This is a genomic window from Parachitinimonas caeni, from assembly GCF_030129945.1.
GTDB lineage: Bacteria > Pseudomonadota > Gammaproteobacteria > Burkholderiales > Chitinimonadaceae > Parachitinimonas > Parachitinimonas caeni.
In genome coordinates, this window is the sequence record NZ_JARRAF010000007.1 from 1 (window position 1) to 57,671 (window position 57,671).

Annotated in this window: 45 protein-coding genes, 4 tRNA genes and 1 pseudogene (1 of these 50 running past the window's edge); 27 read left to right on the plus strand and 23 right to left on the minus strand. The window is 57.8% G+C overall.

The features are described from left to right. Positions 1–186 (plus strand): annotated as a pseudogene (locus PZA18_RS07665) (IS481 family transposase); the annotation flags it as partial. 264 nt (positions 187–450) lie between these two features. Here the strand turns inward: PZA18_RS07665 and PZA18_RS07670 are convergent. After that, positions 451–1,314 (minus strand): DMT family transporter, encoded by an 864-nt coding sequence (locus tag PZA18_RS07670; protein WP_284100237.1) that lies wholly within the window; start codon positions 1,312–1,314, stop codon positions 451–453. Between the two features lie 242 nt (positions 1,315–1,556). On the opposite strand from PZA18_RS07670, the gene PZA18_RS07675 reads away from it, so the two are divergent. Continuing rightward, positions 1,557–2,342 (plus strand): MOSC domain-containing protein, encoded by a 786-nt coding sequence (locus PZA18_RS07675; RefSeq protein ID WP_284100238.1) that lies wholly within the window; start codon positions 1,557–1,559, stop codon positions 2,340–2,342. 82 nt (positions 2,343–2,424) lie between these two features. Beyond that, complete coding sequence (locus tag PZA18_RS07680) at positions 2,425–3,627, plus strand: GAF domain-containing sensor histidine kinase (protein ID WP_284100239.1); 1,203 nt, start codon at positions 2,425–2,427, stop codon at positions 3,625–3,627. 1,495 nt (positions 3,628–5,122) lie between these two features. Here PZA18_RS07680 and PZA18_RS07685 read toward each other — a convergent pair. From PZA18_RS07685 to pdxR, 3 genes are all read right to left on the minus strand, one after another. Next, positions 5,123–6,109: an AraC family transcriptional regulator gene (locus tag PZA18_RS07685; protein WP_284100240.1), complete on the minus strand. Its 987-nt coding sequence runs from the start codon at positions 6,107–6,109 to the stop codon at positions 5,123–5,125. A gap of 605 nt (positions 6,110–6,714) precedes the next feature. Next, positions 6,715–7,008 (minus strand): hypothetical protein, encoded by a 294-nt coding sequence (locus tag PZA18_RS07690; RefSeq protein WP_284100241.1) that lies wholly within the window; start codon positions 7,006–7,008, stop codon positions 6,715–6,717. 177 nt (positions 7,009–7,185) lie between these two features. Further along, on the minus strand, positions 7,186–8,670 hold the full coding sequence (gene pdxR, locus PZA18_RS07695) for a MocR-like pyridoxine biosynthesis transcription factor PdxR (protein WP_284100242.1): 1,485 nt from the start codon (positions 8,668–8,670) through the stop codon (positions 7,186–7,188). Positions 8,671–8,921: 251 nt separating this feature from the next. Between pdxR and PZA18_RS07700 the strand changes: the two genes are divergently transcribed. The 5 genes from PZA18_RS07700 to PZA18_RS07720 all read left to right on the plus strand — a co-directional run bounded on the left by PZA18_RS07700 (position 8,922) and on the right by PZA18_RS07720 (position 13,977). Next, positions 8,922–9,659 carry a flagellar brake protein gene (locus PZA18_RS07700; RefSeq protein ID WP_284100243.1) on the plus strand — a complete coding sequence of 246 codons (738 nt, stop codon included), beginning with the start codon at positions 8,922–8,924 and terminating at the stop codon, positions 9,657–9,659. Between the two features lie 96 nt (positions 9,660–9,755). Beyond that, positions 9,756–10,415 (plus strand): pyridoxamine 5'-phosphate oxidase family protein, encoded by a 660-nt coding sequence (locus PZA18_RS07705; RefSeq protein ID WP_284100244.1) that lies wholly within the window; start codon positions 9,756–9,758, stop codon positions 10,413–10,415. 74 nt (positions 10,416–10,489) lie between these two features. Then, entirely contained in the window at positions 10,490–12,100 is a 1,611-nt protein-coding gene (locus PZA18_RS07710; RefSeq protein ID WP_284100245.1) for a diguanylate cyclase domain-containing protein, read from the plus strand. Between the two features lie 193 nt (positions 12,101–12,293). Beyond that, positions 12,294–13,190: a LysR family transcriptional regulator gene (locus tag PZA18_RS07715; protein ID WP_284100246.1), complete on the plus strand. Its 897-nt coding sequence runs from the start codon at positions 12,294–12,296 to the stop codon at positions 13,188–13,190. Continuing rightward, the gene (locus PZA18_RS07720; protein WP_284100247.1) at positions 13,183–13,977 is read left to right on the plus strand and encodes a hypothetical protein; all 795 of its coding nucleotides are present in this window, start codon (positions 13,183–13,185) and stop codon (positions 13,975–13,977) included. Before PZA18_RS07715 ends, PZA18_RS07720 begins: the two co-directional genes overlap by 8 nt. A gap of 164 nt (positions 13,978–14,141) precedes the next feature. Here PZA18_RS07720 and PZA18_RS07725 read toward each other — a convergent pair whose 3' ends face one another. The 13 genes from PZA18_RS07725 to edd all read right to left on the minus strand — a co-directional run bounded on the left by PZA18_RS07725 (position 14,142) and on the right by edd (position 31,942). Then, the gene (locus tag PZA18_RS07725) at positions 14,142–16,667 is read right to left on the minus strand and encodes a glycogen/starch/alpha-glucan phosphorylase (RefSeq protein ID WP_284100248.1); all 2,526 of its coding nucleotides are present in this window, start codon (positions 16,665–16,667) and stop codon (positions 14,142–14,144) included. A gap of 100 nt (positions 16,668–16,767) precedes the next feature. Beyond that, a complete protein-coding gene (gene malQ / locus PZA18_RS07730) occupies positions 16,768–18,450 on the minus strand; it encodes a 4-alpha-glucanotransferase (protein ID WP_284100249.1) in 1,683 nt (560 codons plus the stop codon). Continuing rightward, positions 18,393–19,406, minus strand: coding sequence for a type I glyceraldehyde-3-phosphate dehydrogenase (gene gap, locus PZA18_RS07735; protein ID WP_284100250.1), 1,014 nt, complete (start codon positions 19,404–19,406; stop codon positions 18,393–18,395). Before gap ends, malQ begins: the two co-directional genes overlap by 58 nt. Before the next feature lie 43 nt (positions 19,407–19,449). Further along, positions 19,450–20,316, minus strand: coding sequence for an aldo/keto reductase (locus PZA18_RS07740; protein ID WP_284100251.1), 867 nt, complete (start codon positions 20,314–20,316; stop codon positions 19,450–19,452). Between the two features lie 11 nt (positions 20,317–20,327). Further along, positions 20,328–22,019, minus strand: coding sequence for an alpha-amylase family glycosyl hydrolase (locus tag PZA18_RS07745; RefSeq protein ID WP_284100252.1), 1,692 nt, complete (start codon positions 22,017–22,019; stop codon positions 20,328–20,330). A 90-nt stretch (positions 22,020–22,109) separates the two neighbouring features. Further along, positions 22,110–22,538, minus strand: coding sequence for a pullulanase-associated domain-containing protein (locus tag PZA18_RS07750; protein ID WP_284100253.1), 429 nt, complete (start codon positions 22,536–22,538; stop codon positions 22,110–22,112). A gap of 78 nt (positions 22,539–22,616) precedes the next feature. Beyond that, on the minus strand, positions 22,617–23,507 hold the full coding sequence (gene malG, locus PZA18_RS07755) for a maltose ABC transporter permease MalG (protein ID WP_284100254.1): 891 nt from the start codon (positions 23,505–23,507) through the stop codon (positions 22,617–22,619). Between the two features lie 11 nt (positions 23,508–23,518). Then, the gene (gene malF, locus PZA18_RS07760; RefSeq protein WP_284100255.1) at positions 23,519–25,048 is read right to left on the minus strand and encodes a maltose ABC transporter permease MalF; all 1,530 of its coding nucleotides are present in this window, start codon (positions 25,046–25,048) and stop codon (positions 23,519–23,521) included. Positions 25,049–25,169: 121 nt separating this feature from the next. Then, positions 25,170–26,366, minus strand: coding sequence for a maltose/maltodextrin ABC transporter substrate-binding protein MalE (gene malE, locus PZA18_RS07765; protein WP_284100256.1), 1,197 nt, complete (start codon positions 26,364–26,366; stop codon positions 25,170–25,172). Between the two features lie 85 nt (positions 26,367–26,451). Then, positions 26,452–27,567 carry an ABC transporter ATP-binding protein gene (locus PZA18_RS07770; protein WP_284100257.1) on the minus strand — a complete coding sequence of 372 codons (1,116 nt, stop codon included), beginning with the start codon at positions 27,565–27,567 and terminating at the stop codon, positions 26,452–26,454. 393 nt (positions 27,568–27,960) lie between these two features. Continuing rightward, positions 27,961–29,259, minus strand: coding sequence for a maltoporin (locus tag PZA18_RS07775; RefSeq protein ID WP_284100258.1), 1,299 nt, complete (start codon positions 29,257–29,259; stop codon positions 27,961–27,963). Positions 29,260–29,416: 157 nt separating this feature from the next. Next, positions 29,417–30,049: a bifunctional 4-hydroxy-2-oxoglutarate aldolase/2-dehydro-3-deoxy-phosphogluconate aldolase gene (eda, locus tag PZA18_RS07780; protein ID WP_308447346.1), complete on the minus strand. Its 633-nt coding sequence runs from the start codon at positions 30,047–30,049 to the stop codon at positions 29,417–29,419. Between the two features lie 72 nt (positions 30,050–30,121). After that, positions 30,122–31,942: a phosphogluconate dehydratase gene (gene edd, locus PZA18_RS07785; RefSeq protein ID WP_284100260.1), complete on the minus strand. Its 1,821-nt coding sequence runs from the start codon at positions 31,940–31,942 to the stop codon at positions 30,122–30,124. Positions 31,943–32,494: 552 nt separating this feature from the next. Here edd and zwf point away from each other — a divergent pair. The 15 genes from zwf (at position 32,495) to PZA18_RS07860 (ending at position 51,218) form a co-directional block, all read left to right on the plus strand. Continuing rightward, complete coding sequence (gene zwf, locus PZA18_RS07790; protein ID WP_308447347.1) at positions 32,495–33,955, plus strand: glucose-6-phosphate dehydrogenase; 1,461 nt, start codon at positions 32,495–32,497, stop codon at positions 33,953–33,955. Between the two features lie 3 nt (positions 33,956–33,958). Further along, the gene (gene pgl, locus PZA18_RS07795; RefSeq protein WP_284100261.1) at positions 33,959–34,660 is read left to right on the plus strand and encodes a 6-phosphogluconolactonase; all 702 of its coding nucleotides are present in this window, start codon (positions 33,959–33,961) and stop codon (positions 34,658–34,660) included. Next, the gene (locus tag PZA18_RS07800) at positions 34,641–35,645 is read left to right on the plus strand and encodes a glucokinase (protein ID WP_284100262.1); all 1,005 of its coding nucleotides are present in this window, start codon (positions 34,641–34,643) and stop codon (positions 35,643–35,645) included. The genes pgl and PZA18_RS07800 overlap by 20 nt, the downstream gene beginning before the upstream one ends. A gap of 1 nt (position 35,646) precedes the next feature. Continuing rightward, positions 35,647–36,495, plus strand: coding sequence for a transcriptional regulator HexR (gene hexR, locus PZA18_RS07805; RefSeq protein ID WP_284100263.1), 849 nt, complete (start codon positions 35,647–35,649; stop codon positions 36,493–36,495). 23 nt (positions 36,496–36,518) lie between these two features. Further along, positions 36,519–38,168, plus strand: coding sequence for a glucose-6-phosphate isomerase (gene pgi, locus PZA18_RS07810; protein WP_284100264.1), 1,650 nt, complete (start codon positions 36,519–36,521; stop codon positions 38,166–38,168). A 369-nt stretch (positions 38,169–38,537) separates the two neighbouring features. Further along, on the plus strand, positions 38,538–39,359 hold the full coding sequence (locus PZA18_RS07815) for an SHOCT domain-containing protein (RefSeq protein ID WP_284100265.1): 822 nt from the start codon (positions 38,538–38,540) through the stop codon (positions 39,357–39,359). Between the two features lie 153 nt (positions 39,360–39,512). Next, positions 39,513–42,167, plus strand: coding sequence for a pyruvate dehydrogenase (acetyl-transferring), homodimeric type (gene aceE / locus PZA18_RS07820; RefSeq protein ID WP_284100266.1), 2,655 nt, complete (start codon positions 39,513–39,515; stop codon positions 42,165–42,167). Positions 42,168–42,281: 114 nt separating this feature from the next. Next, entirely contained in the window at positions 42,282–43,916 is a 1,635-nt protein-coding gene (aceF, locus tag PZA18_RS07825; RefSeq protein WP_284100267.1) for a dihydrolipoyllysine-residue acetyltransferase, read from the plus strand. Positions 43,917–44,015: 99 nt separating this feature from the next. Next, a complete protein-coding gene (locus tag PZA18_RS07830; protein ID WP_284100268.1) occupies positions 44,016–44,657 on the plus strand; it encodes a glutathione S-transferase family protein in 642 nt (213 codons plus the stop codon). 66 nt (positions 44,658–44,723) lie between these two features. Further along, positions 44,724–46,505 carry a dihydrolipoyl dehydrogenase gene (gene lpdA, locus PZA18_RS07835; RefSeq protein ID WP_284100269.1) on the plus strand — a complete coding sequence of 594 codons (1,782 nt, stop codon included), beginning with the start codon at positions 44,724–44,726 and terminating at the stop codon, positions 46,503–46,505. 56 nt (positions 46,506–46,561) lie between these two features. Next, a complete protein-coding gene (locus tag PZA18_RS07840) occupies positions 46,562–46,702 on the plus strand; it encodes a hypothetical protein (protein WP_284100270.1) in 141 nt (46 codons plus the stop codon). 125 nt (positions 46,703–46,827) lie between these two features. Continuing rightward, positions 46,828–47,931, plus strand: coding sequence for an AAA family ATPase (locus PZA18_RS07845; protein ID WP_284100271.1), 1,104 nt, complete (start codon positions 46,828–46,830; stop codon positions 47,929–47,931). Between the two features lies 1 nt (position 47,932). Further along, positions 47,933–48,646, plus strand: a complete 714-nt coding sequence (locus PZA18_RS07850; protein WP_284100272.1) for a DUF4435 domain-containing protein — start codon at positions 47,933–47,935, stop codon at positions 48,644–48,646. A 349-nt stretch (positions 48,647–48,995) separates the two neighbouring features. Beyond that, positions 48,996–50,489, plus strand: coding sequence for an MBL fold metallo-hydrolase (locus tag PZA18_RS07855; RefSeq protein WP_284100273.1), 1,494 nt, complete (start codon positions 48,996–48,998; stop codon positions 50,487–50,489). Between the two features lie 120 nt (positions 50,490–50,609). Next, positions 50,610–51,218 (plus strand): hypothetical protein, encoded by a 609-nt coding sequence (locus PZA18_RS07860; protein WP_284100274.1) that lies wholly within the window; start codon positions 50,610–50,612, stop codon positions 51,216–51,218. Between the two features lie 124 nt (positions 51,219–51,342). Here PZA18_RS07860 and pyk read toward each other — a convergent pair whose 3' ends face one another. Beyond that, the gene (gene pyk, locus PZA18_RS07865; RefSeq protein ID WP_284100275.1) at positions 51,343–52,767 is read right to left on the minus strand and encodes a pyruvate kinase; all 1,425 of its coding nucleotides are present in this window, start codon (positions 52,765–52,767) and stop codon (positions 51,343–51,345) included. Positions 52,768–53,038: 271 nt separating this feature from the next. Here pyk and PZA18_RS07870 point away from each other — a divergent pair. From PZA18_RS07870 to PZA18_RS07885, 4 genes are all read left to right on the plus strand, one after another. Beyond that, positions 53,039–53,114, plus strand: a tRNA-Gly gene (locus tag PZA18_RS07870). 26 nt (positions 53,115–53,140) lie between these two features. Then, positions 53,141–53,216: transfer RNA gene (locus tag PZA18_RS07875), tRNA-Gly, on the plus strand. Positions 53,217–53,306: 90 nt separating this feature from the next. Continuing rightward, positions 53,307–53,380, plus strand: a tRNA-Cys gene (locus PZA18_RS07880). A 14-nt stretch (positions 53,381–53,394) separates the two neighbouring features. After that, a tRNA-Leu gene (locus tag PZA18_RS07885) sits at positions 53,395–53,484 on the plus strand. A 484-nt stretch (positions 53,485–53,968) separates the two neighbouring features. On the opposite strand, the gene nadC is transcribed toward PZA18_RS07885, so the two are convergent. The 5 genes from nadC to PZA18_RS07915 all read right to left on the minus strand — a co-directional run. Further along, entirely contained in the window at positions 53,969–54,811 is an 843-nt protein-coding gene (gene nadC / locus PZA18_RS07895; protein ID WP_284100276.1) for a carboxylating nicotinate-nucleotide diphosphorylase, read from the minus strand. Between the two features lie 209 nt (positions 54,812–55,020). Next, a complete protein-coding gene (locus PZA18_RS07900; protein ID WP_284100277.1) occupies positions 55,021–55,254 on the minus strand; it encodes a hypothetical protein in 234 nt (77 codons plus the stop codon). A gap of 50 nt (positions 55,255–55,304) precedes the next feature. Continuing rightward, positions 55,305–55,517: a hypothetical protein gene (locus PZA18_RS07905; RefSeq protein WP_284100278.1), complete on the minus strand. Its 213-nt coding sequence runs from the start codon at positions 55,515–55,517 to the stop codon at positions 55,305–55,307. Positions 55,518–56,164: 647 nt separating this feature from the next. Continuing rightward, positions 56,165–56,950, minus strand: a complete 786-nt coding sequence (gene fabI / locus PZA18_RS07910; RefSeq protein ID WP_284100279.1) for an enoyl-ACP reductase FabI — start codon at positions 56,948–56,950, stop codon at positions 56,165–56,167. Positions 56,951–57,072: 122 nt separating this feature from the next. Continuing rightward, on the minus strand, positions 57,073–57,671 hold the end of the coding sequence (locus tag PZA18_RS07915) for a methyl-accepting chemotaxis protein (RefSeq protein ID WP_284100280.1). It continues 1,024 nt past the right edge of the window; the window shows 599 of its 1,623 coding nt (coding positions 1,025–1,623); the start codon falls outside the window, past its right edge; the stop codon is at positions 57,073–57,075.

A 57,671-nucleotide genomic window follows, 5' to 3' on the forward strand; every position in this document is an offset into this window, starting at 1 on the left:
ACCCGCTTTGCCAGTGCGGCAGAACTCGAAACGACCCTGCGCGACTACCTCATTGCCTACAATCATCACATCCCACAAAAAGCCCTCAACTTCTTGTCTCCGATTGAGGCTATGAAACAGTGGCAGGTTAAACAGCCGGATCTGTTTACGAGGAAAGTTTATAAACAGGCGGAACCTGACACCTAGGCTCTGTTGACATTTTATTTCCGGATCGCGTTTCGTCGGATTTGGGCCTGATGCAAGGAGAAAAGCGCGCCGCTTAGTGGACTAAGCAAGCGGTTTTCGACACGGCAGTAGGCCCAAACCCGGCGAAACCCTCGGGGCCGGGTCGATTTTTGGGGCATGGCGTCGTTAGGGGTCGTTTATTTAGCTCGCTAAACCTCACTCACCCTGCCTAGCCCTGCCCCAAAACTCGACTCGGCGCGACCGGAAACAAAACGTCAACAGAGCCTAGCTCTCGGCCTGCCGCTTGGCTAGCCATACCCCCAGCAAGATCACCGCTGCACCGATGAACTGCTGAGGGGAAAGTGCCTGCCCGAACAGTATCCAGGCCGCCGCAGCGGAAACCACTGGCTGAATCAGCAAGCCCAGCGAAGACAGACGGGCCGGGAGATGTGCCAGGGCATAGGCGATCAAGGTTTGCCCCAACACCTGCGGGACTAGCGCCAACCCAATCAGCACCCACCATCCCTGCAGGCTGGTTGGGAACAGGACTTCCTGGCGAATCAGAGCAAAACCCAGCAGAACCAAGGCTGAGACAGCGCCACTCCACAGCATCAGCCGGCTGGCATCCAGAGATTGCCGGGCGCGCTGTATGGTCATCAAATAGCCGCAATAAAACACGGCGGCAACGATGCCGAGCAGGTCTCCGGGGACACGCGCCGGGTGAAAGGCCAGATGCTCACCTGCCAGCAGGGCTGCGCCGCTGACGGTGATCAACAGGCTGACCAGAAACGCCCGGCTGATCGGTTCGCGCCATAGCAACCAGGATGCCAAAGTAACGAAAATCGGTACGCAGTTGGCAAGAAGGGTGGCGTTGGCAATGGTTGTTAAACTGAGCGAGAGGTGCCAGATACCCAGATCCAGTGCGAAGAAGACCCCTGCTGCGGCAATCAGGCGCCAGTGTGGCTGCCAAGGTGGGGCTTCCTTGGGCAGGCGCAGGCTGATCAGCAGGAAAAAGGGCAGGGCCAGCGCGAGTCGCCAGAAGGCGGAGGCCACCGGGCCGACTTCCGAGATGTGTACCAGAATTCCGGCAAAACCAATCGAGATGCCACCCCCAAGCAAAGCGGGGAAGGCGAAGCGAGCATGCGACATTAGATTTCCTCTTGCCATGACCCGGCCCGCTCAAGCGGCCCGGCCAAAACCAGTATTGTGCCGTATCGCTCGCCAAATACCTGCTTACGCCTGTTTGGCGTACAGATTCAGGAAAATCTGTATGACTGGACATGGCTGGTTACCGCCAAGACTTGATAAGGTGGCCCCCAAATCGGGGGGGATGGCGACGGCGCTGTGTCGAATCCCTACTGTCAGATCATGAACTGTTCCAGGAGCAAAGCATGCAGCTAACTGAAATCTACTCTCACCCACTGAAGTCGGGCCGTGGCAATGCGTTGAACGCAGCCGAGATCGGGCCGATGGGGCTGGCGTTTGATCGGCACTGGATGCTGGTCGATGGGATGGGCAAGTTCATCACCGGCCGGGCTTTCCCACGCATGGTGTTGATCGAAACCCAGCCCGATGCGGCATCGGCCTGCTTTTCTGCGCCGGGGTGCGAGCCATTGCAGGTGAATGTGGTGGACTTCACGGAAAGGCTGGCGACCAATGTCTGGAATTATCAGTTTGATGCCTGGGCCGGCTCTGATGAAGCCGATTTCTGGTTTTCCGACTTTCTTGGCATCCAGTGCCGTCTTGTCTACATCGGTGCGCAGAGCGAGCGCAAATTGCGCATCCAGCCCGATATTCCGATGTCGTTTGCTGACGGCTACCCGCTGCTGCTGATTGGTGAGGCCTCGCTGGCTGATCTGAATGGCCGGCTTGCGCAACCGGTAACCATGCGGCATTTCCGACCTAATCTGGTTATCAGTACCGATGTACCGTTCATTGAAGATCAATGGCAACGATTGCGGATCGGTCAGGTGGAGTTTGAATTGGTGAAGCCTTGCACACGCTGCATTTTCACGACGGTTGATCCGGCCAGTGGTGTTGCTGCTTTGGACGAGCAGCCTTTGCGCACCCTGAATGACTACCGCCTGCTGTCGATGGGTACCTGTTTTGGCATGAACATGCTGGCCCGTACGCAAGGCATCGTTCGGCTGGGGGACTCGGTTACTCTGCTGGCCTGAGGTGGGGAAAGGTTTTTGTTTCGGCGGCGGGGCCTTCTACACTGATTGAATCAGGGATATTGGCTGTTGACAGGAGTCGTCGATGCAAGCCCCCGCGCAACCGAAAGAGGAGGAAGAGCGCATTGCCCGGCTGCTGGCGTTGCGCATTCTGGATACACCCCCGGAAGACCGCTTCGACCGTCTGACCCGGTTGGCAGCGGCTTTGCTGAAGGTGCCGATCGCACTGGTGTCGCTGGTAGACCGCGACCGGCAGTGGTTCAAGTCGAAAGTCGGACTGGAAGCGAGCGAGACGCCGCGTTCCATCTCGTTTTGCGGACATGCCATCTTGCAAAGTGATGTCTTCGTGATTGAAGACGCCACGCAGGACCAACGTTTTGCAGACAATCCACTGGTGACGGGGGCGCCGGATATTCGTTTCTATGCCGGTCAGCCGCTGATGACCAGCGATGGCTTTGCTATGGGCACGCTGTGTGTGATCGACCGGGAGCCCCGCCGGTTTGGCCCGGCCGAGCGCCAGCTGTTGCGTGATCTGGGCACACTGGTTGAAGATGCCCTTGATAATGTCACCCTCAGCAAAGCACTGCGGGCCGAGCGTGAGGCGACCGAGGCCCGCAAGCTCCTGACCATGGCGATTACCCATGATCTACGCACGCCATTGACGGCGATTCGCGGGGCTTTGGGCTTGATCAGCCATCTGCTTGGGCCGACTGGAGATAACCAGGCCCAGTTGGGTGAGCTGCTGGCGATGGCTTCCGGCAATGCCGAGCGCATGAATCGCATGATTGATGACCTGCTCGACTCGGAAAAAGCGGCCAACGGCCAGATGCAATTCGATTGTTCGGCGCAGGACCTTGACGGTATATTGACCCAGGCACTGACTAATATGCGTGGTTATGGTGCGGCAAGCGGTGTCGAGCTGGAGCTGGCTTCGTCAGCGACGGGGCTCAAGGTTGTGGCAGATGGCCAGCGCCTGTTGCGGGCGCTGGATAATCTGATCAGCAATGCGGTGAAGTTTTCGCCGCCTCAAGGCAAAGTGGTGCTGTCTGCCCAAAGACAGGATGGATGGGCCGTGTTGTCGGTGCGGGATTTCGGGCCGGGCATCCCCGCTGAATTCCAGCCCCGTCTGTTTCAGCGTTTTGCTCAGGCAGGTGCTCAGGCATCAAGTTCGGGTCTGGGCCTGTTTCTGGTCAAGGCGATGATCGAAGGCATGGGTGGTCTGATTGGTGTGGAACCCGACCTTCAGCCCGGTGCCTGTTTCACGCTGCGATTGCCCATAGTGGTTTGATTGGCGGGAGTGGTTGTTCGGCTTGCGATGTGTAACCGTATAGGCGATGCCGATGATGCCAAGCACCAGCAGAATGGCACCCAGAATTTTCCAGATACTCCACGGGCGCTCGCCCTGAACTTCGCCGGTCTGGCCATTCACCAGAAAGCGATAAGTCTTGCCCTGATAGCGATAGGCCGATAACCAGATCGGCAGCAGGATGTGCTTGAAGGTAATGTCATAAAACGCCGGGTGCATGGTGGCAATTTGCTGATGATCGCCGCCGATGTCCTGATTGATCGCAATCCTGATATCCGCTTCCATGACTTTCTGCGCCTTGGCAAATGCGGGCTCCAGGCCCACTTGATACGCCTCGACGGTGAATCCGGAAATATAGTCGTCGCGATAAGGTACGAGTGCAGACAGATTCCAGTTTTGCAGGCGGTCTGCCAGTTCGGTTGGCAAAGAGGCGGAGCCATTGATCAGGACGTCGTCAAAATCTACGGCAACATTGCCGGAAACCGGCGTCCAGCGGGTCTTGCGCACCTCCCGCGTGCGGGTGACGGTATCGCCATTGACCTGCTCGGTGTAGCGCTCGGTAACATAGTAGTCATCCCCCCTCGCTCCGGTATAGCGGGTTTCGGTGTGGCTATCGTAAGTCCAGTAGGGCATGTAAATACCCCGCATGCCATTGTCAGCGCGATAGGCATTCTTCAAGGCATTCGGTGCAAACCACAGGCTGTCGATCCAGGCCTTGAACTGCTGCATGGCCTGCTTTTTCTCGATCTGGAACGGCATCAGCGACTTGGGCCGGATCTGCCGGCTGACGTAGGCGTTGGCTGCGATAACCGGCCGGTTGCAGAACGGGCAATTGCCGGCGGTGGTGTTGGCTGGCAGGGTGGATGCCGCACCACATCCCGTACACTTGATGGCCTGCGCCTCCAGCAGTGGTTCGTTACCAGCCCGATTGCGCAGGAAGGTGTCGTAGTCGAGTTCTTCGACGGCTGCTACAACCTCTTCAACCTCTGCTTCGGGAATCTTGTTTTCACTACCGCAATAAGGGCATTGCAGGGCTGATTTGCCGGGTGCGAATTCGAGCTTTGCGCCACAGGCGGTGCAGGGAAATGTCTTGGTGCTCATCTGGCTTGTCCGTCAGTATTTTTAGGGTACGGTTTGTTGGCTGGCGTAGGGGGCTGAGGCGGTATGTTCCGGATAAAGCTTTAGGCTCTGTTGACGTTTTGTTTCCGGTCGCGCCGGGCCGAGTTTTGGGACAGGGCGAGGCAGGGTGAGCGCAGTTTAGCGGGCTAAATAAGCGAACGCTAACGACGCCATGCCCCAAAAATCGACCCGGCCCGGAGGGTTTCGTCGGATTTGGGCCTGCTGCCGCGTTAAAAATCGCTTGCTTAGCCCACTAAGCGGCGCGCTTTTCGCCTTGCATCAGACCCAACTCCGACGAAACGCGATCCGGAAACAAAACGTCAACAGAGCCTAACTGGCTGCCAACTCGAACACCGCTTTATAACGGCCGAACCGGTAAGCACAGCTCACAGCAAAACTCCCCCGTGACAGGATCCTGGCCGCTAGAGGGCGTGAAGCGCTCGAAAACCGGACGTTCGTCGCATTGCAAACCGCTGGCTGGAAGCCACTCACGCATCAGTTGCATCCAGGCATCGCCCAAGGCCAACGCATCACCTTTAAAGCGTGCAACCGCATAACGACCACCGGGCAAGTCATACACCCCGGTCTGACCACCGGGCAGAAATGTCTCAGGAACCGTGACGCAAGCGTCGTAGCGGCATTTATCAGCTGGCGTCACCGCCGGGTCATCCCGCCCGATTCCATAACAAATCGGGTCATCCAGCCCATGAGCCCCTATCCACGGCGCCACGACCTCGCGCCAGTAAGCATTCACCTGCGGCCCATAGCAGCCGATATAGCGGTGATACGCCACGCGAACCCGAGGCAAAGTTGTCATGATGACGTCCATATGCATCTCACTTTCTGGTTGAAGAGAAGGCATATGGTCGTCAATACCTGCCATCGTCACCTGATCAGGCTTGCGGACAAGCTGATCAGGATTGCTGCCATACGACTGTCGCCCTGCCCGCCATTGCGCCAACGCCTGCTGCCGTCTGGACTCGGCGCCCGTGCGCCATGCGCTGGGGCTAAGTCCGTATTTCCGCTTGAAAGCATGGGCCAGCGCTTCGCCCGACCCAAAACCCGTTGAAAGCGCAATCTCCAGAACGGAGACCCGGGTACAACTCAGCCGCATAGCTGCCGTTTCCAGGCGGCGCCGTTGCGCATAATCTCCGACGGTTTCCCCCATCCAGGCGACAAACAGTCGATGAAAGTGGAAGCGCGAAAAGTGGGCGACATCCGCCAATAGCGCCAAGTCCAGCTTGCCGTCCAGATTCCGGTCGATATGGTCGAGGACCCGATTCATACGCCGGTTGTATTCAGCCAAATGGCCATGTGCCTCGGCGGTTAAGTGATTTGCTGTCATGGCACGTAGTTTAGGTTCTGTTGACGTCAGGTTTACAGAACCTGGCTGTAATAGGCCGATTTGTTCGTCGAGCACCGCAGCCCCCGGACGCTCAAGATGAATTGCCTGCAGTAGCAATCAGGGCAATTGACCTGGCCATTGCGGTGAATTAGTCCAATCGAATAACGCCATACCGCAGCGCATCAATTTTGGCAGAAATTGCTGGGGTTATTGCGCCGCAATAAATTTCTCATCCACATACAAATGACCAACAGTCTTTGAAATTTTCGGGTATTGCTTTCATCCCTCGCCTGACAATCATCCAGCTTCAATCAGTTTTATTGCTTCCGACCATAGAAAAGATGGTCATTGCTGTGACACCATCAAGATAAATAAATCCGGCCGAATTTAATAAATACCCGGCATTTTCATCATGAAACAGAATTGCGATGCAACATGAAATGTTAGGCGCGACCACCCATTCAGCTATAACTGAAAAATACCAGCCTCCCTTTCTTTTATTTGCCAATCAGGTAAATCACAAAAAACAAAAGCGCAGACCACTTTCGTAGCCTGCGCTTTGTCGCAACGTAAACTCAGTTGCTGATTAATTCTTTGATAGTTGATCAGTGCGCCAGATCAGTCCCACCATTGCTACCTGGCTTATTCATGTTGACCGGACAGTAACCATCGACCTGACTTTTTTCTTTCTGGAAAAAAACAGTCAGCATGCTTGAAGCGGCCGTGAACATCCAGAAGGCAAAAAAACCGAGCGAATAAGCCAGCAATCTGCTGGTGAATAGCGGCTCGCCGCTAACGGTTAGTTCCAGCGGATCAAACAAGGCAAAAAACAGGCAATTGAGTGCCCCAGCCGCTACAAATGATGGCCAGAGTATCAGGATCAGGCGCTTGGCTAACACAAATATCTCCTTTTCTTCCTTTGGATGGAGAAGTCGTAGTGGCTTCCCTCGAAATACGAGTCTGAGAATCGACGTTCCACTCTAGCCGGCACGCTTTAGATTACTAGCTCATTATTGATTCGCGTCAAGGCGATTTATGAGCTGCATCCTACTCCGAGCTTTTGTTGCTGAAAACCCCTAAATAAAACTGGTCAAACAATGCGCCAAATGCTGTACAGCAGGCGCCATTTCCTCTTCTCTGACGGCGGCATAACCCAGCACCAAACCCCTTTGTTTTTCGGGGCTCAAGCAGTATTCAGACAAGGGGGGCGCAATGATGTCTTTTGCCAACACTGCCAGGCTTATCGCCCGGTCATCACACGCTGCCGGCAAAGGTGCCAGCAGGTGAATGCCGGTATCTCCACCGGTTAAAGGCACGGCATCGCCCAACTCGGCTTGCCAGTGGTCGCGCAGCAACTGCTGTCGTTGCGCGTAGCATGCGCGCATGCGCTTGATGTGCATGGCAAGGTGGCCATCAGCAATGAAGTCCGCCAGCGCCAGCTGCTGGGGGTAGGCCGTCTCACGGTACAACCTGGCCAGCATCCGCCTAGCCGGTTCGACGAGGGAGAGGGGTAGCACCATATAGCCGATGCGCAGGCCCGGAAACATCATCTTGCTGCAGGTGCCAAGGTAGGCAACCTGCCCGTTACGGTCTAAACCTTGCAGCGCCGCCAGCGGCCTGCCGCCGTAGCGAAACTCGCTGTCGTAATCGTCTTCGATGATCCAGGCCCCCGTTTCGGCAGCGTATTCAAGCAAGGCCAGACGCCGCGCCAGACTCATGACGCTACCCGTTGGGTACTGATGAGAGGGCGTGATGTAGATCAGCCGGGGGCTTGGGCCTGGGCTGGCTTGCCAGTTCAGCCCCTCGCCATCCACCGGCATGGCTTGCAGCCGCAGGCCATTGGCCTGAAACGCCGCCACCGTGCCAGGATAGCCAGGCTCTTCGACCCAGGCCCGATCGCCCGCATCAGCCAGCAGCCGCGCCAATAGATCCAGTGATTGCTGTGTACCGCTGGTCACCACGATCTGTTCTGCCGCGACATCAACCGAACGCGCCAGCTTCAGATAGTCCGCCAATGCCCGCTTGAGGGCGGAATGGCCGCCAGCAGACAGATAATCCAGTTCTGCCGGGTTGGTTTGCCGCCAGTGGCGCGCCAGCAGGCGCTGCCAAACCGCCAGCGGAAACGCCTGAATGTCCGGCCGCCCCGGAACAAACGCATGACCCGAGCGGGGCGCCCTCTCCCCCCGAGTCGCCAGCGCCACCAGCCACTGCGAAGCCCGCCTTGATACCCCTCCCATTGCTGGCGCTGCAGGTTTCGGCTCGGGCCGGCGCGCTGCCGGTAAAACCGCCGACACATAGCTGCCAGAGCCATGCCGCGTCTGCAGATAGCCTTCTGCCAGCAGCTGTTCGTAAGCAAACAGCACCGTATTGCGCGCAATCGCCAGCTCCTGCGCCAAGGCACGCGACGAGGGCAGGCGACAGTCTGCGGTGAGTTGCCCGGCCAGAATCATTTCGCGTAAGGCGCGATAGATCTGGCGATTTTGCGGCACGCCATCTTGCCGGATGCGGCCTTGCAGCGCCTCGGCCAACCAGTCGGCCGTAAAAGTGGCTCCATTGTTCATTACGCTATTGGCTCTTTTGATATATCCACTTCCATCTTAGGCTTTGCAAACCTTGTTTAACTAGATGGGCGTCAGCGCCGATATGCCAGATTGCTTCCCCCCTACCCTACCTACCGGTTCAGGCCATTCCCACCTGTTCTGGACGGCAAGCTCTGCTACAACAAAAGAAACGCTTGGGCTCGGCTTGTCGGCTTTGGTGCGGACGGCATGGTGCCGGCAAACAATCAGCGCTCTGGGCAAAGAAATCTGGCATGGACAAGACCGAACACGTCAAAGACTGGCACTCCGCAGCCGAAGGCACACAGCTACTGGTGCGCTCCGCTGTGGAAATTGCCCAGATTCTGGAAACGGTGGTGGCGCAAAAAGCCCCTGTCAGCGCTTACCTTCAAGAGCAGGATTTGCTGTTTGTGTCGCGACTACGCGATGTGAATCGCGCCAAGCAGACGCTGGTGCTCGATTACTGCGAAAACCGGGCAGCCAATCTGGCGGTGCTGGAGCAGGACAATCTGAGCTTTCACAGCCACTGCCCTGGCGGGCAGGTGGAATTCACGGGTGGCAAAGCCAGCGAAATCGTCGTCGGCCGCAAACTCTATCTGCGGCTGAATTTTCCGTCTTTTGTCCTCGTCACCCAGCGGCGCCTGCACCGCAGGGTACCCACGCCACCCGATATTTCGTTGCGCTGTCTGGCCGATGCCGGGGGCATCCTGTCATTCGAAGCCCGCATCATCGACATCAGCCTGTCGGGTTTCAGTGCCTTGCTCTACGACGAGCATATCCAGCTACCCGAGGGAACCTTACTCAGGGGCTGCGAAATCGTTCACCCCCAGGGCAGCCTGGCCAATATCGATCTGGAAGTGCGTCACTCGATGGCGGTCACCCTGCCCGATGGCAGCACTGCCCGGTGCTCGGGCTGCCGCTTGCTGGGACGCCCCCTGGCAATCGAAGAGCTGATGCGGCTGTTCATCACACCCGCCAAGCCCGGCAGCTGAGCAAGCCGCCCATCCGCCCCCCACATCCGGCAATCAACCATAACCAGGCTCCCTGCAGCCCGCAGGGTGCGTTATATCTACGCTGAAGGCATTACCATGAATCCATTTGCCCCTACCGCCAACACCCGAGTCCGGCGCCACCCCGAGCGCGCCAGTTACGACCCCGCCACGGTCTACGCCATTATTGATGATGCCTACTGCTGCCAGGTGGCATTCAACCTGGGCGATGACATCCATCAGATTCCGACCGCCTGCTGGCGTGAGGGTAACTATTTATATATTCACGGCAGCAATGGCAGCCGCATGGTGCGGGCCCTGGCATCCGGCAGCCGCTGCTGCGTCGGCATTACGCATGTGGATGGGCTGGTACTGGCACGATCCGCTTTCTCCAGCTCGATGAACTACCGCTCTGTATTGATCTATGGCCAGTTCGAGATTGTGGAAGACCCCGGTCACAAACTCGAAGCCCTCCACCAGTTCATGGAATTTCTCTGTGCCGGTCGCTGGCAAGAGGCGCGACAACCCAATAGCAAGGAACTGGCCGCCACGACTGTGCTGCGAATACCCATTGAAGAAGTCGTCGCTAAAACCCGCAGCGGCCCACCCAAAGACGACACCGAAGACTATGCCTTGCCCATCTGGGCAGGGGTGCTGCCGCTGCAAGCCCAAGCAGCTCCACCCATTGCCGACCCCCAGCTTGCCAGCGACGTACCGCTTCCCGCATACCTGAGAGCGCACTGCGCCGAGGCCCACTGATCATCCCAAGATTGGGCGGAATCCCGTCGAGACTCGCACTATGCTGAAGCATTGGCACTCGACGGGTAAGCTTCGTGGGCATTCGCGGAAAAATTCTGATCTGGTTCGGGCTGTTGTTTGTCTTGCTGGCCAGCGCCAACCTGTACTTCCTGCGTCAAAGCGTGTTGCCCAGCTTTGTCGAACTGGAACAGAAATCTGCGCTTGATAACGTCAGCCGCGTTGTCCAGAGCCTCGATAACGAACTGGATCATCTGGACAACCTGCTCAATGAATGGGCAGCCTGGGATGACGTCTACAACTATGTCGTGACCCACGACGTCAATTTCGCCCGAGGCAATCTGAACGATGACACGCTGGTCACCGCCAGAGTGTCGTTGATGGGCTTATACGACGGTCAAGGCAACACCTTATTTGAGCGTGCTCTTCAGCTCGAAACGCGAGAACCCCAAAACATCTCGTCGCTGTTTGCTCGTAGCAGTCCCTACTTCAAACCTCTGATCACCGATAACCCCATGGCCAACGGCTGTGGGGTACTCAAAGCAGCCCCTGGCATCTTCCTGGCCTGCTGGCGTCCCGTCCTCCGCTCTGACCGTACCGGCCCCCCACACGGCAAGGTTCTGATGGGGCGTTTAATTGATGCGCAGCTGGTACGCCGCCTCGAATCCCAAACCCAGATCAAATTCAACTTGCAGTTCGAACACCCGGCCAGCATGCAGCATGGCAAAAAGCCGGACCAGTGGCATGGCGTTGCCACCAGCAACCGACTCGGCAACGCGATTGTTGATGTTCAAGACCGGAAAAGAGAATTCGTGCTCGATTGGCATATGTACGATGCCCTGCGCCAACCCACCGGCCATCTGGTTCTGATTGTGCCGCGCCGCATCACCCTGCAAGGTGAAGAAGCCCTGCATCTGGCGTTGGGGCAGATCACCGCATCGGCCGCCATAGCGGTATTGATCCTGCTGGTCCTGATCCACTTCACCTTGATCCGGCGCCTGAGTTCATTGGCCCGCACAGTCGCCACCATCAGCCGCAATCATCATTGGGAGCGCCGCACCGGGGTACACGGCCGTGACGAAATCGGCCACCTCGCCGATAGCGTTAACGGACTGCTCGCTGTCATCGAGAAACATGTTGCCGAATTACGTGATCTCTCACTGGTCGATTCTCTTACCGGCATTCCCAACCGACGCAGTTTCGACCTGCGTCTGGATCTCGAAATCCAGCACCACCACCGAGCATCGACTACCATGGCCCTGATCCTGATCGACATCGATCATTTCAAGCCATACAACGATCACTATGGCCACGCATTGGGCGATACCACACTGAGACAAGTTGCTCAGGCGCTTGCCCGATCAATACGACGTTCAACAGATTTGATTGCAAGATATGGCGGCGAGGAATTTGTAGCGATCCTCCCGCACACAGACTTTGCCGGAACTCAGCTAGTAATTGATAAAATGCGTCATGCTGTAGCGAGTCTGTCGATTCCTCATGCCTGGTCAGACACCAGCGCGCAGGTAACTATCAGTATTGGCGCAGTTGTGGGCGTGCCGGAAGACCATACAACCTCAACTGAAATGATCGAAGCGGCAGACAATCAACTCTATTGCGCCAAGCATGGAGGACGGAACAAAGGTGCTATTGGCACTTTTCCAACAGTTCAAACAGCAAGACAATAGAATTGAAGCTATATATGGTTATATCGAATGGTCATTATTTGAATCAGAATCAACTCGCTTATTCAAATAATTGCGGCTATTAATCAGTAAAAAAGGGTTTCTACTAATCGCATATGACAATAGCTTTAGTTACCATAGCCGGCTCGCCGAAGGCTTCAATCGGCACGGTTGATTACAGAGCAAGGAACGAGTCATGAGAATTTCGCTGGACGCCTTGATGGTATTGGATGCCATCGACAGGCGCGGTAGTTTTGCCGCTGCCGCCAACGAGTTGCACCGCGTTCCGTCCGCGATCACCTACACGATACAAAAACTCGAACAAGACCTGGACGTGCAGTTATTTGACCGCGGCGGACATCGCGCCAAACTTACCCAAGCCGGTATCGAGCTGCTGACCGAAGGTCGCACGCTGCTCGAAGCGGCTACCGCGCTCGAAGCGCGAGTAAAGAGAGTTGCCACCGGCTGGGAGGCCGAGCTGAAAATTGCCATCGGCGATCTCATCCCGATCGACTACGTACTCGACCTTATTGGCGAGTTCGATACCATGGGCAGCGATACCCGTATCCGCCTGGTTCACGAATCCTATGGCGGGGTTTGGGATGCACTGGTCAGTGGCCGTGCCGATCTGGCCATCGGCGCACCCGATTTCGGCCCATCCAATGGCTTCCGCTGGCGCAAGCTGGCCGAAGTGGAGTTCGTGTTTGTGGCAGCGCCCTGGCATCCATTGGTCTCAGAAACCCAGCCGATTCCCACGACCGTCGTGCGTAAGCACCGTTCGATTTCGGTAAGCGATAGCTCACGTAATCTGCCACCGCGCACCTCGGGAGTAGCCTCGGGCCAGATCACCCTGTCTGTGCCAACGCACGAGGCTAAGCTGGCCGCTCAGCTGGCTGGATTGGGGGTAGGTTTCCTGCCTCGACGCATGGCAGCACCGTTTATTGCCAGTGGAGAGCTGGTTCAGCTTGAGGTCGAAGAACCCAAGAGCACCGCCTTGCTGAATACCGCATGGCCTACCAAGCAACGCGGCAACGGTCTGAAGTGGTTTGTTGACCGTTTGTCCGATCCTGAAGTGCAGGCACGTTTTGCCTGAGTCTTTCAATGAGTCCGGGCCCGGCCCGGATTCGCAACCGCCCTGCCTGCTGATCCCGGCTGCTGGCGGTAATCTGGCCGGCCAGCTCATCGGTCGGTTGCAACGAGGCGGCTTCCCAGTCTCCTCGGATCAGGCGGAGTGGTTACAAGCACCCCGTCGTGCGGTCTGGCTTCTACCCAACCTGCCAGACCAACTCCCGCCCTTACCCGGTTGCGAGTTGATCATCGACTCGCGTCCCCTCCCCCCTGCACTGGCCATTGCGCTCGCTAGCGATGCCGCCAAGCTGGGCATGCGTTATCTTGATCTCGCCGTACAGGATTCCCCCTTTGCCGCACTGCATGGTTATGCCATGGCGGTCGGAGGCTCCCATGCGGTGGCAAGCTTTGCTCGCCCCTGGCTGGATTGCCTGGCCCCCATCCGTGGAGGCTGGTGGCACTGTGGCGAGGCCGGAGCGGCCTCGTTTGTAACCAGCCTGCTCGGCCAATGGCAAGGCAGCCTGGCGCAGGCACTACAAATCAGCTCCGCCTGGCTTTCCAATCCAGCCAGCGTGATGGCGGGGATCACCGCCTTGCATGGCCGGCACCAGGTTTTGCTGAATACGCTGGCAACCATGGCGGCCCAATATCTGGCCAGCACCGAGGGCGAAGTCTTCAGCGGCGAGGTATACCCTAGCCAGCTGCTTGCCGGACTCCCCAGCTTCGACGCCCCAGCCACAGATTCCCCCGCACGCCGTCTGGCCCGATTTCTGGTCTGGTTAGGCAACCAGGGCATGACGCGCCCAGCCTGACACCCCTGGCGCTGTTGACCAAAAAAATGGGCCGGTTGGTGCCGGCCCGATAACGCTTCACTGATACGACGGATGAAAATCCTGTACAGCCTGTTCAAGGCCAGTTGCAGGGGTCGTCAGAGGAATGGCGCCTCCTGACCCCTGCCGACCGTCCAGGCTGGCTTTCAATCGTTGGCAAGCACCTCCCTCAATGGCTGTACCTGCCAGATGTCTCGCGCGTATTCACGGATCGTCCGGTCTGACGAGAAGAAGCCCATGCTCGCCACGTTGAGGATTGCCTTACGGGTCCATTCCGCCTGATCACGGTATTGCGTGTCCACCTTGTCCTGGCAGGCCACATAGTCGGCATAGTCGGCCAGCAGGAAGTAGCGATCGCCTTGATCCAGCAAGGAATACACAATTGGATGGAAACGGTTGGGTTCTTCTGGCGAGAAGAAGCCCGAACCAATCTGGGTCAGCACCTGCCGCAGCTCGGCGTTCTCGTCATAGAAGGCACGCGGCTGGTAGCCATTGCGTTCCAGCTCCTGCACCTGGGGCGTGGTTTTGCCAAAGATGAAGATGTTGTCCCAACCGGCATGGGCACCGATCTCGATATTGGCACCATCGAGCGTGCCAATGGTCAGGGCGCCGTTCAGCGCCAGCTTCATATTGCCGGTGCCCGATGCCTCGGTACCAGCGGTGGAGATCTGCTCGGAGAGGTCTGCTGCCGGCATCAAGGTCTCGGCGACCGAGACGCTGTAATTGGGCACGAACACCACTTTCAGCTTGCCACCGATGCGCGGGTCGTTGTTGACCTTGTTGGCGACATCATGGATCAGCTTGATGATCAGCTTGGCCTGGAAGTAAGCCGACGCCGCCTTGCCCGCAAAGATCACCGTGCGCGGCACCCAGTCGGCATCGGGGTTGGCGAGGATGCGGTTGTAGCGGGTGATCACATGCAGCACATTCAGCAGCTGCCGCTTGTATTCGTGGATGCGCTTGACCTGTACATCAAACAACGAGGCCGGGTTCACCGCCACGCCCGTGGTATCGGCAATCAACTTGGCCAGCTTCTGCTTGTTGGCCAGTTTGATGGCGCGGAACTGTTCGGCAAACGCGGCCTCGTCAGCCAGCGGCTTGAGCTTGGCCAGCTGGTCCAGATCCGTCCGCCAGCCACGACCGATCTTGGCGTCGATCAGTGCCGACAAGCCTGGGTTGCATTGGGCCAGCCAGCGGCGCGGGGTCACGCCGTTGGTCATATTGGTGAAGCGGCCGGGGAAGATACGGGCGAAATCGGCAAAGATGGTTTCCACCATCAGATCCGAATGCAGCTTGGAGACGCCATTCACCTTGTGGCTGGCAACGATGCTCAGATAACCCATGCGCACCCGCTTGCCGTGCTCTTCGTCGATCAGCGACACCCGGCGCAACAAGTCGTTGTCGTCACCAAAACGGCGACGGACATCCTGCAGGAATTCGTGGTTGATGCAGTAGATGATTTCCAGATGACGTGGCAGCAGAGCGCCCATCATCTCCACCGGCCAGGTTTCCAGTGCCTCGGGCATCAAGGTGTGGTTGGTATACGAGAAGATACGGCTGCACAGCGCCCAGGCGCGGTTCCATTCCACGCCATAGATATCCACCAGAATCCGCATCAGCTCAGGGACCGCGATGGCCGGATGGGTGTCATTCAGGTGGACGGCTACCTTGTCGGCCAGACCATCCAGACTGACGCGACTGGCTTCCGCACCGGTATGGTCCATATCTGCATGGCTTTGCAGATGACGGCGAACGATGTCCTGCAACGAGGCCGAGCAGAAGAAATACTGCTGCAGCAGCCGCAATTCACGGCCCTGCTGGGTGCTGTCATCCGGGTAGAGCACCCGTGACACGTTCTCGGCGCGGTTCTTGTCTTCGGTGGCGGCCAGATACTCACCACGGCTGAACAGCTTGAGGTCGATTTCATCCGCTGCACGGGCCGACCACAGACGCAGGGTGATCACGCTATCGGTTTCATGGCCGGGGATGATCGTGTCGTAGGCCATCGCTTGCAGCGTCTTGGCACCCACCCAGCTGGCACGGCCCTGCGCATCGTGTTCCACCCGACCGCCGTACTGCACCTTGTACTGCACCTCGGGACGGGGGAATTCCCACGGGTTGCCGGCAGCCAGCCAGTGGTCCGGTGTTTCAACCTGACGGCCATCCTGAATCTTCTGGGCAAACATGCCGTAATCGTAACGGATGCCATAGCCAAAGCCGGGCAAACCCACGGTTGCCATCGAATCCAGAAAGCAGGCGGCCAACCGACCGAGGCCACCATTCCCGAGGGCCGCATCCGGCTCTTCGGCTTTCAGCTCTTCCAGATCGAGCCCCATTTGCTGCAGCGAATCACGGCACTGGTCGTACAAGCCCACCGCCATCAGGCCATTCGACAGCGCCCGGCCAATCAGGAACTCGGCCGACAGGTAGTACACCCGCTTCACATCATGCTGGTATTGCAGGCGCGTGGTGTTCATCCAGCGCTCGACCAGACGGTCGCGCACGGTATGCGCCAGGGCGTTTTCCCAATCACCGGGCTTGGCGGCAATCGGGTCTTTGCCCACGGTGTACAGCAGATGGTTGGCCAATGAATGCTGGATCGAAACAGTGTCACGGCCAGGAGGATCGTAATCGAACGCAACCGGACGTGCAGAGGGCTTGGCTTGGGTCATGGCTAGAGTTTCTCGCGGGGAATTTTTTATAGTCGGATAGGTAAATCAGGCGCAGTGTCAGTCAGCCTTGCGCGGCAGTTACCAGACGCTGCGCCCGGCATCAACCGAGGCGCTGGCATTCTGCCGTCATCTGCGCCAACCAGTCGGCATGCCAGTCCACCAGATGGCTGGCGTCGTAGCGGTACTGCCACTGGTGTTCGGCACGGCCGGGGAAGTTCATGCGGCAGTCGCTGGCCTGTGCCAGAACATCCTGCATCGGCACAATGGCGATAACGGAGCGCGACGCCCAGATGCGGCGAACCAGATCCCGCACGATCGACACTTCGTCTGTGGCCTGGCTATAGCGGCAGACAAATTCGCGCACCGACTGCGCCGAAGCGCGATACCAGCCCAGCGTCGTGTCGTTGTCGTGGGTGCCGGTGTAAGCCACGCTGTCTTCCTCGTAGTTCTCGGGCAGGAAGGCATCTGCCGGATTACAGCTCTCGATGCCGAACTGGAAGATCTTCATGCCGGGGAAGCCGAAAGCACGACGCAAGGCCGTGACTTCTTCGGTAATCGTGCCCAAGTCTTCGGCAATGATCGGCTGAGGACCAAAGCGCGCCTGCAGGCGCTCGAACAGCTCGTGGCCATTCGGTTGCACCCAGCGGCCATGTTCGGCGGTCGGGTCACCACCGGGGATCTCCCAATACGCCTCGAAACCCCGGAAGTGGTCGATGCGAACGATGTCGTATAACTCGAACTGCTTGGCAAAGCGGTCGAGCCACCAGCCCAGCACCGCCTCGCGGTTATCAAACCAGCGGTAATGCGGATTGCCCCACAGCTGCCCTGTCGGCGCAAAGCCATCGGGCGGACAACCCGCCACAAACAGCGGCCGCGATTCGGCATCAAACTGGAACAGCTGCTTGTTGGCCCAGACGTCAGCTGAGTCATCACCGACGAAGATCGGAATATCGCCTACGATGCTGATCTGCTTTGAATTGGCGTAGGCACGCAACGCGGCCCATTGTCTTTGGAATTCAAACTGGATGAAACGGTGGTAATCCAGCTCGGCCCGGCACTCGGCCAACAGCACATCGCGGCGGGCTGGCGAGCAGAACTTGTCTTCGTCCGGCCAGTCGCGCCAGCAACGTTGGTCATGCCGCTGTTTAAGTGCCATGAACAGCGCAAAGTCATCGAGCCAATGGCGGTTCTCGGCCAGAAACTTGTGGTAGTCCTCGGCCAAGGCCCCCTCGCGCCGTGCCGGAAAACGCTCGTAGGCTTTGCGCAGCAGACGATTGCGATAATCCATCATCCAGCCGAAATCGACAGTCTGTACCGGGAAAGCCGGTGGATTCGCCACATCGGCGGCATCCAGCAGTCCATCCGCCACCAGCCGGTCGAGGCTGAGCAGCCAAGGATTGCCGGCAAACGCTGACGCTGCTGAGTAGGGTGCATTGCCATAGCCTGTCGGCCCCAAGGGTAATACCTGCCACAGCCGCTGGCGGGCCTTCGCCAGAAAATCAACAAAGCGATAAGCCTCCTCCCCCATATCGCCGCTGCCATAGCGGCCAGGGAGTGAAGTCAGATGCAACAGCACACCTGAGCTGCGGCGAAACGGGGTGGTGGTCATTGCCTGCTCTCCAATACATAAACGGCGGGTCCGGCTGGCCGTTTCAGCCGTGACATCAAAATCTTGCCACCCCGTCCTGCGAGAGAAAGGGCTAGCGGTTGGTCTGGCACTTCGGCTTACTTCGCCGTCATCAACGCCTTGGTGGCATCCAGCATCCGGTTGGCGTAGCCCCACTCGTTGTCGTACCAGGCCAGAACCTTCACCAGCCGGTTGGGGCCAACCTTGGTCTGGGTCGCATCAAAGGTGCAGGAAGCCGGGTTGTGGTTGAAGTCGATCGAGACCAGCGGCTTGGTGTTGTATTGCAGGATGCCGTCCTTTGAACTCGCAGCGGCGGCCTTAACAATGGCATTGATCTCATCCTTGGTGGTGTCACGCCCTGCGACAAAGGTCAGATCAACCAGCGAGACATTGATGGTGGGCACCCGCACCGCCAGCCCATCGAGCTTGCCGGCCAGTTCCGGCAATACCAGACCAATCGCGGCAGCCGCCCCGGTCTTGGTCGGGATCATCGACTGGGTCGCCGAACGGGCGCGGTGCAGATCGCTGTGATAAAGATCCGTCAGAACCTGATCATTGGTATAGCTATGGATGGTCGTCATCTGCCCGGTTTCAATGCCCACGGCGGCATGCAGGGCCTGCGCCAGCGGGGCCAGACAGTTGGTCGTGCAGGAGGCGTTCGAGATCACCGTATGCTCAGCCCGCAGGGTGTCGTCGTTGACGCCATACACCACGGTCGCATCGACATCGTTGCCGCCCGGCGCGGAAATCACCACCTTCTTGGCGCCGGCAGTGATATGCGCGCTGGCTTTGGCCTTGCTGGTGAACAGGCCGGTACATTCGAGCACCACATCCACCTTCAATTCCGCCCAGGGCAATTTGGCCGGATCACGCTCCGACAGGTAACGAATACGGTCGCCATTCACCAGTAGAAAATCGCCATCCATGCCCACTTCGGCCTTGAAGCGACCGTGTACCGAGTCGTACTCGGTCAGATGGGCATTGACTGACAGTTCGCCCAGATTGTTGATGGCGACAATTTCAAACTCGTTGCGGCGCTGGTATTCGTACAGGCCGCGCAGCACGTTACGGCCGATACGGCCATAGCCATTGATTGCGATACGGATAGTCATGCTGGTCTCCTGGGTACGGGGTCTACGGTTTCTGAATGTGGATTCAGGGCACGGGGACGCCGCGAGCGGCTTCCCACAGTTCAAACCAATGCTGGCGGTCCAGCGCAATCGATTGCGCGGCCACCAGCTGGCGGATGCGCTCGATCTTGCCGCTGCCGATAACCGGATGAATCCGGGCCGGGTGGCGCAACAACCAGGCAATCGCCAACTGCTCGGGGGTGGCATTCAACTGCTCGCCGAGCCGTGCCAGTGTCGCTGTCAGCACCTCGCTTGCCGCCGCCAGACCACCGCCCGCCAGCGGTGACCATGACTGTGGGGCGATACGGTGCTGTTGGCAGTGGTCGAGCGTGCCATCGGTCAGCGCTGCAGACTGCCGCAGTGAAATTTCAATCTGATTGGTGCGCAGGGGTTGATCGAGCCGGCTCTGTAGCAGATCGAACTGGGCCGGGGTGAAATTGGACACCCCGAAACTCGCCACCTTGCCGCTCTGTTGCAGACAGTTGAAGGCTTCCGCCACCTCATCGGCATCGAGCAGGGGGTCAGGCCGGTGAATCAACAGGCACTCAAGCTGCTCGGCGCCCAGATCGGCCAGCGACCTCTCGGCCGACGCAACGATATGGGCCGCGCTGGTGTTGTAGTGCTTGACCCGATGAGCGGGTCGCGCCTCGGCCTTGAGGGCGATGCCACACTTGGAAATCAGACGGATGCGTGCATACAGGCTGGGCCGGCGCTTCAACGCTGCGCCAAACAGCGCCTCACAGTGATAGCCGTGATAGATGTCTGCCAGATCGAAGGTATCAATGCCCTCATCCAGACAGGCCTCGACCAGATCAGCCACTTCGGCCGCAGACTTCTGCCAGTTGCCGATACGCCAGATGCCAAGAATCAGACGGGAAAATGGGGTGTTCATCTTCTATCCCTCTACCGTTGGCCTGCTGCTTCCAGCAGCACGGTCCCTGTAGCCACCAGTTTGACCTGCCCCTGGCTGACCTTGGCCGTTGCACCGCTGTAGGCATCCCGCACGGTTTCGCCCTCACGGAACACACCGGCCACCGGCAGGCTGACTTCGCCACTGGCTTGCGGTGCCGCGACAATACGATCGGCAAAACCGGCATGACTGCGACTGAAGACATAAGGGGTATCGGCCAGCTTGCGATGTTCGCCTCGGGCAATGGCCGGATGGCGGCGGCGGAAGTCACCCAGCTTGCGCCAATGCGCCAGCAGCTCGGCATCCATTGCCTGCCAGTTCATATCGCTCCGGGTTGCCTGCTGCGGATCGCCGGCTGTCGCCGGGCCTTCCTTCCGGCCGCTTTCGTCACCGTAGTAAATCTGTACACCACCCGGTGCCAGCATCAGCGCGGAGCCCGCGTTTTGCAGCTTGCTGCGGTCAAACAGACGGGTGTCGTGTGAAGACAGATAGGACAGCACATCAAACCGGCGTGGGCCGAGTTTGCTGGCGTAGTCGCTATAAATCGCCTCCAGCGAGGTCGCGCCGACGCGATCCTGAAATTCAAAATTGATCAAGCTATCGAAGCCATGATCGAAATATGCATTGCGGCTGACGTCCTGCCCCCAGACCTCACCCGTCATCCAGAACGGGACATCGTCAATCTTCTTGCCGGGGTTACGGGCTTTCCAATCCGCCAGGGCAGCGGTGGCCGCTGTCTTCAGGTCTTTCCAGGCATCCAGCTCGACATGCTTGGCGGTATCGCAGCGGAAGCCATCAATCCCGTAGTCGCGCACCCAGTCGCTCAACCACTTCACGAGGTAGCCCCGCACCGTGGTATTGGGCAGCTCGACGGCCCGGGTACCGGGCTTGTTTTTCAGGAACTTGGGCAAGCCGACGAATTCCTTGTTGTCGGTACGGAAGTCCGGCAGGTAGGCCAGCTGCATCGTCAGATCGTCGCGGCCCCCTTCGCCATAGCCGGGCAGGCCGGCCCGCACCCACTTGCCACCCCACCAGTCACCAAAGGCGAAGTTGTTGTAATCAATCCAGGAGTGATAATCCTTGAGCGTGTATTGCTGCCAGCCCTTCCACAACAAGCCCGGCACAAACTCGGACAGCGTGTTGATGTCGGCATAGCCAGGGTGATTCATCACCACATCGAACAACACCCGCACCCCCTGGGCGTGGGCGGTATCAACGAACTCGCGCAGCTCGTCTGGCGTGCCCATGTTCTGGTCAAGCACTGTGTAGTCGAGCGCGTAATAGCCGTGGTAGGAGTAGTGCCTGAATTCGTTCTTGCCACCCACCACCCAGCCGCGAATCTGCTCATACGGCGCGGTGATCCAGATGGCGTTGACGCCAAGCTGAGTGAAATAGCCTTCCTTCAGCTTGGCGGTCAGCCCTGCCAGATCGCCCCCATGAAAGGTACCGATCTCCTGCTCGCCATCCTTGCGGCGGCCATAGCTGCCATCGTTGGCCGGATTGCCATTGGCAAACCGGTCCGTCACCACGAAATACACAATCGGGTTATCGGCAAAGCTGGCCGCCTGTGCCACGGGTGTCGCGGCAAGCGGCGCGGGCTGGGGGGGCTCCGGTTTCGTTTGCGGCGTTGTGGCACACGCAGCCAACAACAGACTGGTGAGAAGAGGCAGGGCAAGTTTTTTCATGGATTTTCCAACGCATGCAGTCAGTCTTCTGCATTGCCGAAGGCAGGGGGCGTGGCCCCACCTTCACCAACACAGTAACCGCTGCACAGGTTATTTCTTCACGGCTGCCAGCGCTTCTGCCTTGCTGGGGTAGATCTTCACATCGCCCGAGATGATCCAGACTTCCTTATTGGCCTTGCCGTCAAAGCTCATGTCCTTGCCGTTCTGGTCTTTGCTGTCACCCTTGTGGATGATGTAGTTGACCTGACCACTGCTGCCGAAATCGGACAACTTGAGGTGCCAGTAAGGGCCGAAGTCATCGGTGCCGGTCGGCATCATGGGTGAGCCCCAGCCCACCAGACCAATGTTCGGACTCTTCCAGATATGCAGGCCCCAGTTGTCGTACTTGCCATCCGGCCGCTGGTAATGCACGGCAACGTGTCCTTCCGGTGGTGCAACGTAATCCCCTGCCAGTGCAGGCATGGCGGCTGCGAGCAGTGCCGTGGCGGCAAGTTTGAGCAAATGGCGTTTGTTCAGCATGAGCATGTCTCCTTTGTTGCTCGATTTACCGGCTGATGGATTCAGCCTGTCATTCCTGTCATTCCAAATTAAGCAGGGTTAGCCCTTGACCCCACCCGCCGTCAGGCCCGAGATCATCCATTTCTGCGCCAGCAGGAAGACGGCAGTAATGGGCAGGCCTGACAGAATGGCTGCTGCCGCAAAATCGCCCCAGCGGTAGTGCTGCGGGTAGAGAAACTGTTTGGCGCCGACGGCCAGTGTGAGATTGTCTTTTTCGTGCAGCAGCACCGAGGCAATCGGGTATTCGATGATTCCCTGAATGAACGCCAGCAGGAACACCACCATCAGAATCGGCAGCGCCATCGGCAGCAGCACATAGCGGAAAGCCTGGAACGGGGTTGCGCCATCTACTTTAGCGGCCTCTTCGATTTCGACCGGAATCGTGTCGAAGTAACCCTTGATGGTCCAGATATGCAGGGCGATACCCCCGGTGTAGGCCAGTACCAGGCCGCCGTGGGTGTCGATGCCCAGCGCCGGCACATGACTGCCAATCCGGTCGAAGATGGCGTAGATCGCCACCAGCGCCAGCACCGACGGAAACATCTGCATCAACAACAGGCTGTTCATCATCATGCGCTTGCCCTTGAACTGCATGCGGGCAAAGGCGTAAGCGCAGGTGGTCGACAGCAGCAGACCAATCGCGGCCGACATGGCGGCAATCTTGATCGAGTTCCACAGCCACAGCAGGACCGGGAACTGCGGTTCGACCAGTTGGCCATCCAGTCCCTGATACGAGATACCCAGTGCGAGTTTCCAGTGTTCCAGGCTGATTTCACTCGGAATCAACTCGCCCACCGCATAGTTGCCGGGCCGCAATGAGATCGAGATGATCATCAGGAACGGAAAGATGATCGCGGCAATGAACGCGAGCAGAAACACATGCGCGGCAATCACGCGCCAGCGATGCGATTTATCCAGAACGACTGCCATGACTAGCCCCTTTAGCGTGCTTCCTGCTGGTTGACCTTGGTCAGCCGCAGATTAACGATCGACAGGATCGCCACCATGATGAAGATCACCGTCGAGATCGCGGCAGCCAGCCCGAACTGCTGGCCCGAATCCTCAAACGCGATGCGATAGGTGTACGACACCAGCAGATCGGTCTCTCCTGCCGGCACCGTCGTGTCAATGAAGTCCGGCCGGCCGCCTGTCAGCAGGGCAATCAGCACAAAGTTGTTGAAGTTGAAGGCAAAGGCCGAGATCAGCAGTGGCGTGATCGGTTTGGCGATCAGCGGCAGGGTGATCTTGAAGAAATTGGTGAGCGGTCCGGCCCCGGCAATGGCCGAAGCTTCATACAGATCGGACGGAATCGCTTTGATCAGCCCCATGCACAGCACCATCATGTAGGGGTAACCCAACCAGGTATTGACGATCAGCAGCATGGAGCGGGCCAGCCACGGATCGGAGAACCAGTGCGGGCTGATGCCGAACAGGGCCTTGAGCATGGCATTGATCTCACCCGAGTTCTCGCTGAACAGCCCCTTGAACACCAGAATCGAGATAAACCCCGGCACCGCATAGGGCAGGAACAGCATGACCCGGTAGAACGCCCGGAAGCGTAAGGCTTCCCAGTTCAACAACACCGCCAGCACCACGCCCACCGCGAAGGTGAACACGACTGTCAGGCCCGCAAACGCCACGGTCCAGATGAAGATGCGGATAAAGGGTTCGCGGAAAGTCGGCTCGGTAAAGATGCGTTTGTAGTTATCAAAGCCCACGCCAACCTTGAATCCCGGTTGCAGCGCCTCGCCATTGGCCTTGGTGAAAAAGCCGGTTTGCTGGTCAGCACGGATCACCGTGCCATCTTGCTGATTGGTCAGGCTGCCATCAGCGTTGGCCTTGTACAGCAAGCGCACTGGAGCGAACTCACGCAACCCGGACAAAGTAGCCTGTTGGGTATCGGGCAGCGTTACGGTGACTTTTTTCAGGGCCGGCAAAAGCGGCACCAGCTGCGGGGTCTGCAGTTCGGTGGCACTCAGCGCAGCATCGGTCTTGGCAAGCTCCTTGGCTTCAACCGTCAGCGGCTCGGGCTTCTTCAGTGCCAGCGGCGCGGTGGCAAACACTTTGCCGTCCGGCCTCTCCAGCCGGATGCGATACGCATTACCGTCGTCATGCAGCGAGAAGGCATAGCTATCGCCTTCTACTTGATAGGTTTCTTCAAGGAAGTACTGGCGGGCCCGCTCGTAGCTCAGCAGGTTTTTCGAGCTGTAATTGGTAAAGCCGATGGCAAAGGTGTAGATCAGCGGCAGCAGCACAAACACCGCCGCCGCCAGCATGCCGGGAAACAGATAGCGATAGGCATAAGCGCGGCCCGAGGTGTAGACATAGATGCCAATGCCCAACACCGCCATGCAGCCAAGCGCCAGCGAAGGCTGGCCTGCCACATAGATTTTCATGACCATATAGAGCCCGAACAGGGCGGAAATCACCGCCAGCAAGGGTTGCCAGACTCTTCCCAAGTTACGTCGCATGCCGACCTACCTTTGTATCGTTTGGCTGGCGGGTATCACACCCGCTCAGCCATCTGCACAGCCACGCTGTGCGCAGCGCCCGGCCTGGCATTGCCAGACCGGGCTCAGACGGGCAAATACCTTATTGGCCCTTGATGCGCTTGGCTGCGCCGTCCAGACCTTCCTTCACGCTTTGACGCCCCTGGGTGATGTTCTGCAGGGCAGACTGCATCGACGACCAGAAACGCCCCATTTCAGGAATGTTCGGCATCGGCGCACCTGCCTGGGCCGATGCCATGGTGGCCTTGATGTTCGGATCGTTCTGCAATTCCTTGAAGAAGGTCTTGTTGGCGGGTGTTCCCAGCGGTACGTCGGCATTGATGGTCTTCAGGCCATTGAGCGCAAGCACATGGTTTTCGAGGAAATCGACGGCCAGTTCCTTGTTGGGCGAAGCACGGTTGATCATGCAACCCAGCACGCCTACAAAGGGCGCAGCCTTCTTGCCATCCACGGTCGGAATCGGCGCCACACCGAAGTTGATCTTCTTTTCCTTCAGGTTGTCCCACGACCAGGGGCCGTTGATCATCATGGCGATCTTGCCCTGACCCATGCCGGCTTCCATGTCGGCGTAGGAAGCCCCCTTGGGCATCGCACCGGCTTCGATCAGCTTCATCAGGGTTTCAACGCCCTTGATCGAACCCGCGTTGTTCACGCCAGTGTCGGCTGCATCATAAGTACCATCAGCCTTGGGCTTGAACGGGTAACCGCCACCGGCAGCCAGCAATGGCCAGGTGAAGAAGGTATTGGTGTAGTCCCACAAGATGGCCTTCTTGCCGTCCTTGGCCAGTTTTTTGTCGAGGGCGATCACCTCTTCAAAGGTCTTGGGCGGAACAGGCACCAGATCTTTGTTGTAAACCAGTGAAACGGCTTCAATCGAGATGGGATAGCCCCAGACCTTGCCGCCGATGGTGAAGGACTTCCAGGCCAGCGGATCAATATCATCCTTGATCTTTTTGGAGGGATTGAGCGGGTGCAGCAGACCGGCGCCTACCCATTCGCCTGCACGGTCATGCGGCCAGCACCAGACATCCGGGCCTTTGCCGGCTGAGGCAGCCTGCTGGAACTTATTGGGGGCGTCTTCCGGGTGCTCGACAGTCACCGGCACCTTGGTTGACTTGGCGTATTCGTCGCCGACTTTCTGCAGGCCGTTATAGCCTTTGTCGCCGTTGATCCAGACCAGCAATTTGCCAGCATCGGCCGCGAAAGCATTCGCTGAAAATGCCTGCGCCAGTGCGACGGTGACAGCGGCGACGGTGAACTTGCTACGGGTAATGCTCATATCCATTGGCTCCTTATTCCTTCAGGGATGTGGCACAACAATTTTCCTGGCCCGTTGCCTGCCAGCAGGCGGGCCGGTTTTCTGACTACTTGCTCAACTCGACTGCGGCGCGACGTTGATAGGCCAGGCCAGTCTCGTTGAAGAGGTAACAGCGCTCGGCGGGCAATCGCAGCTGCACGGTTTCGCCACGGCGGGCCGGATGCGCCGCATCGGCCCTCACTACCAGCATGTCGGCCGCGCCTTGCACTTCGAGGTAGAGATAAGTCGCCTCCCCCAGCTGCTCGACGGCCATCACACAGCCGCTGATACGGTTGGTGGCATCCTCGGTATCAAAGCAAAAATGCTCAGGCCGGATACCCAGCGTCACCTTGGCGCCCACGCTGGCCCCCGCCGATTCGACCGCAGCGGTCACGCTGCTGCCATCTGACAACTGCACGGTGATGCCCCGCTGCTCGACGGCCGAGATGCGGGCATCGACAAAATTCATCTTGGGCGAACCGATAAAGCCCGCCACAAACAGGTTGGCCGGGTGGTGATACAACTCCAGCGGCGCCCCAACCTGCTCCACCTTGCCCGCTTGCAACACCACGATACGGTCGGCGAGCGTCATCGCCTCAACCTGATCGTGGGTGACGTAGATCATGGTGGTGGCCAGCTCGCGATGCAGCTTGGTGATCTCGATCCGCATCTGCACCCGCAACGCGGCGTCGAGGTTGGACAAAGGCTCATCGAACAAGAAGACATTGGGCTTGCGCACAATGGCACGACCAATCGCCACCCGCTGCCGTTGTCCACCGGACAAGGCTTTCGGCTTGCGGTCCAGCAGGTGTTCGATCTGCAGGATCTTGGCCGCACGCTCAACCGCTGTGCGGGTTTCGTTCTGGCCCACACCGGCAAGCTTCAATCCAAAAGCCATGTTGTCGTAGACCGACATATGCGGGTACAGGGCATATGACTGGAACACCATCGCCACGCCGCGTTTGGCCGGTGGGGTATCGTTGACCCGCTCGCCCCCGATCAGCATTTCGCCCTGGGTGATGTCTTCAAGGCCGGCGATCATCCGCAACAGCGTTGACTTGCCACAGCCGGAGGGGCCGACGAACACGATGAACTCGCCATCGCGGATATCGAGGTCAACCCCGTGTATGGTCTGGATCTCGCCGTAAGCCTTGCGGATACCGCGCAATACCACGTCTGACATGCATCTGCTCCTCGCCGTCCGGACATGCCGGGTCGGGCTGTCGTTGATCGCCTGGATACCCTGACCAGGGTCTACCAGGGCTCCATACCTATCAGCACGCTCGGCATGGTGATGGGTATGCATCCTGTAAAAATCCGGCGATGGGAGGAGATGAACCCATCGCCGGTCAATGCTTTGTTGTCGCTTCAAACTACCCAACCTGTCCGGTGCCTTGCTTGACACCGGGCAAGTGCTTGCCCTCCCTTGCGGGAGGTCAATCTTCGGGTTCGGTTGACCTCGGTTTTGTCGATCACTTTCCGGTGAAACGCGATGGCAAAACCAACGTCAACACAACCGAATTCCAGCACATGGCGGGCGAGCGCCACCTTGCCGCAACCACCCGCCGGTGACGCATTACCACCAGGCTTCCATCTGCACGCCGTAAGAGGCACCGCTGGTCTTGCCGGCAAACGCGCTCATGCCGACACCGCAGTCGCGGCCAGTACATACCGGGTTGCCCGCTGCCTTATCCCAGCTGGCAAAAGTGGCATAGGCACGCAATACCGGGCGCGCCCAGAAGCCCTTGCCAACGGCCAGTTGTGGTGCAATCGTCAGCTTGTTGAGGTAGTAGGAATCCCCCTTGTTTGGCGAAACGCGGGTAGTACCCGCTTCGACAGCCAGGCTGTAAGCGTCGGTGAAGTGGTAAATCGGCCGTGCCACCACCGAGAACGTCCGGTCGTAGCCGGCATCGCCATACTTCTCGCGGCCGTAGCCAACAAACAGGGCACCGTTCCAGTTGCTGTTCTTGGGTTCGAATACCCAGTGGTCAAACAAGCGCCAGCCGGTGTATTTAAGGCTGCTGTCGGCCCACCACTTGCCCGAGCCATCGAGGTTGGCGGCATCTTTGGCGTACTGGAACACCACGTTATTGAAACCACCCAGACCAAACATATCGTTCTGGTTGTGAACCGCCGTCATGCCCCAGCCATTCTTGCCGCTGACGCCGTCGGCCGTGTTTTTGGCGATGTAGTTGAAGCCGAAATCCAGGGTTCCGCCCGGATTGGCATTGATACCTTCGAGACGGAAGTCATGCCCGGAAATCGATTTCTTGCCATCCTTGGCCACTTGCGGCCGATAGCTATCGGTACCTTTCTGGTCCCAGTCCTGATCGCCGGTGCGAATCAAGGCATACGACAGCTTGCCGAAGCCCAGGTCGATGTTCTCGATACCCGCGCCAGGGCCGGTATTGGCCAGCCAGAAGAAGTCGGTGATATGCACGTCGCGACGCTTGTAGTAACGCTTACCCGCCCACAACGTGGCATTGGCCAGCGCACCGGAGCCGACATTGCTCGCCTCGACCCAGGCCTGGCGCCAGGACGGGGTGTTCTGCTCCCAATCGCCCTGCTGCTGGGTACCGAAGGCCACCATGGTGTGCAGTTTGAAGTTGATACCGTTGTTGTCACCCAGGCCGGCGTCGAAAGCCAATTCGCCGTAGGTGTCGCATTCATTGCCCAGGCGGCCGGAACCGCCCGTAACACCACCAAATGCCGGTGTGCCGATGCGGAAGCAGGCTTCCTTGCCGCCCTGCGAATTCGAGCCTGAGCCCGAACGCAGATATCCGTGGAATTCTGGGGTGACAGCCAAAGCAGATTGCGCAGCAAAGGCTGCAGTGATAGCGGCTACAGGCAACAGCAACTTGAACTTACGACTCATCGGATTGTCTCCTCTCCGTCTGGTTGAGATAAATCGGAATTCCCTTTTTCCGACTCAATAAAACCTTCCATCCTGTGTGGCTTTTTGCTTTTCTAGACTTCATAAAACGGTTCGCGTACCACGTAGAAGCGGCAAGCTTGAATGAGGGGTTTCTGGTTCAGCGACGTAATTGAGCCGCCTCTGCCGCCAGCCGGGTAATTGCCGCCCAATCGCCTGCGGCCAGCTTGTCTTTCGGCGCCAGCCAGGAGCCACCCACGCAACCGACGTTCGCCAACGCCAGATAGTGGCTGGCCAGATCCAGCGTCACCCCGCCAGTCGGGCAGAACAGCACCTCGGGAAACGGCCCGGCCAGCGCCTTCAGCATGCCGATGCCACCCGCCTGTTCGGCCGGGAACAACTTCATGGCATCGAAGCCAGCGGCGCGGGCAGCAATCACTTCCGATGGCGTCATTACACCGGGCAGCAGCGGCAAGCCTGCGCCACTGGCTGCATTGGCCAGCTGGCTAGTCAATCCCGGGGTTACCGCGAAAGCCGCACCGGCAGCCTTGGCCGCAGCAAACTGTTCGGGGCGGGTAACGGTTCCAACGCCCACGATTGCTTCCGGTACTTCCGCAGCAATCCGTTTAACGGCATCCAGTGCGGCATCGGTGCGTAGCGTGACTTCCAGAACCTTGATGCCGCCAGCGACCAGCGCACGCGCCAGCGGTACTGCCTGCTCTACCCGCTCAACCACAATGACCGGCATCACTGGCGACGCCTTCATGATTTCCCTGATCTGCATGCCACCCATCCCTTGTTTTGTTGTCTGCCTTGCTTACTTACCGTTTTGTTGTACGCACTTTTTTGCTACATCCTGCTTTGCTCACGGCAGCAGGAAACTCATGGCGCCTTCTTCGGCGCCGGTCGCGTTCTGCCGGAATACCTCAAACAGCTCGCGGCCGCCGCCAAAGCGGTTGGCGTCCAGATGGGCAGCCTGCGCAGTGCGCTGCGCCCACTCGGCCGCATCGACCTTGGCCTCAAGCACCCCGGCCTCGGCATCGAGCCGGATCAAATCGCCAGTGCGTACCAAAACCAGCGGGCCACCGTTGACGCATTCCGGGGTAACGTGAATCGCGGCCGGCACCTTGCCGGAAGCACCAGACATCCGACCATCGGTCACCAGTGCGACCTTGAACCCACGGTCTTGCAGCACGCCTAGTGCCGGGGTCAGTTTGTGCAGCTCGGGCATGCCGTTGGCGCGTGGCCCCTGAAAGCGGACAACCGCCACAAAATCACGCTCCAGCTCACCCCGCTTGAATGCAGCCAGTAGTTCATCTTGCGAATCGAGTACCAAAGCGGGGGCCTCGACAATGCGATGCTGGGGTTTGACGGCAGAAGTCTTGATCACGGCGCGGCCGAGGTTGCCGCGCAGCAGCTTGACGCCGCCGTCAGCACTGAAGGGCTGGGCTACTGTTGCCAGCACGTCGGAATCGCCACTGACGGACGGCGCCGGACGCCACGCCAGCTTGCCCTCGTCAAGCCAGGGCTCATGACGGAAAGCCGCCAGGCCCTTGCCGACAACGGTATCGACATCGGCATGCAGCAAACCGGCATCCAGCAACTCCCCCATCAGAAAGCCCATGCCGCCTGCAGCATGGAAGTGATTGACGTCGGCCGAACCGTTTGGATACATGCGCGTCAGCAGCGGCACGGCGGCTGACAGGTCGTTGAAGTCATCCCAGTTGATGTCGATGCCGGCGGCACGGGCAATGGCGATCAGGTGAATGGTGTGGTTGGTGGAGCCCCCCGTAGCGAGCAAACCGACCAAGCCATTGACGATGGCACGCTCGTCGATCATGCGGCCGATGGGGGTGAATTCGGTGCCTAATGCAGTGATGGCAGCCGCTCGCCGCCCCGCCTCTGCCGTCAGGGCGTCGCGCAAGGGAGTGCCTGGATTGACGAAGGCCGAGCCCGGCAGATGCAGGCCCATGATCTCCATCAGCATCTGATTGGAGTTGGCAGTGCCATAGAAGGTGCAGGTGCCTGCACTGTGATAAGACTGGGACTCGGCCTCAAGCAGCTCGGCACGACTGAGCTTGCCCTCCGCGTGCAGCTGACGTACCCGGGCCTTTTCACTGTTCGACATTCCGGAAGTCATCGGCCCTGCCGGGACAAACACAAAGGGCAAATGGCCAAACTGCAAGGCGCCGATCAGCAAGCCGGGTACGATCTTGTCGCATACGCCCAGGCAGACGGCAGCATCAAACATATTGTGGGCAAGTGCTACGGCTGTCGCCATGGCGATCACATCACGGCTGAACAGCGAGAGCTCCATGCCGACATGGCCCTGGGTCACACCGTCACACATCGCCGGCACGCCGCCAGCAAACTGGGCGGTCGCCCCTACCTCCCGCACCGCCGCCTTGATGATGTCAGGGTAGTGCTCAAGGGGCTGATGCGCAGACAGCATGTCGTTGTAAGCCGAGACAATGCCGATATTGGCGCGCCGTTGCTCGCGCAGCCAAAGTTTGTCGCCACCAGGCGCCGCAGCAAAAGCATGGGCCAGATTGGTACACGACAGCCCCTTGCGCACCGGCTCCTTGCCTGCCGCTGCATCGAGCCGTGCCAGATAGGCAGAACGCCTTGCCTGACTTCTTGCGGCAATGCGTTCGGTTACCTCTACCACACGTCGATTCAAAGCCATTTGCGCACCCACGTGGCGACTGGCTCGCCACGCCTTTCCTCGAAACCCGCACCCGGCCAACCGCCACCCACGCCACTCAGGCAAACAGCGGCGAGAAGATCTTTTCAGTCATTCCGGCAAGCACTTGCGTGTTTCTTTGTCATTTACATCGACCAGCCGACAGCCTATTTCCTTTAAAGACGACCCAGCATTTTGCGTAACTTATGCACTTGCCTGCTTTCGTCCATTGAGATAGCGCCTTCAAACCCAGCCAGCCCCCTAATCGTCCAACAATAGTAGTTTTACTACTAATAAAAAGCAACAGAATTGAAATCCTATTTTCGACTACATATCTAAATCTTAAATGACCATCAGGCATATTTAAACATAACCAATTGTTTTATATGAAAAATATGCAATATAAAGCCCGCTTCATTTGTTGCAATGCAGCATTATGTGTAGACAAGCTACATTTAATAAAACTACATTGCAGAACCAACAAAATCGTAGTAATGTTACAGCAAACCTATTCCATAGCAGCGGCCTATTCCCAGGCACGGAAGGATTCAAAAAATGAAGTCAATTCAACCATTTGACATGGTTCTGTTTGGTGGTACTGGCGATCTGGTCATGCGCAAATTACTGCCCGCCCTGTATCGTCAGCACCAAGATGGATTACTTCCGCCCGCCGGCCGTCTGTTATGCCTGGGCCGCACCCAACACGATGACGCCAGCTATCTGGCCACTGCCGAGAAAAATGCCCGTCAGTATCTGGGGGCTGCGTTCCGCGATGCCGATTGGGCAGAGTTCGCCCGGCGCATCAGCTACCTTCGGCTCGACGCACAAAACACCGAGCACTACCCGCTGCTGGCTGGCAAGCTCAATGAGCAGCCCAATCATGTGCGGGTGTTCTATCTCGCCACCGCCCCCAATCTGTTTGCCAACATCTGCCAGAGCCTTGCCGCAGTCGGTCTGAACAAAGACGGGGCCCGCGTGGTTCTGGAAAAGCCACTCGGGCACGATCTCGCCTCTTCGCAGCTGATCAACACCGAAGTCGGCCAGTTCTTTGAAGAAAGTCAGATTTACCGGATCGACCACTACCTGGGTAAAGAGGCGGTGCAAAACCTGCTGGCGCTACGCTTTGGCAACACCTTTTTCGAGCCACTGTGGCGGCGGGAATGGATACGCGATGTGCAGATCACCGTCACCGAGCAAGTCGGGGTAGAGGGGCGCGGCGACTTCTATGACAAGGCCGGCGCGCTGCGCGACATGATCCAGAACCACCTGTTGCAGCTGCTGTGCATCATCGCAATGGAACCCCCGGCGTCGATCGACCCGGATGCCGTGCGCGATGAAAAGCTGAAGATCCTGCGCGCCCTGCGGCCGTTTACCCCGCACGAAGTCGCCACCAAGACCGTGCGTGGTCAATACCGGGCCGGCGCCAGTGGCGGCAAGCCAGTCGTCGGCTATCTGGAGGAGCCGGGCATCGGCCACAACAGTCACACCGAAACCTTTGTGGCCCTCAAGGCCGAGATTGATACCTGGCGCTGGGCCGGCGTGCCGTTCTACCTGCGCACAGGCAAGCGGATGCAGGAGCGGCTGGCCGAAATCGTCATCAATTTCCGCGAAGTCCCGCACTCCATCTTCGGCCGTCCGGCAGGCGTGCAGACCGGTAACCGGCTGGTCATCCAGCTGCAGCCGGAGGAGTCGGTGAAGATGCACCTGCTGGCCAAGGAGCCCGGCGACCGCATGAAATTGCGTCCGGTGTTTCTCGATCTGGACTTTGACGACGCCTTCAAGACCCGTCGTCCCGATGCTTACGAACGCCTGCTGACCGATGTAATTCGTGGCCGCCTGACCTTGTTCATGCGCCGTGACGAGCTGGATGCCGCATGGCGCTGGGTCGAGCCTATCCTCGACGCCTGGGAAGCCAGCGAAGACGCCCCCAAGCCCTACACTGCAGGCACTTGGGGGCCGGCAGCCTCATCGGCCTTGCTGTCACGGGATGGCTATTGCTGGCATGAGGAAGGCTGAGTCATGGCCGCTATCGAATGGCACGATTTTGCAAACCGCGAAGCACTTGATACCCTGCTCGCCGCTTCGGTGGCCAAAACGCTGGCAGAAGCCATCGCCACCCGTGGCGAGGCCAGCCTGGTGGTATCCGGTGGACGAACCCCGGCCGGCCTGTTTGCGCATCTGCGTCAAAGCCCCATCGACTGGGGCAAGGTCTGGGTAACCCTGGCCGATGAACGCTGGGTTGATGCGGAACACGCCGACAGCAACGAAGCCCTGGTCCGTCAGCATCTGTTGCTCGACAAAGCGGCCAAGGCCCGCTTTGTCGGCCTGAAAAGCGGCGGCAACACGCCCGTTGAGGGCTTGGCAACCAGCACTGCACAGCTCGCCGCGATTCCAGCCCCTTTTGATGTGGTGATCCTTGGCATGGGAGACGATGGGCACACCGCCTCGCTGTTTCCACAAGCCCCCGAGCTGGCAGCCGCCATCGATCCGGCAGGAATGGCGCGTCTGGCGGCCATCAGCCCGATCACGGCGCCGCATGCCCGTATCACCTTCACCCTGCCGGCACTGGCCAGCGCCCGCCGGTTGATTCTGCACATGACCGGCGAAGCCAAGCGCGACTTGCTGCTTCGCCAATTCAGCGCCGATGCCCCTGAAACCCTGCCGATCCGCCGGGTCATTGACGCTGCCAAGGAAAATTGCCATGTCTACTGGGCACCCTGATCACTACCCCCAGCTACTGGCCGATGTCGGTGGCACCAATGTCCGGTTTGCGCTGGTCCGGTCGGCCGACGCTGCCATCAGCGATGAACACAGTTTTGCCTGCGCCGATTTCGCCAGCCTGCTTGAAGCCGCCCGCCACTATCTGACCAAGGTAGGCGCCAGCCCACGCTGGGGCGCTATCGGCATTGCCACGGCCATTTCTGGCGACAATGTGCGCATGACCAATCTGGGCTGGCAGTTTTCGATTGCCGTGCTGCAGCAGGCATTGGGTCTTTCCAAACTGCTGGTGATCAACGACTTCACCGCACTGGCGCTGTCACTGCCGGGTCTGGATGCAGAGGAACTGATACGGGTCGGTGGTGGTGCAGCCACCGCTGGCACCCCCATTGCACTGATCGGCGCCGGCACCGGCCTCGGTGTTTCCGGCTTGATTCCTGCCCACCAGCGCGGCGAAGCCGAGCGCTGGATTCCGATTCAAGGCGAGGGCGGCCATGTGTCGTTTTCGCCGTTCAATCACAAGGAAGATGAAATTCTGCGGATTCTGCGTCGCGAATTCGGCCATGTATCAGCCGAGCGGCTGTTGTCCGGTCCCGGCATCGTCAACCTTTACCGGGCGCTGGCCGAACTGAATAACGCCCCTGACCAGAATCTGTCGGCCGCACTCATTGCTGAACAAGGGGTCGCCAACGCCGATGCACTGTGTCGCGAGGTCATCGACACCTTCTGTGGCATGCTGGGCACGGCGGCCGCCAATCTGACCATCTCATTGGGGGCCCGTGCCGGTTTGTATATCGGCGGTGGTATCGTGCCCAAACTGGGCAGCTACTTTGCCGAATCGCCCTTTCGCAGCCGGTTCGAGCAAAAAGGCCGCTTCTCGGAATACCTGGCCAATGTGCCAAGCTACGTGATCGTAGCCGCCAACCCGGCCTTACGCGGCGCCCGCGCCGCCCTGCGCCAAGCCGAACTCAACAACAGCGGAGGCTAAGGTGCTCGAAAAAATCAAATCGCATTTATCAGACCTCTCAAAATCTGAACGTAAAGTCGCCGAGCTGGTCTTGGCGCAACCCAACCTGGTGGCCCATGCCCCGATTGCCCAGATCGCCGATCTGGCCGGCGTTTCGCAACCAACGGTCATCCGTTTTTGCCGCTCGGTCGATTGCAGCGGCCTGCAGGACTTCAAACTGCGGCTGACCCGCAGCCTGGTGTCTGGCGTACCCTATGTGCATAGCGCGGTCGAGAGCAACGACACCGCACACGATCTGGCAGCCAAGCTGTTTGATAACACCATCTCCAGCCTGATGCGCACCCGCAACGAGCTGAACCCGGAAAGCATCGAACAGGCGGTCGATATTCTGGCCGCCGCCAAAAAGATCGAGTTCTATGGCCTGGGCAACTCCGGCATCATCGCCCAGGATGCCCAACACAAGTTCTTCCGGCTGGGTGTGCCCTGTATTTCGTATTCCGACCCGCATATCCACGGCATGTCAGCCTCTTTGCTGAAGCCGGGAGACGCAGTGGTCGCCATCTCCAACTCTGGCCGCACCATCGACCTGATCCGCTCGGTCGAGCTGGCTCGCGAGGCGGGCGCTGAAGTCATCGGCATCACCCACAGCGGCTCGCCGCTGGCCAAGCGTTGTTCGGTGGCATTGTTTGCCGATACCCCGGAAGACCCCGACTTATATTCGCCGATGATCACGCGGATAGTGCATCTCGTGGTGGTCGATATCTTGGCCGTTGGCGTTGCGCTGCGGCGCGGGCCGGAATTGATTGATCAGCTGGAAAAAATCAAACGTAATCTGAAAGAGAGACGGGTGCGAGGTTACGAGGATCGCTGACCGCGCACCAGGGAGAACCCAAGATGTCAGCGCTGACCGAATCCCCCGCCTGGCAGGCGCTGGGCAAACATTTTCAGGCGATTTCCGGCCTGCATATGCGCGAGCTGTTCGCCGCCGACCCAGGGCGTAGCGACGTCATGTCGATCGAAGCCTGCGACATTCTGCTCGACTACTCGAAAAACCGCGTCACGCCGACCACGCTGAAGCTGCTGATCGACCTGGCACTGCAGGCCGGGCTGCCAGATCGCATTGAAGCCATGTTCAATGGCGAAAAGATCAACGTCACCGAAAACCGTGCGGTTCTGCACACAGCTCTGCGCAACCGCGCCAATACGCCGGTCATTGTGGATGGCGAAGATGTCATGCCCAAGGTCAACTCGGTGCTCGAACGCATGGGCAATTTCTGCAATGCCGTGCGCAATGGCGACTGGCTGGGCTACACCGGCCAACCGATTACCGACATCGTCAACATCGGGATCGGCGGTTCTGACCTCGGCCCGTTGATGGTCTGTGAGGCGCTGAAGGCATTTGGCCACCCCCGGCTCAACATGCACTTTGTATCGAATGTCGATGGCGCCCAGATCGTCGATACCCTGCGCAAATGCCATACCGCCACCACCCTGTTCGTCATCGAATCGAAGACGTTCACGACCTCGGAAACCCTGACCAACGCCCACACGGCCCGCGACTGGTTCTTGCGGTCGGCACGTTACGAATCGACGATCGCCAAGCATTTCGTCGCAGTATCAACCAATGCCAAGGCTGTCGCTGAATTCGGCATTGATACCAACAATATGTTCGAGTTCTGGAACTGGGTAGGTGGGCGCTATTCATTGTGGTCCGCCATCGGGCTGCCGATTGCCCTGTATCTGGGTCGTCAGCACTTTCTCGATCTGCTGGCCGGCGCGCACGAGATGGACCAGCATTTCCGCCATACGCCGCTTGAGCGGAATATGCCGGTGATGATGGCGTTGCTGGGCATCTGGTATGTGAATTTCTTCGGCGCGGCCAGCCACGTCATTACGCCCTACAACCAGAGCCTGCACCGCCTGCCGGCGTATATGCAGCAGCTGGACATGGAATCGAACGGCAAATCGACCGACATGAATGGCCATGCCGTCGATTACCAGACCAGCCCGATTATCTGGGGCGAAACCGGCATCAACGGTCAGCATGCCTACTTTCAGATGCTGCATCAGGGCACCCAGCTCAGCCCGATCGACTTCATTGCCTCAATCGAAAACCCTTCAACCCTGCCGCGCCATCACACCATTCTGCTGGCCAATTTCTTCGCCCAGGCTGAAGCCTTTATGCGCGGCAAGACCGAGGCCGAAGCACGCGGAGAACTGCTGGCGGCCGGGATCGAAGGTGAGCAGGCCGAGCGGCTGTTGCCCCACAAGATTTTCGGCGGCAATCGCCCCTCCAACACCTTGCTGCTCGGCCAGCTCGACCCGACCACACTAGGTGCCTTGATTGCCTTGTATGAACACAAGATTTTCTGTCAGGGCGTGATCTGGAATGTGAACTCGTTCGATCAGTGGGGGGTGGAACTGGGCAAGCAGCTGGCCAAACAGATACAGGCCGAGCTCGACATCGCCGCGCCCACGCAGAGCCATGACAGCTCGACCAATCGGCTGATCAACTTTTACAAGCAGCGGGCCCGCAACGGATGATCTGAAGAAAGCCGGCCGAAATCCTGGGCTTGCAGGCAGATTTTTTCAAAATCCTGACAACCGGCTAAATCATGAAATTTCAAAGCCTTAGCTGTAAATCCCGCAGCACAGCAGGGGTTTCGCGGGAATCCCGAGTTTTTGCTCTGGCCCGCTTGGCGGCAAAATAGAGTTTTCTGCCTAGGCCAAGAGTGCCAATTGCTTGATCCGCATGCAGGCCAACGCAGGGGAATGCCGTATAGATTCACCTGTTTGTCTGCCTGCTGCCCCCGGAAGCCGGTCAAACCGACCGATTTGCCAAGCAGACTGCCCCTATTTGCTGCATGGGTGGTTTCCGGAATCCCTATCCGCTACTCGAAGGAACCAAAGCCAATGCGTCCATTTCGCACCCTCGTCGCACTGACTGCCCTGCTGGCAGCCAGCTCGTCATTCGCCGCGACCCGAATCTGGAGTGATGGTCTCGACGCCGTTCAGCTTGATACTGCGGCCGGAGCAAGCAATCTGCACCCATTCCAGCTCCCGCCAGAACAGGTCATGAAGCTGGTGGCAAACCTGCATAAGCAGGTCAAGGGCACGCCCGCTCCCATGCTTGACAAGGATGCCATCGCCCCCTTGGCAACCGCGCTATCCAAAGCGCTGGCGCAAGCCAAGCCCAATGAGGATGTACTGTTCCAGTTTTCGTATCGGCCAATGGGGATTCTGATTGCGCCACGGCAGCTGGCAGCCGGCCGGGCATTTATCGAAAATGGCCAGCTCAATCTGATCTTCGGGATGTGTGATGACGAGTTCGAGGCCTATCAGCTAGGCACCAAGCGCAGCAAGCCAGTGAATTACGGCAACCGGGCCAAGGCCAGCGGTCTGGATTGTGTGCTGGCCCCGGTACAGGGTGTCACCCTGGCCGCAGGGCGCAATGATTGGCTGCGACTGGATCTGACACCCGTCAGCCAGCCCAGCCCGGTAACCGCCACCCTCGCCCCCAGCCAGGTCGAGGCACCGCAACCTGCAGCCAGCTTGCCCTTGCCCGTGGCGACACAACCGATTGCCCCGGTTTCCAAGCCATCGCCTTCGGTCATGCCCAGCCCAGCTTCGCGCATTGAGGAGCGGCTGGTACTGCTGAAGCGACTGAAAGAGAACGGTTTGATCACCGATGCCGAATATCAGGAAAAACGCGCCGCAATCCTGAAAGAACTGTAAAGCAACTGGTTTAAGGTTACGTCTGCCAGAGCTAGCCCCCTATACAACCAATCACAAGAGTCAGACGGCCAGCCTGCAGCAACCCTGCAGATGCTGGCCGCAAACCCATAAAAAATGTCCAAGAACCCACCTACAACTCACAAGGTAAACGAGATGGCAGAGCACCACGACGACATCGATCCACAAGAAACGCGCGAGTGGCTCGAAGCACTGGATGGCGTCATTGACGCAGAAGGCCCCTACCGCGCCCACTACCTGATCGAGCAGCTGATTGAAGAAGCCACCCAGAAGGGGGCGAATATTCCTTACAGCGCCACCACGCAGTACATCAACACGATTCCCGTCGAGTCGGAGCCGCCTTTCCCCGGCAACACCACCATTGAGCACAAAATCCGTGCCTACACCCGCTGGAATGCGATGGCGATGGTGGTGCGCGCCAATAAGAACACCAATGTCGGCGGCCATATCGCCTCGTTTGCTTCAGCCGCTACCCTTTACGACGTGGGCTACAACCACTTCTGGCACGCTCCAAGCGACCAGCATGGTGGAGACCTGATCTTCGTGCAGGGCCACTCTGCACCGGGCGTCTATGCGCGTGCCTATATGCTGGGCCGCCTCTCCGACGAGCAGATGGACAACTTCCGCCAGGAAGTCGGCGGCAAAGGGCTGTCGAGCTACCCTCACCCCTGGTTGATGCCGGATTTCTGGCAGTTCCCGACCGTATCGATGGGTCTGGGGCCTCTGATGGCGATCTACCAGGCCCGCTTCATGAAGTACCTGCAAGATCGTGGCTTTGCCACCACCAATGGCCGTAAGGTCTGGGCCTTCTGCGGCGATGGCGAGATGGACGAGCCGGAGTCACTGGGCGCCATCGGCATGGCGGGCCGCGAAAAGCTCGACAATCTGGTGTTCGTCATCAACTGTAACCTGCAGCGGCTGGACGGCCCGGTACGGGGTAACGGCAAGATTATTCAAGAACTGGAAGGCGATTTCCGTGGTGCCGGCTGGAATGTGATCAAGCTGATCTGGGGCACCAAGTGGGATGCGCTGTTCGCCCGGGACAAAAAGGGCGTTCTGGCCAAGCGGATGATGGAAACTGTCGATGGCGAATACCAGACCCTCAAGTCCAAAGACGGCGCCTGGGTGCGCGAGCATTTCTTCAATACGCCCGAGCTGAAAGCGCTGGTGCAGGATTGGTCGGACAAGGACATCTGGGACTTGAACCGTGGCGGTCATGACCCAGCCAAGATCTACGCGGCCTTCAAAGCGGCCAGCGAGTCAAAAGGTCGCCCGACCGTGATTCTGGCCAAGACCGTCAAGGGCTACGGCATGGGTGCGGCTGGCGAGGCGATGAACATCACCCACCAGCAGAAAAAGCTCGATATTGATTCGATCCGCCAGTTCCGCGACCGCTTCGAGATTCCAGTACCGGATGATCAGCTGGAAAACGTCCCCTTCATCAAGTTCGCCGAAGGCTCGCCAGAACTGGAATACATGCGCGGTCATCGCATGGCGCTGGGCGGCTATCTGCCGCAACGGCGCAAAACCGCCTACCCGCTGGAGATCCCGCCACTGGGCAGCTTTGACGCCCTGCTCAAAGGCTCGGGCGAAGGCCGCGAATACAGCAGCACCATGGCCTTTGTGCGGATGCTGACGCAGTTGCTGAAAGACAAGCATCTGGGCCGCCATATCGTGCCGATTGTGCCCGACGAAAGCCGGACCTTCGGCATGGAAGGTCTGTTCCGCCAGGTAGGTATCTGGAACCAGGAAGGCCAGAAATATGTGCCGCAGGACGCCGACCAGCTGATGTTCTACAAGGAATCGAAAGACGGTCAGATTCTGCAGGAAGGCATCAACGAAGCCGGCGCCATGTGTGACTGGATTGCCGCCGGCACCAGCTACAGCACGCATGGCGTGCCGATGATCCCGTTCTTCATCTACTACTCGATGTTCGGCTTCCAACGGATTGGCGATCTGGCCTGGGCAGCGGGAGATATGCGCACCCGTGGCTTCCTGCTGGGCGGCACCGCTGGCCGGACCACGCTCAATGGCGAAGGCTTGCAGCACGAAGACGGCCACTCGCACCTGATCTCGGCCACCATCCCCAACTGCGTCAGCTACGACCCGACCTTCGGCTATGAAGTCGCCGTCATCGTGCATGACGGCATGCGCCGCATGTATGCCGAGCAACAGGATGTGTACTACTACATCACCCTGATGAACGAAAACTACGAGCACCCCGCCATGCCGGCCGGTGCCGAGTCCGGCATCATCAAGGGGATGTACAGCTTCAAGAAGGCCAACGAGGGCAAGCTGCGGGTACAGCTGCTGGGTTCCGGCACCATCTTCATGGAAGTCATCGCCGCGGCGAAGCTGCTGCGTGACGATTGGGGCGTCGAAGCCGACCTGTGGAGCTGCCCGAGCTTTACCGAGCTGGCCCGCGACGGCATGGCGGCCGAGCGTCACAACCTGCTCAACCCGGCGGCCGAGCCACGCAAGGCCTACGTCACCGAACAGCTGGAAGCCACTACCGGCCCCATCATCGCCGCCACCGACTACATGCGCGCCTTTGCCGAGCAGATTCGCGCTTACGTGCCCCGCAAATATGTGGTGCTCGGTACCGACGGTTTCGGTCGCTCCGACACCCGCGAGCAACTGCGCAGCTTCTTTGAGGTCAACCGCCACTTTGTCGTGCTGGCCGCGCTCAAGGCGCTGGCCGATGAAGGCCAGATTGACCGCGCCAAGGTTGCCGAAGCCCTTCTCAAGTACGGTATCGACCCGGCCAAGCCAGCCCCCTGGACCGTTTGATACGGGTTCAGCCCCTGCCCCGCCTTCGGGCGGGGCCCCGGCCGCCGCAGGGCGTGTATTGACGGGATCGGCCCGCTGCCAGGACAGCGGCCGCACCCAAACAGGAAAACACAGATGAGCCTGATTGAACTCAAAGTACCCGACATTGGCGATGCCAAGGATGTCGATGTAATCGAGGTGTTCGTCAAAGTTGGCGACGCCGTGAAGAAGGATGATTCGCTGATTACGCTGGAAACCGACAAAGCCAGCATGGAAGTCCCCGCCACCGCCGCCGGCGTGGTCAAGGAAGTACGCCTTAAGGTAGGCGACAAGGCCAGCGAAGGCGTGGTGATTGTGGTGGTCGATGCCGTCGCAGCCGGCGCCAGCGCACAACCCGCAGCGCCAGCCCCGGCCGCCGCACCGGCACCCGTTGCCACTCCGGCGCCTGCCGCTACGCCAGCGGCCACCAGTGCCGTCATCGAAGTGAAAGTACCCGATATTGGCGATGCCAAAGACGTGGATGTGATTGAGGTCTTTGTCAAAGCCGGCGATGCCATCAAGCAGGATGATTCGCTGATTACCCTGGAAACCGACAAGGCCAGCATGGAAGTCCCCAGCCCGGCCGCCGGGGTGGTCCAAAGCGTCAGCGTCAAGGTGGGGGACAAGGTATCGGAAGGTCATCTGATTCTGACCTTGGCTAGCAGCAGTACCGCCAGCACACCCGCGCCACAGCCGGCCACCGCACCCGCCGCCGCGCCGGCAGCAGTCGTTGCCCCGGCCCCCGCGCCAGCCGCCGCCTCCGTGGCAGCCCCGGCACCCGCAGCCGCTCGCATCGACGAAGCCGGTTTCCGGGCAGCCCATGCCAGCCCTTCTGTTCGCAAATATGCGCGCGAACTCGGCGTCGATCTGGGCCGCCTCAAAGGCACCGGTCCCAAGGGCCGGATTCTGGCCAACGATGTTCAGGCTTTCGTCAAAGGTGTGATGAGCGGTGCCACCGCCTCCCCAGCCGCCGTACCGGCCAATGGTTCGGGCGTTGGGCTGGATCTGCTGCCGTGGCCCAAGGTGGACTTTGCCAAGTTCGGCCCAGTCGAATCCAAGCCGCTCAGCCGCATCAAGAAGATCTCGGGTGCCAATCTGGCCCGCAACTGGGTGATGATTCCGCACGTCACCCAGTTCGACGAAGCCGACATCACCGAGATGGAAGCCTTCCGCAAGGAAATGGGCGAAGAGCTGAAAAAGCAGAACCTCAAACTCACCCCGTTGGCCTTCATCATCAAGGCCGTGGTCGCTGCGCTGAAGAAATTCCCCGAGTTCAACGCCAGCCTTGATGGCGATAACCTGGTGCTCAAGCAGTATTTCCACATCGGCTTTGCCGCCGACACCCCGAATGGTTTGGTGGTGCCGGTGATCCGTGATGCCGACAAGAAGAGCCTGATCGAGATCGCCACCGAAACCGGTGCGCTGGCCGCCAAAGCCCGCGATGGCAAGTTGCTGCCCACCGAAATGCAAGGTGGCTGCTTCTCGATCTCATCGCTTGGCGGCGTCGGCGGCACGGCGTTCACGCCTATCGTCAACGCACCGGAAGTGGCGATCCTCGGCGTTTCCAAATCCAGCATCAAGCCCGTGTGGAATGGCAGCGAGTTCGCCCCCCGCCTGATGCTGCCGCTATCGCTGAGCTACGACCATCGCGTGATCGACGGCGCCTCGGCCGCCCGCTTCACCACTTACCTTGCGCAAGTGCTGGGCGATATCCGGCGGTTGATGTTGTAAGCCCTGCGCCGGTAAGCGCCATCTCAGAGGGCGCCTACCGCTCGATCCTCGCCCCTGCCGCTGCTGCGGTGGGGGCTTCTGTGCGAGAAAGGTCGCTCCATGCTCCAGCTTTGTTACAGCCCCGGTACCGCCAGCATGATTCCGCACCTGCTGCTGCGCGAAATGGGGTTGCCCTTTGAGTTGCGCTTGTTTGATACCGAGCAGCAGGCCCATCGGTCGGCCGAATACCTGCGGCTGAACCCCAATGGTCAGATCCCGACCTTGATTGACGACGATCTGGTCATCTACGAAACCGCTGCCATCTGCCTGCACCTCGCCGACCAGCACCCAGCGGCCGGCATGGCCCCGGCTCTGGGCAGTGTCGAGCGCGCCCACTTCTACAAGTGGCTGATGTGGCTCAACAACACCCTGCAAACCACGCTGATTGTCTATTTCTACCCCGACCGCTGGGCCGATGACGAAGCCGCCATCGCGCAAGTACAGCAACACGCCGAAGCCAAAGTTGGCAAGCTGCTGGATCTGCTGGATGCCGAGCTGGCACGCCACGGCGGGGAATGGCTGCAGGGTGATCGCTACAGCGTGCTGGATGCCTACACCTTCGTGCTCTGTCGTTGGACCCGCCGCTTCGCCCGCCCGGCGCGCGATTTGCCGCACCTCGGCCCCTATCTGCGGCGGATTCTGGCGCGACCGGCCACGCAGCAGATGCTGGCAGGTGAAGGACTCCCGGAACCCTGGATCTGAAACGCCAGCGCTTAGCCCCCTCACATACTGATTGCCGCCGGCTGTGGCGGCATAAACGGATACACCATGAGCACAATCGAACTGAAAGTACCCGACATCGGCGACTACAAAGACGTCGATGTGATCGAAGTTTTCATTAAAGCTGGCGATCAGATCGCCAAAGACGACTCGCTGCTGACGCTGGAAACCGACAAAGCCACCATGGAAGTCCCGGCCAGCGCAGGCGGCGTGGTGAAAGAAGTCAAAGTGAAAGTTGGCGACAAGATCAGCCAGGGCACGGTGATTGCCGTTGTGGAAGCCAGTGCTGCCGCCACGGCCACTGTCAGCCAGCCGGCGCCGACAGCAACCGTTGCACCAGCACCAACAGCCAGCCCGGCAGTTGCCCCCCAAGCCGCCACCCACACGGGCAGTGCCGATGCCGAATACGACCTGCTGGTACTGGGTGCCGGCCCCGGTGGTTACTCCGCCGCATTCCGTGCGGCCGATCTGGGCCTGAAGGTGGTACTGGTCGAACGCTATGCCACCCTCGGTGGCGTCTGCCTGAATGTGGGCTGCATTCCCTCAAAAGCCTTGCTGCACAACGCAGCCGTGATCGACGAGGTTCGCCATCTGGCCGCCAACGGTATCAAATACCCCGAGCCGGAAATCGACATCGACGCGCTGCGGGGATACAAACAGAAAGTGATCGGCAAGCTGACCGGCGGCCTCGCCGGCATGGCCAAGGCCCGCAAGGTCGAGGTGGTACGGGGCCTGGGTCAGTTCATTGACCCTCACCATGTTGAAGTCGCACTCACCAGCGGCGAAGGCCAGGCCACCACTGGCGAAAAGAAGGTACTCAAGTTCAAGCAGGCCATCATCGCTGCCGGTTCACGCGTGGTGAAGCTGCCCTTCATTCCGGAAGACCCACGCATTGTCGACAGCACCGGCGCGCTTGAATTGCGCGAAGTCCCCAAGAAGCTGCTGATCATCGGTGGCGGCATCATCGGGCTGGAAATGGGCACCGTTTACTCCACGCTCGGCGCCCGCCTTGATGTGGTGGAAATGATGGATGGCCTGATGCAAGGCGCCGACCGCGATCTGGTCAAAGTCTGGCAGAAGATGAACGCCCACCGCTTCGACAACATCATGCTCAAGACCAAGACAGTAGCCGTCGAAGCCCGAGCCGATGGCATCTGGGTAACGTTTGAAGGCGATGCCGCCCCCAAAGAACCACAACGCTACGATATGGTTCTGGTCGCCGCCGGTCGCGCCCCCAATGGCAAGCAGATTGGCGCCGACAAAGCCGGTGTCGCCGTGACTGACCGTGGCTTTATTGAAGTCGATAAGCAGATGCGCACCAACGTGCCGCACATCTTTGCCATTGGCGACATCGTGGGCCAACCGATGCTGGCCCATAAAGCCGTCCACGAAGGCCATGTCGCCGCAGAGAACGCCGCTGGCCATAAAGCCTACTTCGACGCACGGGTCATTCCTGGCGTGGCCTACACCGACCCTGAAGTGGCCTGGGTGGGCGTCACCGAAGACGAGGCCAAGAAAAACGGCATCAAGATCGAAAAAAGCGTGTTCCCATGGGCCGCCAGCGGTCGCGCCATCGCCAATGGCCGCGACGAAGGCTTCACAAAGCTGATCTTCGATGCCGAGACACATCGCATCATCGGCGGGGCCATGGTAGGCACCCATGCGGGCGATATGCTGGGCGAAATCTGCCTGGCCATCGAAATGGGCGCCGACGCCGTCGATATCGGCAAGACCATTCACGCCCACCCCACTCTGGGCGAATCGATTGGCTTGGCTGCAGAAGTATTTGAAGGCAGCTGCACCGACCTGCCACCGCAACGCAAGAAGTAAGCGGCTATAGTGAAACAGACAGGCTCCCGCCTGTCTGTTTCACCAGTGAGGCCGCCATGACCAAGCGCACCCGGACGCTTTATTGGATCGCCGTCATCCTGTCCCCGATTCTGGCTTTGTGCATGCTGATGGCTACCATTGTCTTCGCCCGCCTGAATGCCGCAGGAGCACTACCTGCCGACAGGGCGGGATACTAACCATATGCAAGTTTTGTTTGATCGATATTTTCTACTACACTTAATCTCAAACATTAATCAAAATGAAATAACCAAGCATATGTCACTTCCACCAATCAACACAATCAAACAAGGAGCCGCAAGAAATGCGAATAACTAATTTAAAAGTATTCGGCTTTATGAATAGAACACCACCCCTAGAGATAAAATTTCAAAATGACTTAAATATAATAACCGGAAGAAATGGATCTGGAAAAACCAGCTTACTGAAATTAATTTGGTACATTTCCAGTGGAAATATATTAATGGCATTAAGGGAAATTGATTTCAAAGAAGCAACACTAGAGACAACTGAATACGAATGCAAAATTACAAGACAATCCTCTCAAACATGTAAAATTTTACTTAGCCATAACGGAAAAACAGAAGAATTCAGTGACAAATATGACCAAGAAGGAAATGTAACTGACAATGCTGAAGACTTTGTAGACACCATTCTACAGGAAATAGGTTCATCTATTTTCTTCCCCACTTTTCGACGGATAGAGGGTGGATTTGGACTAACCACTAGCAACACAAGACTTTCACGAGCAAGAATTGAGTTAGAAGAATCCCTATCTTCTCTAACACATCAGCTCAGCAGCAAGAAGCATAAACTTATCTCTGCACTCAGTACATCGGACATTGTGAATCTCATTGCCCAACAATATAGCGACCTATCAGACGAGTATGAAAAGCGACAAAAGAAAAATTCTCAATCAATAATAAAATTAATTAAAGATTTCAAAAAACAAGAAAAAGAAGAACAAAACAGCACAGCAATAGATCTAATTGAGAAAATAAATGAATCCATTGAAAAGATGGACCAAGAAAGAGAGGAGATTATGAAACCACTATCATCCGCAAAAAATTATGCCCTTAAGCTTGTGCGCCCATCTGGCATCAAAATTGCGAAGCGTTTTTGCTTTGGAGATATTGCATCAGCAATTCAATCCGAAGTCCTTTCCTCAGGAGAAAAACAAATGTTTAGCTTTATTTCTTACAATGCCTTTTACAAAGACTCTCAAATATTTATTGATGAACCGGAGTTAAGTTTGCACGCAGACTGGCAAAGGCAACTGTTTACAACCTTAGCCAATCAAGAATCATCAAATCAATTTATAGTTTCGACACACTCGCCATTCATTTACAGTAAATATCCTGACAAAGAAATTCAGATTGAGTCCTCTCGTGGTGACGAGGAACTATAAGATGAGAAAAAAGGAAGCAATAACCCTTACTGAACTACTCTCAACTTTAGAGCATTCCAACCTGCCTACAATTCTCGTCGAAGGCGACGATGACCTCATCATATACAGACGACTTGAAACCATATTCAGCGACAAGGAAGTATCGGTTCTCTCGGTCGGCGGAAGAGAAAATATAATCAGCATATTCGACCAGCAAGACAAATTAAAATTAAGTTACAAAATTGGATTTATTGCCGATCAAGACACGTGGATAGTCACAGGAATACCTGAGCAATATAAAAATAAGAACATTATCTTCACCACGGGCTACTCTATTGAAAACGACTCGCTTATAGATAGCAATTTACTAGAAACCCTCACAACAACAGAGAGAAATATTTTCTTTCAAAACCTAACAAATTTCACAGCATGGTATGCAACTGAGCTAAATCGCCACATTACCGGAGAAAGCGCATCAATAAAAAAACATCCTAATGATGTCTTAAAACAATCACATGAACCAACCATTAAAGCAAAACCACTATATGACCTAATTATTGAAAAATATCAGACCCATATTAGAGGAAAGTCATTGCTAGCTCTTTTCCTTCTGAGTCAAAAATGCAAAAACCCCAATATCAAGCATCACCACACAACAATACTTGCAACAGTAGCCGCAAGACCTGGAGAGTTAATACAAAAGATATATAACGAAGCAGGAGAAATATTTAAATAAAAGCAAAGAAAATATTTTCAACCAAACACAGTCCATCTTATACGTCAGACACCCCCACTTAAACCACCCCATAACAAACATCCCGTTCGAAAGTAAATATAAATCTTATTATCACATAAGTATGATTGTCATTACACACCTCATCGAGAGAATATTCCACCTCACTTTTACTAGCAATTAAACAAGAAACTTTGCGGCATATTAAAAACGAATCTGACGAATTTGATTAAATTGCCGAATGGTAAAGCCAGTCTAATTTTAATACATCTAACCCATTCCAAATGACCAAGCAGAACTTTGCCAGTTTCGCAGCGTCGAACAGGCCCCTCTTTCACTGGAATCCCCTCTGATGCGCACTTTCATGCTGACCGCTGCAATGTCTCTGGCTTCTGTGTCCGGCAACGCCGCCGGGACGGCTGAACCATCTGGCGCCCAGGCCGTGCAAGCGATCTTGAACCGAACCCTGGCGGCGCATGGTGGCGCCGAACGTCTCCGTGTGGCGGCTGGGTTCAGTTTCGAGCTATCGGGCGGGTTTTATGCGCCCCTGCAAGCGCGTGGCTACCAACCGCCTTTCGAGCCGATGCCGTTTCAGGGGCGCTATGTGTTTGACTGGGCCGGCAGTACGAGCATGGTGGAAAGCAAAACGGTGTTTCCCGGTGGCTATACCGTTCACACCCGGGAGTTAGGGGGGAAGGAGCCTAAGGTTTTCGATCTGCACCGGCATGCTTATAGTCGAAGTGCTTCGCTCGGCCAGACTGCCAATGCCTTCCGCTTTCACCCCTTGCTGTTGTTGCGCCAGCTTAGCCGTAGCGACGCCGAGCTGACCGATGGCGGCACTGACACCTTCTTTGAGCGTCCGGTACACCGTCTGCAGGCACGCTGGCCAGGGTTGGCATCTGCCATCGAGGTGATGATTGATCAGGAAACCATGCTACTGGCGGGCTACCGACTGCCCCGCAGTTATGCCTTGCAACCCCAGGGCATGAATAAGGTCCGCTTTCTGGCGTATCAGGATCAGGCGGGCTTGCGCTTGCCGACGCGGATTACCGGTGAAACCCTGGCCATGCCCAGGCTGGGTTTCGAGATGACGCTGGCAGACCAGAAGCTGGGGCCGGTCAGCTTGGGCGATTCGGCAAGCAGCGCTGCCGGCTATATCGAGACCCCGCCCGAATCAGCACTCGCCCCGCATATACGTGAGCTGGCGCAGGATGTGTATCTGGTCGAGCATCTGGGCGGTCAGGATTATGCCTCGCTGGTGCTTGTATTCGATGACTGGGTCGCTGCGGTGGAAGCCCCTCTCAACGAGAAGGCCACGACCGAGTTACTGGCTGCCATCCAGCGCATCGCCCCTGGCAAGCCACTCAAAACCATGATTCTGACTCATCACCATGACGACCACGCCGGCGGTCTGCCTGCTGTCGTGGATCAGGGTATCGGCGTACTCGCCCCCCAAGGCGCAGAAGCCACCTTGCGGGCAATTGCGACGGCCAACCGCCCTGGCCAATCGCTGAGTTTTGACGGCATCGCCCCAGACAGCAAACGGGTGCTGGCCGACAAGCATCATCAGGTGGAAATCTACAACGTCAGTGGCAATCCGCATGCCGAACAGATCCTGACGATCTATCTGCCCTCCGAGAAGTTGTTGTTTCAGGCGGATATGTTCACCAACCACGAACTACAACAGAGCAATGGCCCGGCCAACGCTGGCGGCATCGCCTTTGTGCGCTGGCTCAAGGCCAAGGGCCTGGCGCCAGAACGCATCGCCGGCGCACATGGCACCGTTGCCAGCCGCGCCGACATTAATTTGATGCTGAAAGCGGCGGGGGAATCGTTACGCCTGTAATGGCAGGCAGGGTATTTGCTTCATGAAGCGCAGGCTCGGTAGCCCATTGGTTCGCCGAGCCCGTGCATCAGAGCGGCAGAAATGACGCTTTGACCTACACTGTGTATGACAGGAGGGCTTATGAAGAGGTTATGGCAAATTTGCGCCGCACTGGCGCTCTGCATGCCATTGGGCAGTAGTTATGCGGCCTACACGGTGAAGGTCACCATGTCGATGCCTAAAGGCACGACTGGTGAAAAGCCTGCTGCCAACTTCCCCACCAACACCAAGATCATCCCCTGCGACGGTCCCGGCTTTGATGCGATTTCGTTCAGCGTGACCTACGATGCCTCCAACGCCAACAAGACGGTTGATCGTGATCTGTTCATTTTCCTGCACACCCCCGATGGTTCGGGCATTCCACGCTTTCTGGTCGCCAAAAAGCAAAATCTGGGGTCCAACTTTATTTTTCTACCCCGTGAGGACGTGAAATCCTTGCAGCCTAAGGGCGACTACTTTATCCCGCGTACCGAAAACCTCACCGGTGGCGGCCCTGTCACAACCGTCTTGATGGATACCGTATCGGTCCAGGCGGCAAGTTCTGGCATCTGGCAGCTGATCGCCATCGTCGGCGATGGCAACTCGCCAAAATTCAGCTTCGACAACCCCAGCACCTGGGATGCCTGGGACGTCGCCACGGTAATGTTGCGCAAGCCCTGGGTCGGCTTCTCTACCCAAACCTGCCAGTAGGGCGTCGTTGTACAAGGCTGTGGCCTCCCACAGCGGCAATTTCCGCCACCCTACCGGCCAGAATTGCAAAAGGGCCGGCAATTTGCCGACCCTTTCTTACTTATCCATCAAATACCGGTGCAGATCAGCGACGATCGGCAATACGCAAGATTTTCATGGTGTTGGTGTTGCCTACCAGGCCCACGGTATCGCCGACGGTAATTACCACCAGATCCCCCGGCTGCACCCATCCTTGCCGTAGCAACTCAACTTCAGCCGCCAACAGCAACTGCTCCCGGTCGCGATCATGCGCCAGCATCAAGGGATAGACGTCGCGGAACAAGGCGAGACGGCGATAAGTCTGCACTTCGGGGGTCAGAGCATAGATGGGCACACCACAGTTCACCCGTGACATCCAGAGCGCCGTAGCGCCGGTCTGAGTGAGCGCCACAATCGCCTTGACCTTCATATGATTGGCCGTAAACAGCGCAGCCATCGCAATGGATTGGTCGATACGTGTGAACTCGCGCTGCAAAAAGGCGCGATCCAACACATAGTCGGACGACTTTTCGGCTTCCAGGCAAACACGAGCCATCGCTTCAACCGTCTCGACCGGATACTTGCCCGCCGCCGTCTCGGCCGACAGCATCACGGCATCGGAGCCATCCAACACGGCATTCGCCACATCCGAAACTTCCGCCCGCGTAGGTACCGGGCTGTTGATCATCGACTCCATCATCTGTGTGGCGGTAATGGTGAGCTTATTGCGCTCACGCGCCATGCGAATCATCCGCTTCTGCAACGCCGGCACGGCCGCATCGCCTACCTCCACCGCCAGGTCACCGCGCGCCACCATGACACCATCGGAAGCGTCGAGCACCTCTTCGAGGTTATCAATCGCCTCGGTCCGCTCCACCTTGGCAATCACCTGTGCATGACCGCCCGCTGCTCGCAGCAAGGTTCTGGCCATATACATATCCGCACCGCTCTTGGGGAAGGAAACCGCCACGTAATCCGCCTCCAGCTGCGCCGCAACCTTGATGTCATCCATGTCCTTGGAGGTCAGCGCCGGGGCCGACAAGCCTCCCCCCTGCCGGTTGATGCCCTTGTTATTCGACAGCACACCCCCAACCCTGACGCGACAATGAATCTCGGGCCCAGCGACAGAAACGACTTCGAGCACAATACGACCATCATCCAGAAGCAGCACCGCGCCAGCCTCCACATCACGCGGCAGATCTTTGTAGTCCAAGCCGACCCGCTCGGCATTTCCTAACTCGCAGGTGGCGTCGAGAATGAAGCGATCACCATTGTTCAGCGTTACTTTGCCTTTCTCGAATTTACCGACGCGAATTTTCGGGCCCTGCAAGTCAACCATCACCCCAACCGGCACCCCAAGCTTGCTACCCACTTCGCGAACCACTCTGGCACGCTCGATATGATCCGCCGCACTGCCATGCGAGAAATTCAAGCGAACAACGTTGACGCCAGCCGATATCAACTTCTCCAGCACGGCTTGATCATTGGACGCTGGCCCCAGCGTTGCGACGATTTTGGTACTGCGTTGCATAATGTTGTTGTCCCCTAATAATCCATGCTTTGCCATAACGACCCAACGCCAGCCACATTCGAGCAAAGCCTGCGCTAGATCAACATGCGTTCGTAGCCCATTTTACACACCAAACCCATAGTAGCCCGGTATCTCATGTAGCAAAACTACATATAAGCCTTCCCGCCAGCCACCCAACACCGCGCATAAAAGTTTTTACACAAAACGCTTGACACACATTTCAGATCACCTATAATTGCGGCTCTTCGATCAACACGAAGTCTGAAACAAAGCGGGAATAGCTCAGTTGGTAGAGCACAACCTTGCCAAGGTTGGGGTCGCGAGTTCGAGTCTCGTTTCCCGCTCCAAAAAATCAGGCTTTTGTTGCAAAGACGCGGGAATAGCTCAGTTGGTAGAGCACAACCTTGCCAAGGTTGGGGTCGCGAGTTCGAGTCTCGTTTCCCGCTCCAAATTCTTCATGCTTCGTTGCCAAAAATAATTACCCTAGAATTCTGGCAACAGAGTAAACCCTATCTAGAATTAAGCAGTAATTGGATAGCGGCGGGTTAGCAAAGTGGCTATGCAGCGGATTGCAAATCCGTAGACGTCGGTTCGATTCCGGCACCCGCCTCCAAATTCCTGCCATCCGCCCGGGTGGTGAAACTGGTAGACACAACGGACTTAAAATCCGTCGGGCCTAAAACGCCCGTGCCGGTTCGATTCCGGCCCCGGGCACCAATACCTCTTCTTACAGCTCCATAAAATCCCGCCAAATCCTTGCTGCACAAGGGTTTTTAGGGATTTTCGATTAGCGCCACCCCTCGCATTTTTCTGTACTTTCTCGCCACTATTACGCCTTTTTTACGCCAATGGCTACTTGTAGAGAGCGCGGGAGGCGGCAGAATAATCCCCCCGAAAGCCGCAGAGATCATAAGTAGAATTTTCTCGAATAGAGGGAGTCCTCACAGATGAAGAGATCAAGGTTTTCGGACAGCCAGATCATCGCGGTACTGAAGCAGGCGGAAGGACACCGTCCGCTATGATTGACTGGGCCATCACCTGTTCGAGCGATCTCCGAGGTTCAGGAGCACGCAACTCGCTGGCTCTGGCTTCGCCATCATGAACTCCCGAATATAGCCTTGGGTGGCATCATTCCAAAACAGCGGCTGGCTATGGCCACTTGGCTCTACTTCTAACCCCCATTAAAAATGGGGGATTACCGTTACAATTCAAAGCGCATGGAGAGGTCTACGGCTTGCACATCTTTGGTGAGGCGGCCGATGGAGATGCGGTCTACCCCGGTCTCGGCAATGGCGCGAACGGTGGTTTCGTCTACGCCGCCCGATGCCTCCAACAAAGCCCGCCCAGCGGTACGCTGGACGGCTTCGCGCATTTGTTCCAGCGACATATTATCAAGCAGGACCGACACTGCGCCGGCGGCCAGGGCCTCTGCCAGCTGAGTGAGGGTTTCCACCTCCACTTGGATGGTGACATGCGGTCGCGCCAAGGCATTTGCGGCTTGCATGGCAGCAGTGATGCCGCCGGCCGCCATGATGTGATTTTCCTTGATCAGAATGCCGTCGTAGAGGCCGATGCGCTGGTTGTCACCACCGCCAACGCGGACAGCATATTTCTGCGCCAGTCGCAGTCCGGGCAGGGTCTTGCGGGTGTCAAGAATACGCGCCTGGGTGCCAGCTACGGCATCAACGAAGCGGCGGGTGATAGTCGCGGTAGCAGATAGGGTCTGCAGAAAATTCAGCGCACTGCGTTCAGCGGTCAGCAGCGCCCGGGCAGGGCCTTCGATCTCGCACAGAATGGTTTCAGCCGCTACGGCATTGCCCTCTTCCGCTCGCCACTGCACCTGGCAGCGCGCATCCACCTGCCGAAAGCACTCATCAAACCAAGCCTGGCCAGCCACCACGGCATTCTGGCGGGCAATCACTCGAGCCCGACCGATCCTGTCTTCGGCAATCAGGCGAGCAGTCCAATCCATCTCTCCAATATCTTCATTCAGAGCTTGCGCAACATTTGCGGCGATGACGTGATGGGGAGGAAGCGGGATCATGGCGTTCTCTCAAAACTGAAAGCCCGATTTTACCCTGCAACGATGTGGCGCTGCCGGTTGGATCCGGTTACGCCCAGACAAAAAGAAATGGCGGCCAGAGGCCGCCAGAGTCAGGGAGAGTTACTACCGAGGAAAAATCTTTGCCTGTGTGGCATCGGAGCAGCCAGGTTACCACCCCGCAAATCTGTCTGATGACACGTCTTATGCGCTCAAGACCGATCCTGCGTTACCGGTGCTGCAGCCACTTCGGTATTACGTGGAGTCTTGGCTTTGGCAACAGCGGTGACCTGATCCCCTTCACCGCGAACCAGCATGGCACCGTAGGTGACTTCAAAAGGCGTTGCAAACTTGCTTACTATCAGCGACAGCCCCAGGAACAAGCTGCCTGATATCGCCAAGGAGGCGAAAAAAATTGCTGTTCTGCTGGGTTCGCGGGTTTCCATGATCATTTCCTTTTAGCAAATTCAAGCTCGAAGTTGGGGTGGCCTGGCGATCAGGATTGACGTGAGGCCTGCTTTACTTCAGCCAATTGCTTGTTTTGGCTTGCCATGTCGGAGCCTTCTGCCTTGGCGGTAACCTGGGCGTAGGTTCTTTCGATCGGCATTACGAGTGCTTGTACCGTAGCGGCGATTCCCAGGAACAACCCGCCGGCGATGACGACCGAAGCAGTGATCTGGGCGACCGGGTTGATTTCGCGGGTTTTCATGTTGCGCTCCTTGGTTTGGCGTTTGTTGCAAGTCTGGTTTCAGAATCTGTTGCCGTGTGTCGTTCGGCGTTGAGTGAAATTTACGCCACCTCATTTCAGGTCTCGACCGGCTTGCGACGAATTGCAGATTCCGGGGGATCAACTGCCAGAATTGGCGACGAACTTATTCCGCACTGCACCGAAAACACATGAAACAAAGACCCGAACACTTGGTATAGAACGCGACCCTGCCAGTACGAATACTCGTTTTCCCTAGGTTCAGACCATTTCTTACCCCCAATTCCGAAAATTAAGTATTTTATTAATTATCAATAGGTTACATAAAGTAATCTAAGCAGTTTTAGTCTAGTGAGATAGAAAATCTGTATTAATGCCTGATGACATGCGTCACTTGTCTAGTTGTCTGAACAGGTAAAATTCACTCGAAAACAAGCATGCTGCAACGCAGCACAAACAGGTTCACCGCTCGCCTGTCTGCGTGATGAAATGCGGTTATTGCGGGATGAGTGGGGACAAATGTGGCGTGAAATGCAAGCAGACGAATTGCCGCATTGCCCGATAGCAAGGGATGCAACAGTTGCCAAAAATAATGCCGCGCCTTCGCAGGATGCAAAGGCGCGGCATTTGGGATCGACGTTAAGGAAAGCTTATTCGGCCAAGCCAGCGGCCGTTGTGCTGTAACCACCATCAACGTGAGTGATCTCGCCGGTAATGCCGCTGGAAAGATCTGACAGCATAAAGGCGGCTACATTGCCGACCTCTTCGATCGTCACATTCCGGCGCATCGGCGCATGGGCTGCTACATGGTGCAGGATCTTGGAGAAGCCTGAAATGCCGGCAGCGGCCAAGGTCTTGATCGGTCCAGCCGAAATGCCATTGACACGAATCCCTTCCGGCCCCAGTGAAGACGCCATATACCGCACATTCGCCTCCAGGCTGGCTTTAGCCAGGCCCATCACGTTGTAGTTCGGTACCGCACGCTCGGCGCCCAGATAGCTGAGGGTCAGCATCGACGCATTGCGATTCTGCATCATCGGGCGAGCCGCTTTGGCCAGTGCGGCAAAGCTGTAGGAACTGATGTCGTGGGCAATGTGAAAGGCTTCGCGGCTGACCGAGTCGAGGTAATCCCCCGACAGGGCCTCACGCGGCGCAAAGCCAATAGAGTGGACCAAGCCGTCCAAGCCATCCCAGTGGCTGCCAAGTTCAGCGAGCATGGCTGCGATTTCCTCGTCGCTCGATACATCACAACGCAAGATGATGTCGCTGCCAAACTCGTGGGCCATATCAACAACACGGTCTTTGAGCTTGTCGTTGACGTAAGTAAACGCCAGGGTCGCACCTTCGCGCTTGCAGGCTTCTGCAATGCCATAGGCGATGGAGCGATTGGAGAGTAAACCGGTAATCAGAATTTTTTTGTTGGCTAGAAAGCCCATGCTGAGTCCTTCCGGTGGTTCCTTGGGTAGAAGCGGCCGATTATAGCTCGCCAGCGCGCCAGTGGCGCTGCCTGCCAAAGAAGCCCTGCACAGACAGGGCGGACTCAAGCCTTCCTGCCGGACTATTCAAGCCGGAAACGTGAACTCGCCTGATGCAATCCGGCAGCCAGCTGTTCGAGTGTTCTGACCGAATCGGACACCATCACCAGCTCCTGATGGGTAGACTCGATCATGTCACCGATCTTGCCGATGTGGGTGACGATGCGGCGGTTGGCCTGATCATTGCGCTGGATCTCTGCAGCAATTGACCGGGCACTCTGATCCGAGCGCTGTACCAGACCTTGTGTCTGGCCAATCGCTTCCGCGACCTCCTGCACCACCGCCTGGCTGCTTTCGATAGCGCTCGAACCCGATCCAATCGCCGCCAGAACCTCTTTCGACTGCTGCGCCAATGCCGCTGTCACCGTGTTGATCTCACTGGCAGATTGAGCAGACTTCTCGGCCAGTTTGCGCACCTCATCAGCCACCACCGCAAAGCCCCTGCCCTGCTCGCCGGCCCTGGCCGCCTCAATCGCCGCGTTCAGTGCCAGCAGATTGGTTTGATCAGCAATTTCCCGAACCTGCTGGGTCATCAGGCTGATCTTGTCAGTATTTTGTACAAACACCCCCACCAGATCGGTGATTTCACTGGTCGATGCCTTGATGATCTGCATCTCCTGCA

Coding starts and splice junctions, on each gene's coding strand:
- PZA18_RS07815 (WP_284100265.1), top strand. CDS start 38,538: ATGCGTCCATTTCGCACCCTCGTCGCACTGACTGCCCTGCTGGCAGCC.
- malF (WP_284100255.1), bottom strand. CDS start 25,048: ATGCGACGTAACTTGGGAAGAGTCTGGCAACCCTTGCTGGCGGTGATT.
- PZA18_RS07850 (WP_284100272.1), top strand. CDS start 47,933: ATGAGAAAAAAGGAAGCAATAACCCTTACTGAACTACTCTCAACTTTA.
- pdxR (WP_284100242.1), bottom strand. CDS start 8,670: ATGAACAATGGAGCCACTTTTACGGCCGACTGGTTGGCCGAGGCGCTG.
- malG (WP_284100254.1), bottom strand. CDS start 23,507: ATGGCAGTCGTTCTGGATAAATCGCATCGCTGGCGCGTGATTGCCGCG.
- PZA18_RS07855 (WP_284100273.1), top strand. CDS start 48,996: ATGCGCACTTTCATGCTGACCGCTGCAATGTCTCTGGCTTCTGTGTCC.
- pgi (WP_284100264.1), top strand. CDS start 36,519: ATGTCAGCGCTGACCGAATCCCCCGCCTGGCAGGCGCTGGGCAAACAT.
- aceF (WP_284100267.1), top strand. CDS start 42,282: ATGAGCCTGATTGAACTCAAAGTACCCGACATTGGCGATGCCAAGGAT.
- PZA18_RS07830 (WP_284100268.1), top strand. CDS start 44,016: ATGCTCCAGCTTTGTTACAGCCCCGGTACCGCCAGCATGATTCCGCAC.
- PZA18_RS07680 (WP_284100239.1), top strand. CDS start 2,425: ATGCAAGCCCCCGCGCAACCGAAAGAGGAGGAAGAGCGCATTGCCCGG.
- edd (WP_284100260.1), bottom strand. CDS start 31,942: ATGGCTTTGAATCGACGTGTGGTAGAGGTAACCGAACGCATTGCCGCA.
- PZA18_RS07725 (WP_284100248.1), bottom strand. CDS start 16,667: ATGACCCAAGCCAAGCCCTCTGCACGTCCGGTTGCGTTCGATTACGAT.
- PZA18_RS07770 (WP_284100257.1), bottom strand. CDS start 27,567: ATGTCAGACGTGGTATTGCGCGGTATCCGCAAGGCTTACGGCGAGATC.
- pgl (WP_284100261.1), top strand. CDS start 33,959: ATGGCCGCTATCGAATGGCACGATTTTGCAAACCGCGAAGCACTTGAT.
- fabI (WP_284100279.1), bottom strand. CDS start 56,950: ATGGGCTTTCTAGCCAACAAAAAAATTCTGATTACCGGTTTACTCTCC.
- PZA18_RS07900 (WP_284100277.1), bottom strand. CDS start 55,254: ATGGAAACCCGCGAACCCAGCAGAACAGCAATTTTTTTCGCCTCCTTG.
- PZA18_RS07775 (WP_284100258.1), bottom strand. CDS start 29,259: ATGAGTCGTAAGTTCAAGTTGCTGTTGCCTGTAGCCGCTATCACTGCA.
- gap (WP_284100250.1), bottom strand. CDS start 19,406: ATGACTATCCGTATCGCAATCAATGGCTATGGCCGTATCGGCCGTAAC.
- PZA18_RS07840 (WP_284100270.1), top strand. CDS start 46,562: ATGACCAAGCGCACCCGGACGCTTTATTGGATCGCCGTCATCCTGTCC.
- PZA18_RS07715 (WP_284100246.1), top strand. CDS start 12,294: ATGAGAATTTCGCTGGACGCCTTGATGGTATTGGATGCCATCGACAGG.
- PZA18_RS07745 (WP_284100252.1), bottom strand. CDS start 22,019: ATGAAAAAACTTGCCCTGCCTCTTCTCACCAGTCTGTTGTTGGCTGCG.
- eda (WP_308447346.1), bottom strand. CDS start 30,049: ATGGGTGGCATGCAGATCAGGGAAATCATGAAGGCGTCGCCAGTGATG.
- malE (WP_284100256.1), bottom strand. CDS start 26,366: ATGAGCATTACCCGTAGCAAGTTCACCGTCGCCGCTGTCACCGTCGCA.
- PZA18_RS07685 (WP_284100240.1), bottom strand. CDS start 6,109: ATGACAGCAAATCACTTAACCGCCGAGGCACATGGCCATTTGGCTGAA.
- PZA18_RS07860 (WP_284100274.1), top strand. CDS start 50,610: ATGAAGAGGTTATGGCAAATTTGCGCCGCACTGGCGCTCTGCATGCCA.
- PZA18_RS07750 (WP_284100253.1), bottom strand. CDS start 22,538: ATGCTGAACAAACGCCATTTGCTCAAACTTGCCGCCACGGCACTGCTC.
- lpdA (WP_284100269.1), top strand. CDS start 44,724: ATGAGCACAATCGAACTGAAAGTACCCGACATCGGCGACTACAAAGAC.
- PZA18_RS07740 (WP_284100251.1), bottom strand. CDS start 20,316: ATGAACACCCCATTTTCCCGTCTGATTCTTGGCATCTGGCGTATCGGC.
- PZA18_RS07670 (WP_284100237.1), bottom strand. CDS start 1,314: ATGTCGCATGCTCGCTTCGCCTTCCCCGCTTTGCTTGGGGGTGGCATC.
- PZA18_RS07800 (WP_284100262.1), top strand. CDS start 34,641: ATGTCTACTGGGCACCCTGATCACTACCCCCAGCTACTGGCCGATGTC.
- PZA18_RS07700 (WP_284100243.1), top strand. CDS start 8,922: ATGGACAAGACCGAACACGTCAAAGACTGGCACTCCGCAGCCGAAGGC.
- zwf (WP_308447347.1), top strand. CDS start 32,495: ATGAAGTCAATTCAACCATTTGACATGGTTCTGTTTGGTGGTACTGGC.
- PZA18_RS07905 (WP_284100278.1), bottom strand. CDS start 55,517: ATGAAAACCCGCGAAATCAACCCGGTCGCCCAGATCACTGCTTCGGTC.
- nadC (WP_284100276.1), bottom strand. CDS start 54,811: ATGATCCCGCTTCCTCCCCATCACGTCATCGCCGCAAATGTTGCGCAA.
- PZA18_RS07705 (WP_284100244.1), top strand. CDS start 9,756: ATGAATCCATTTGCCCCTACCGCCAACACCCGAGTCCGGCGCCACCCC.
- PZA18_RS07845 (WP_284100271.1), top strand. CDS start 46,828: ATGCGAATAACTAATTTAAAAGTATTCGGCTTTATGAATAGAACACCA.
- PZA18_RS07675 (WP_284100238.1), top strand. CDS start 1,557: ATGCAGCTAACTGAAATCTACTCTCACCCACTGAAGTCGGGCCGTGGC.
- aceE (WP_284100266.1), top strand. CDS start 39,513: ATGGCAGAGCACCACGACGACATCGATCCACAAGAAACGCGCGAGTGG.
- pyk (WP_284100275.1), bottom strand. CDS start 52,767: ATGCAACGCAGTACCAAAATCGTCGCAACGCTGGGGCCAGCGTCCAAT.